The organism is Mycobacterium sp. 050134, assembly GCF_036409085.1.
Taxonomy (GTDB): domain Bacteria; phylum Actinomycetota; class Actinomycetes; order Mycobacteriales; family Mycobacteriaceae; genus Mycobacterium.
This window is the reverse complement of sequence record NZ_JAZGLV010000002.1, coordinates 56,162-111,052: the sequence shown is the minus strand read 5'-3', so window position 1 is coordinate 111,052 and position 54,891 is coordinate 56,162. Positions and strand designations below refer to the sequence as shown.

General features: G+C 68.5%; 64 protein-coding genes and 1 pseudogene (1 of these 65 running past the window's edge). 52 read left to right on the top strand and 13 right to left on the bottom strand.

What is annotated here, in order from left to right; genetic code table 11:
- The first annotated feature begins 5 nt into the window (after window positions 1-5).
- The 10 genes and pseudogenes from SKC42_RS02580 to SKC42_RS02535 all read left to right on the top strand — a co-directional run bounded on the left by SKC42_RS02580 (window position 6) and on the right by SKC42_RS02535 (window position 10,184).
- On the top strand, window positions 6-653 hold the full coding sequence (locus SKC42_RS02580; protein ID WP_330962745.1) for a TetR/AcrR family transcriptional regulator: 648 nt from the start codon (window positions 6-8) through the stop codon (window positions 651-653).
- Between the two features lie 228 nt (window positions 654-881).
- The gene (rpsL, locus tag SKC42_RS02575) at window positions 882-1,256 is read left to right on the top strand and encodes a 30S ribosomal protein S12 (RefSeq protein ID WP_007767794.1); all 375 of its coding nucleotides are present in this window, start codon (window positions 882-884) and stop codon (window positions 1,254-1,256) included.
- The gene (gene rpsG / locus SKC42_RS02570) at window positions 1,256-1,726 is read left to right on the top strand and encodes a 30S ribosomal protein S7 (protein WP_085258096.1); all 471 of its coding nucleotides are present in this window, start codon (window positions 1,256-1,258) and stop codon (window positions 1,724-1,726) included. The genes rpsL and rpsG overlap by 1 nt, the downstream gene beginning before the upstream one ends.
- Window positions 1,727-1,796: 70 nt before the next feature.
- Complete coding sequence (gene fusA / locus SKC42_RS02565; RefSeq protein WP_330962744.1) at window positions 1,797-3,902, top strand: elongation factor G; 2,106 nt, start codon at window positions 1,797-1,799, stop codon at window positions 3,900-3,902.
- A gap of 216 nt (window positions 3,903-4,118) precedes the next feature.
- On the top strand, window positions 4,119-5,309 hold the full coding sequence (gene tuf, locus SKC42_RS02560; RefSeq protein WP_330962743.1) for an elongation factor Tu: 1,191 nt from the start codon (window positions 4,119-4,121) through the stop codon (window positions 5,307-5,309).
- Between the two features lie 167 nt (window positions 5,310-5,476).
- Entirely contained in the window at window positions 5,477-6,163 is a 687-nt protein-coding gene (locus SKC42_RS02555) for a PE family protein (protein WP_330962742.1), read from the top strand.
- A 72-nt stretch (window positions 6,164-6,235) separates the two neighbouring features.
- Window positions 6,236-7,051, top strand: a complete 816-nt coding sequence (locus SKC42_RS02550; protein WP_330962741.1) for an SHOCT domain-containing protein — start codon at window positions 6,236-6,238, stop codon at window positions 7,049-7,051.
- A gap of 85 nt (window positions 7,052-7,136) precedes the next feature.
- Window positions 7,137-7,964: a mycofactocin-coupled SDR family oxidoreductase gene (locus tag SKC42_RS02545; RefSeq protein ID WP_330962740.1), complete on the top strand. Its 828-nt coding sequence runs from the start codon at window positions 7,137-7,139 to the stop codon at window positions 7,962-7,964.
- Window positions 7,965-7,988: 24 nt separating this feature from the next.
- On the top strand, window positions 7,989-9,179 hold the full coding sequence (locus tag SKC42_RS02540; RefSeq protein WP_330962739.1) for an NAD(P)/FAD-dependent oxidoreductase: 1,191 nt from the start codon (window positions 7,989-7,991) through the stop codon (window positions 9,177-9,179).
- A pseudogene (locus SKC42_RS02535) lies at window positions 9,176-10,184 on the top strand (D-2-hydroxyacid dehydrogenase family protein). Before SKC42_RS02540 ends, SKC42_RS02535 begins: the two are co-directional and overlap by 4 nt.
- On the opposite strand, the gene SKC42_RS02530 reads toward SKC42_RS02535, so the two are convergent.
- A complete protein-coding gene (locus tag SKC42_RS02530) occupies window positions 10,181-11,227 on the bottom strand; it encodes a DUF2332 domain-containing protein (protein WP_330962738.1) in 1,047 nt (348 codons plus the stop codon). The pseudogene SKC42_RS02535 and the gene SKC42_RS02530 overlap by 4 nt on opposite strands.
- Window positions 11,224-11,820 carry a mycofactocin system transcriptional regulator gene (gene mftR / locus SKC42_RS02525; protein WP_330962737.1) on the bottom strand — a complete coding sequence of 199 codons (597 nt, stop codon included), beginning with the start codon at window positions 11,818-11,820 and terminating at the stop codon, window positions 11,224-11,226. The genes SKC42_RS02530 and mftR overlap by 4 nt, the downstream gene beginning before the upstream one ends.
- Before the next feature lie 95 nt (window positions 11,821-11,915).
- Here mftR and mftA point away from each other — a divergent pair, with 95 nt between their 5' ends.
- The 7 genes from mftA to mftG all read left to right on the top strand — a co-directional run bounded on the left by mftA (window position 11,916) and on the right by mftG (window position 18,354).
- Entirely contained in the window at window positions 11,916-12,005 is a 90-nt protein-coding gene (gene mftA / locus SKC42_RS02520; protein ID WP_085258088.1) for a mycofactocin precursor MftA, read from the top strand.
- Window positions 12,006-12,010: 5 nt separating this feature from the next.
- Entirely contained in the window at window positions 12,011-12,289 is a 279-nt protein-coding gene (gene mftB, locus SKC42_RS02515; RefSeq protein ID WP_330962736.1) for a mycofactocin biosynthesis chaperone MftB, read from the top strand.
- Complete coding sequence (gene mftC / locus SKC42_RS02510) at window positions 12,283-13,449, top strand: mycofactocin radical SAM maturase (protein ID WP_330962735.1); 1,167 nt, start codon at window positions 12,283-12,285, stop codon at window positions 13,447-13,449. Before mftB ends, mftC begins: the two co-directional genes overlap by 7 nt.
- A complete protein-coding gene (gene mftD, locus SKC42_RS02505) occupies window positions 13,450-14,640 on the top strand; it encodes a pre-mycofactocin synthase MftD (protein ID WP_330962972.1) in 1,191 nt (396 codons plus the stop codon).
- A 125-nt stretch (window positions 14,641-14,765) separates the two neighbouring features.
- Window positions 14,766-15,497: a mycofactocin biosynthesis peptidyl-dipeptidase MftE gene (gene mftE / locus SKC42_RS02500; protein WP_330962734.1), complete on the top strand. Its 732-nt coding sequence runs from the start codon at window positions 14,766-14,768 to the stop codon at window positions 15,495-15,497.
- Window positions 15,494-16,906 carry a mycofactocin biosynthesis glycosyltransferase MftF gene (gene mftF, locus SKC42_RS02495; RefSeq protein WP_330962733.1) on the top strand — a complete coding sequence of 471 codons (1,413 nt, stop codon included), beginning with the start codon at window positions 15,494-15,496 and terminating at the stop codon, window positions 16,904-16,906. The genes mftE and mftF overlap by 4 nt, the downstream gene beginning before the upstream one ends.
- An 8-nt stretch (window positions 16,907-16,914) precedes the next feature.
- Window positions 16,915-18,354, top strand: coding sequence for a mycofactocin dehydrogenase MftG (gene mftG / locus SKC42_RS02490; protein WP_330962732.1), 1,440 nt, complete (start codon window positions 16,915-16,917; stop codon window positions 18,352-18,354).
- Between the two features lie 18 nt (window positions 18,355-18,372).
- Here the strand turns inward: mftG and SKC42_RS02485 are convergent, their stop codons facing one another.
- Together SKC42_RS02485 and SKC42_RS02480 are read right to left on the bottom strand one after the other, a co-directional pair.
- Entirely contained in the window at window positions 18,373-19,182 is an 810-nt protein-coding gene (locus SKC42_RS02485) for a PE family protein (RefSeq protein ID WP_330962731.1), read from the bottom strand.
- Between the two features lie 361 nt (window positions 19,183-19,543).
- Window positions 19,544-21,130, bottom strand: coding sequence for an MFS transporter (locus SKC42_RS02480; protein ID WP_442931943.1), 1,587 nt, complete (start codon window positions 21,128-21,130; stop codon window positions 19,544-19,546).
- A 62-nt stretch (window positions 21,131-21,192) separates the two neighbouring features.
- Here SKC42_RS02480 and SKC42_RS02475 point away from each other — a divergent pair, with 62 nt between their 5' ends.
- From SKC42_RS02475 to SKC42_RS02410, 14 genes are all read left to right on the top strand, one after another.
- A complete protein-coding gene (locus SKC42_RS02475) occupies window positions 21,193-21,882 on the top strand; it encodes a TetR/AcrR family transcriptional regulator (protein WP_330962729.1) in 690 nt (229 codons plus the stop codon).
- Window positions 21,883-22,384: 502 nt separating this feature from the next.
- Window positions 22,385-22,690, top strand: coding sequence for a 30S ribosomal protein S10 (rpsJ, locus tag SKC42_RS02470; protein WP_003873519.1), 306 nt, complete (start codon window positions 22,385-22,387; stop codon window positions 22,688-22,690).
- A gap of 15 nt (window positions 22,691-22,705) precedes the next feature.
- Complete coding sequence (gene rplC, locus SKC42_RS02465; RefSeq protein WP_330962728.1) at window positions 22,706-23,359, top strand: 50S ribosomal protein L3; 654 nt, start codon at window positions 22,706-22,708, stop codon at window positions 23,357-23,359.
- Entirely contained in the window at window positions 23,359-24,012 is a 654-nt protein-coding gene (gene rplD / locus SKC42_RS02460) for a 50S ribosomal protein L4 (protein ID WP_330962727.1), read from the top strand. Before rplC ends, rplD begins: the two co-directional genes overlap by 1 nt.
- On the top strand, window positions 24,012-24,314 hold the full coding sequence (rplW, locus tag SKC42_RS02455; RefSeq protein ID WP_085258076.1) for a 50S ribosomal protein L23: 303 nt from the start codon (window positions 24,012-24,014) through the stop codon (window positions 24,312-24,314). The genes rplD and rplW overlap by 1 nt, the downstream gene beginning before the upstream one ends.
- A gap of 26 nt (window positions 24,315-24,340) precedes the next feature.
- Window positions 24,341-25,183, top strand: a complete 843-nt coding sequence (gene rplB, locus SKC42_RS02450; protein ID WP_330962726.1) for a 50S ribosomal protein L2 — start codon at window positions 24,341-24,343, stop codon at window positions 25,181-25,183.
- A gap of 18 nt (window positions 25,184-25,201) precedes the next feature.
- A complete protein-coding gene (gene rpsS / locus SKC42_RS02445; protein WP_085258074.1) occupies window positions 25,202-25,483 on the top strand; it encodes a 30S ribosomal protein S19 in 282 nt (93 codons plus the stop codon).
- Window positions 25,480-26,007: a 50S ribosomal protein L22 gene (gene rplV / locus SKC42_RS02440; protein WP_330962725.1), complete on the top strand. Its 528-nt coding sequence runs from the start codon at window positions 25,480-25,482 to the stop codon at window positions 26,005-26,007. Before rpsS ends, rplV begins: the two co-directional genes overlap by 4 nt.
- On the top strand, window positions 26,007-26,831 hold the full coding sequence (rpsC, locus tag SKC42_RS02435; RefSeq protein ID WP_330962724.1) for a 30S ribosomal protein S3: 825 nt from the start codon (window positions 26,007-26,009) through the stop codon (window positions 26,829-26,831). The genes rplV and rpsC overlap by 1 nt, the downstream gene beginning before the upstream one ends.
- 3 nt (window positions 26,832-26,834) lie before the next feature.
- Complete coding sequence (gene rplP / locus SKC42_RS02430; RefSeq protein ID WP_085271943.1) at window positions 26,835-27,251, top strand: 50S ribosomal protein L16; 417 nt, start codon at window positions 26,835-26,837, stop codon at window positions 27,249-27,251.
- Window positions 27,251-27,484, top strand: coding sequence for a 50S ribosomal protein L29 (rpmC, locus tag SKC42_RS02425; RefSeq protein WP_330962723.1), 234 nt, complete (start codon window positions 27,251-27,253; stop codon window positions 27,482-27,484). The genes rplP and rpmC overlap by 1 nt, the downstream gene beginning before the upstream one ends.
- Complete coding sequence (gene rpsQ, locus SKC42_RS02420) at window positions 27,484-27,798, top strand: 30S ribosomal protein S17 (RefSeq protein ID WP_085258069.1); 315 nt, start codon at window positions 27,484-27,486, stop codon at window positions 27,796-27,798. The genes rpmC and rpsQ overlap by 1 nt, the downstream gene beginning before the upstream one ends.
- Window positions 27,799-27,921: 123 nt before the next feature.
- A complete protein-coding gene (locus SKC42_RS02415) occupies window positions 27,922-30,273 on the top strand; it encodes an arylsulfatase (RefSeq protein ID WP_330962722.1) in 2,352 nt (783 codons plus the stop codon).
- Window positions 30,274-30,380: 107 nt separating this feature from the next.
- A complete protein-coding gene (locus tag SKC42_RS02410) occupies window positions 30,381-31,316 on the top strand; it encodes a DUF4436 domain-containing protein (protein WP_330962721.1) in 936 nt (311 codons plus the stop codon).
- 11 nt (window positions 31,317-31,327) lie between these two features.
- Here the strand turns inward: SKC42_RS02410 and pstS are convergent, their stop codons facing one another.
- Window positions 31,328-32,449: a phosphate ABC transporter substrate-binding protein PstS gene (pstS, locus tag SKC42_RS02405; protein WP_330962720.1), complete on the bottom strand. Its 1,122-nt coding sequence runs from the start codon at window positions 32,447-32,449 to the stop codon at window positions 31,328-31,330.
- 295 nt (window positions 32,450-32,744) lie between these two features.
- On the opposite strand from pstS, the gene SKC42_RS02400 reads away from it, so the two are divergent.
- The 12 genes from SKC42_RS02400 to rplO all read left to right on the top strand — a co-directional run bounded on the left by SKC42_RS02400 (window position 32,745) and on the right by rplO (window position 39,507).
- Window positions 32,745-33,728, top strand: coding sequence for a DUF4436 domain-containing protein (locus tag SKC42_RS02400; protein ID WP_330962719.1), 984 nt, complete (start codon window positions 32,745-32,747; stop codon window positions 33,726-33,728).
- 249 nt (window positions 33,729-33,977) lie between these two features.
- A complete protein-coding gene (locus SKC42_RS02395; protein WP_330962971.1) occupies window positions 33,978-34,817 on the top strand; it encodes a DUF4436 domain-containing protein in 840 nt (279 codons plus the stop codon).
- Window positions 34,818-35,307: 490 nt separating this feature from the next.
- Window positions 35,308-35,676 (top strand): 50S ribosomal protein L14, encoded by a 369-nt coding sequence (rplN, locus tag SKC42_RS02390; protein WP_003403649.1) that lies wholly within the window; start codon window positions 35,308-35,310, stop codon window positions 35,674-35,676.
- The gene (gene rplX / locus SKC42_RS02385; protein ID WP_085253977.1) at window positions 35,677-35,994 is read left to right on the top strand and encodes a 50S ribosomal protein L24; all 318 of its coding nucleotides are present in this window, start codon (window positions 35,677-35,679) and stop codon (window positions 35,992-35,994) included.
- Window positions 35,994-36,557 carry a 50S ribosomal protein L5 gene (gene rplE, locus SKC42_RS02380; protein ID WP_330962718.1) on the top strand — a complete coding sequence of 188 codons (564 nt, stop codon included), beginning with the start codon at window positions 35,994-35,996 and terminating at the stop codon, window positions 36,555-36,557. Before rplX ends, rplE begins: the two co-directional genes overlap by 1 nt.
- A 3-nt stretch (window positions 36,558-36,560) precedes the next feature.
- Window positions 36,561-36,746: a type Z 30S ribosomal protein S14 gene (locus SKC42_RS02375; RefSeq protein ID WP_003873499.1), complete on the top strand. Its 186-nt coding sequence runs from the start codon at window positions 36,561-36,563 to the stop codon at window positions 36,744-36,746.
- A 67-nt stretch (window positions 36,747-36,813) separates the two neighbouring features.
- Window positions 36,814-37,212, top strand: a complete 399-nt coding sequence (gene rpsH / locus SKC42_RS02370) for a 30S ribosomal protein S8 (RefSeq protein ID WP_007167852.1) — start codon at window positions 36,814-36,816, stop codon at window positions 37,210-37,212.
- Window positions 37,213-37,235: 23 nt separating this feature from the next.
- Window positions 37,236-37,775, top strand: a complete 540-nt coding sequence (gene rplF, locus SKC42_RS02365) for a 50S ribosomal protein L6 (RefSeq protein ID WP_330962717.1) — start codon at window positions 37,236-37,238, stop codon at window positions 37,773-37,775.
- Window positions 37,776-37,777: 2 nt separating this feature from the next.
- Window positions 37,778-38,185 carry a 50S ribosomal protein L18 gene (gene rplR, locus SKC42_RS02360; protein ID WP_330962716.1) on the top strand — a complete coding sequence of 136 codons (408 nt, stop codon included), beginning with the start codon at window positions 37,778-37,780 and terminating at the stop codon, window positions 38,183-38,185.
- Between the two features lie 19 nt (window positions 38,186-38,204).
- Complete coding sequence (gene rpsE, locus SKC42_RS02355) at window positions 38,205-38,867, top strand: 30S ribosomal protein S5 (protein WP_330962715.1); 663 nt, start codon at window positions 38,205-38,207, stop codon at window positions 38,865-38,867.
- The gene (gene rpmD / locus SKC42_RS02350; protein WP_330962714.1) at window positions 38,864-39,070 is read left to right on the top strand and encodes a 50S ribosomal protein L30; all 207 of its coding nucleotides are present in this window, start codon (window positions 38,864-38,866) and stop codon (window positions 39,068-39,070) included. Before rpsE ends, rpmD begins: the two co-directional genes overlap by 4 nt.
- On the top strand, window positions 39,067-39,507 hold the full coding sequence (gene rplO / locus SKC42_RS02345) for a 50S ribosomal protein L15 (RefSeq protein WP_330962713.1): 441 nt from the start codon (window positions 39,067-39,069) through the stop codon (window positions 39,505-39,507). Before rpmD ends, rplO begins: the two co-directional genes overlap by 4 nt.
- Here the strand turns inward: rplO and SKC42_RS02340 are convergent, their stop codons facing one another.
- Window positions 39,508-40,437, bottom strand: a complete 930-nt coding sequence (locus SKC42_RS02340) for an LLM class flavin-dependent oxidoreductase (protein ID WP_330962712.1) — start codon at window positions 40,435-40,437, stop codon at window positions 39,508-39,510.
- Window positions 40,438-40,471: 34 nt separating this feature from the next.
- On the opposite strand from SKC42_RS02340, the gene sppA reads away from it, so the two are divergent.
- Window positions 40,472-42,244 carry a signal peptide peptidase SppA gene (gene sppA / locus SKC42_RS02335; protein WP_330962711.1) on the top strand — a complete coding sequence of 591 codons (1,773 nt, stop codon included), beginning with the start codon at window positions 40,472-40,474 and terminating at the stop codon, window positions 42,242-42,244.
- Here the strand turns inward: sppA and SKC42_RS02330 are convergent.
- The 5 genes from SKC42_RS02330 to SKC42_RS02310 all read right to left on the bottom strand — a co-directional run bounded on the left by SKC42_RS02330 (window position 42,241) and on the right by SKC42_RS02310 (window position 46,759).
- Window positions 42,241-43,167: a class I SAM-dependent methyltransferase gene (locus SKC42_RS02330; protein WP_330962710.1), complete on the bottom strand. Its 927-nt coding sequence runs from the start codon at window positions 43,165-43,167 to the stop codon at window positions 42,241-42,243. The genes sppA and SKC42_RS02330 overlap by 4 nt on opposite strands.
- Window positions 43,160-44,110 carry a class I SAM-dependent methyltransferase gene (locus tag SKC42_RS02325; protein ID WP_330962709.1) on the bottom strand — a complete coding sequence of 317 codons (951 nt, stop codon included), beginning with the start codon at window positions 44,108-44,110 and terminating at the stop codon, window positions 43,160-43,162. Before SKC42_RS02325 ends, SKC42_RS02330 begins: the two co-directional genes overlap by 8 nt.
- Before the next feature lie 77 nt (window positions 44,111-44,187).
- On the bottom strand, window positions 44,188-45,123 hold the full coding sequence (locus tag SKC42_RS02320) for an MBL fold metallo-hydrolase (protein ID WP_330962708.1): 936 nt from the start codon (window positions 45,121-45,123) through the stop codon (window positions 44,188-44,190).
- A complete protein-coding gene (locus tag SKC42_RS02315) occupies window positions 45,123-45,785 on the bottom strand; it encodes an L-fuculose-phosphate aldolase (RefSeq protein WP_330962707.1) in 663 nt (220 codons plus the stop codon). Before SKC42_RS02315 ends, SKC42_RS02320 begins: the two co-directional genes overlap by 1 nt.
- Window positions 45,782-46,759 carry an NAD(P)-dependent oxidoreductase gene (locus SKC42_RS02310; RefSeq protein ID WP_442931942.1) on the bottom strand — a complete coding sequence of 326 codons (978 nt, stop codon included), beginning with the start codon at window positions 46,757-46,759 and terminating at the stop codon, window positions 45,782-45,784. The genes SKC42_RS02315 and SKC42_RS02310 overlap by 4 nt, the downstream gene beginning before the upstream one ends.
- 45 nt (window positions 46,760-46,804) lie before the next feature.
- Here SKC42_RS02310 and SKC42_RS02305 point away from each other — a divergent pair, with 45 nt between their 5' ends.
- A complete protein-coding gene (locus tag SKC42_RS02305; protein ID WP_330962970.1) occupies window positions 46,805-48,163 on the top strand; it encodes a xylulokinase in 1,359 nt (452 codons plus the stop codon).
- Window positions 48,164-48,172: 9 nt separating this feature from the next.
- Window positions 48,173-48,838 carry a GNAT family N-acetyltransferase gene (locus tag SKC42_RS02300; RefSeq protein ID WP_330962705.1) on the top strand — a complete coding sequence of 222 codons (666 nt, stop codon included), beginning with the start codon at window positions 48,173-48,175 and terminating at the stop codon, window positions 48,836-48,838.
- A 60-nt stretch (window positions 48,839-48,898) separates the two neighbouring features.
- Here the strand turns inward: SKC42_RS02300 and SKC42_RS02295 are convergent, their stop codons facing one another.
- Window positions 48,899-49,804 carry a class I SAM-dependent methyltransferase gene (locus SKC42_RS02295; protein WP_330962704.1) on the bottom strand — a complete coding sequence of 302 codons (906 nt, stop codon included), beginning with the start codon at window positions 49,802-49,804 and terminating at the stop codon, window positions 48,899-48,901.
- A gap of 220 nt (window positions 49,805-50,024) precedes the next feature.
- Between SKC42_RS02295 and secY the strand changes: the two genes are divergently transcribed.
- From secY to SKC42_RS02265, 6 genes are all read left to right on the top strand, one after another.
- Complete coding sequence (secY, locus tag SKC42_RS02290; protein WP_330962703.1) at window positions 50,025-51,350, top strand: preprotein translocase subunit SecY; 1,326 nt, start codon at window positions 50,025-50,027, stop codon at window positions 51,348-51,350.
- On the top strand, window positions 51,347-51,892 hold the full coding sequence (locus tag SKC42_RS02285; RefSeq protein WP_330962702.1) for an adenylate kinase: 546 nt from the start codon (window positions 51,347-51,349) through the stop codon (window positions 51,890-51,892). The genes secY and SKC42_RS02285 overlap by 4 nt, the downstream gene beginning before the upstream one ends.
- 2 nt (window positions 51,893-51,894) lie before the next feature.
- Window positions 51,895-52,695 (top strand): type I methionyl aminopeptidase, encoded by an 801-nt coding sequence (map, locus tag SKC42_RS02280; protein WP_330962701.1) that lies wholly within the window; start codon window positions 51,895-51,897, stop codon window positions 52,693-52,695.
- 61 nt (window positions 52,696-52,756) lie between these two features.
- A complete protein-coding gene (locus SKC42_RS02275; RefSeq protein ID WP_442931961.1) occupies window positions 52,757-53,293 on the top strand; it encodes a sigma-70 family RNA polymerase sigma factor in 537 nt (178 codons plus the stop codon).
- A 32-nt stretch (window positions 53,294-53,325) separates the two neighbouring features.
- A complete protein-coding gene (locus tag SKC42_RS02270; RefSeq protein ID WP_330962699.1) occupies window positions 53,326-54,060 on the top strand; it encodes an anti-sigma factor family protein in 735 nt (244 codons plus the stop codon).
- A gap of 17 nt (window positions 54,061-54,077) precedes the next feature.
- Window positions 54,078-54,584 carry a MarR family winged helix-turn-helix transcriptional regulator gene (locus tag SKC42_RS02265; protein WP_330962698.1) on the top strand — a complete coding sequence of 169 codons (507 nt, stop codon included), beginning with the start codon at window positions 54,078-54,080 and terminating at the stop codon, window positions 54,582-54,584.
- 3 nt (window positions 54,585-54,587) lie between these two features.
- Here SKC42_RS02265 and SKC42_RS02260 read toward each other — a convergent pair whose 3' ends face one another.
- Window positions 54,588-54,891: the end of an alpha/beta fold hydrolase gene (locus SKC42_RS02260; RefSeq protein ID WP_330962697.1), read on the bottom strand. 452 nt of this gene lie beyond the right edge of the window; 304 of the gene's 756 nt are visible here — the last part of the coding sequence; the start codon falls outside the window, past its right edge — the gene reads right to left on this strand; its stop codon occupies window positions 54,588-54,590.

The following is a 54,891-nucleotide window of genomic DNA, read 5'->3' as shown; positions in this document are numbered from 1 at the left end:
TCGCCATGGCAGCTCAGCCGGAATCGCCGACGGCGGCCGGCCGCCAGCGCGTGGGCCGCTCCGGCGCCCGCCCGGCCAAGCTGAGCCGCGACGGCATCGTCGACGGTGCGCTGACCTTCCTGGACCGGGAGGGCTGGGATTCGCTGACCATCAACGCGCTGGCGACACAACTGGGGACCAAGGGCCCGTCGCTGTACAACCACGTGGACAGCCTCGAAGACCTGCGCCGCGCGGTGCGGATTCGGGTCATCGACGACATCATCACGATGCTGAACAGGGTCGGCGAGGGGCGCGCCCGGGACGACGCGGTGCTGGTCATGGCCGGCGCCTACCGCAGCTACGCCCACCACCATCCCGGCCGCTACTCGGCGTTCACCCGGATGCCACTGGGCGGTGACGACCCCGAATACGCCGCCGCGACGCGGGGGGCGGCCGCGCCGGTGATCTCGGTGCTGTCTTCCTATGGCCTCGACGGTGAGGCGGCTTTCTTCGCGGCACTGGAGTTCTGGTCCGCGCTGCACGGCTTCGTCCTGCTGGAGATGACGGGTGTCATGGACGACATCGACACCGATGCGCTGTTTTCCGACATGGTGCTTCGCCTCGCCGCGGGCCTGGACAGGCGCACCGCCGACCAGGGTCTCAAGCCGCTTTGACCTGCGCGACCGGCGCCGGGTATTGTGGAGGCTCGTGCCTGGCGGCTTGCGGCGCCTGACCGTAAGGAAGTGGATGCCGGGCGAATTCGCATGTCTATGACGCATTGGGTGAAACCGGTGCCGAGCGCGTGCGACACACCCGGCCGCGGGGTACGTGTGGGTTACTCCCGGCAGGCGATAACCGCAGTACAGAGACTTGAGAAGACGTCGAACACAGAAAGCCGGTAGATGCCAACCATTCAGCAGCTGGTCCGTAAGGGTCGCCGCGACAAGGTCGCCAAGGTCAAGACGGCGGCCCTGAAGGGCAGCCCGCAGCGCCGTGGCGTATGCACTCGCGTGTACACCACCACTCCGAAGAAGCCGAACTCGGCGCTTCGGAAGGTCGCGCGCGTGAAGCTGACGAGCCAGGTCGAGGTCACCGCCTACATCCCCGGTGAGGGGCACAACCTGCAGGAGCACTCGATGGTGCTGGTGCGTGGCGGCCGAGTGAAGGACCTGCCCGGCGTGCGTTACAAGATCATCCGCGGTTCGCTCGACACCCAGGGTGTCAAGAACCGCAAGCAGGCTCGCAGCCGCTACGGCGCCAAGAAGGAGAAGAGCTAATGCCACGCAAGGGGCCCGCGCCCAAGCGTCCGTTGGTCAACGACCCCGTCTACGGATCGCAGCTCGTCACCCAGCTGGTGAACAAAGTCCTGCTCCAGGGGAAGAAATCGCTCGCCGAGCGCATTGTTTATGGTGCGCTTGAAAACGCGCGGGAGAAGACTGGAACGGATCCCGTCATCACGCTCAAGCGCGCTCTCGACAACGTCAAGCCCGCCCTCGAGGTGCGCAGCCGCCGCGTCGGCGGTGCGACCTACCAGGTGCCGGTCGAGGTGCGTCCGGACCGGTCCACCACGCTCGCGCTGCGCTGGCTTGTCAGCTTCTCGCGGCAGCGCCGGGAGAAGACCATGATCGAGCGGCTGGCGAACGAGATTCTGGATGCCAGCAACGGCCTCGGGGCCTCCGTCAAGCGGCGTGAAGACACGCACAAGATGGCCGAGGCCAACCGCGCGTTCGCGCACTATCGCTGGTAGCTAGCACCGGCGACGGCGCCGGGCGCAATACGACAGCGAACCAAGCAATCGAAAGAGTGGGAAGACTTCTGTGGCACAGAAGGACGTGCTGACCGACCTGACCAAGGTCCGCAACATCGGCATCATGGCGCACATCGACGCCGGTAAGACGACGACGACGGAGCGCATCCTCTACTACACCGGCATCAGCTACAAGATTGGTGAGGTGCACGACGGCGCCGCCACCATGGACTGGATGGAGCAGGAGCAGGAGCGCGGCATCACCATCACGTCCGCCGCCACCACCTGTTTCTGGAACGACAACCAGATCAACATCATTGACACCCCCGGGCACGTCGACTTCACCGTCGAGGTGGAGCGTTCCCTGCGTGTGCTCGACGGTGCCGTGGCCGTGTTCGACGGCAAGGAGGGTGTCGAGCCGCAGTCCGAGCAGGTGTGGCGGCAGGCCGACAAGTACGACGTCCCGCGCATCTGCTTCGTCAACAAGATGGACAAGATCGGCGCGGACTTCTACTTCTCCGTGCGGACCATGGAGGAGCGCCTCGGCGCCAATGTCATCCCGATCCAGCTGCCCGTCGGCTCCGAGGGTGACTTCGCCGGCGTCGTCGACCTGGTCGAGATGAAGGCCAAGGTGTGGAGCTCCGAGGCCAAGCTCGGCGAGAAGTACGACGTCGTCGACATCCCCGCCGATCTGCAGGAGAAGGCCGAGGAGTACCGCACCAAGCTGCTCGAGGCCGTCGCCGAGACCGATGAGGCGCTGCTGGAAAAGTACCTGGGCGGCGAGGAACTCACCGTCGCCGAGATCAAGGGTGCGATCCGCAAGCTGACCATCACCTCGGAGGCGTACCCGGTGCTGTGCGGGAGCGCGTTCAAGAACAAGGGCGTGCAGCCCATGCTCGACGCGGTCATCGACTACCTGCCGTCGCCGCTGGACGTGCCGCCCGCCGAGGGCCACGTTCCCGGCAAGGAAGACGAGCTGATCACTCGCAAGCCGTCGACGGACGAGCCGTTCTCGGCGCTGGCGTTCAAGGTCGCCACGCACCCGTTCTTCGGCAAGCTGACCTACGTCCGCGTCTACTCGGGCAAGGTCGACTCGGGCAGCCAGGTCATCAACTCGACGAAGGGCAAGAAGGAGCGGCTGGGCAAGCTGTTCCAGATGCACTCCAACAAGGAGAACCCGGTGGAGACCGCGTCGGCGGGGCACATCTACGCGGTGATCGGGCTCAAGGACACCACCACCGGTGACACCCTGAGCGACCCGAACCAGCAGATCGTGCTCGAGTCGATGACCTTCCCGGACCCGGTCATCGAGGTGGCCATCGAGCCCAAGACCAAGAGCGACCAGGAGAAGCTGTCGCTCTCGATCCAGAAGCTCGCCGAGGAGGATCCGACCTTCAAGGTGCACCTGGACCAGGAGACCGGGCAGACCGTCATCGGCGGCATGGGCGAGTTGCACCTGGACATCCTGGTGGACCGCATGCGTCGCGAGTTCAAGGTCGAGGCCAACGTGGGCAAGCCGCAGGTGGCCTACAAGGAGACCATCCGGCGCATGGCCCAGAACGTCGAATTCACCCACAAGAAGCAGACGGGTGGCTCGGGCCAGTTCGCGAAGGTGATCATCAACCTCGAGCCGTTCACCGGCGAGGATGGCGCGACCTACGAGTTCGAGAACAAGGTCACCGGTGGCCGCATCCCCCGGGAGTACATCCCGTCGGTGGACGCGGGCGCGCAGGACGCCATGCAGTACGGCGTGCTGGCGGGCTACCCGCTGGTGAACGTGAAGGTCACCCTGCTCGACGGCGCCTACCACGAGGTCGACTCGTCCGAGATGGCGTTCAAGATTGCCGGTTCGCAGGTCCTGAAGAAGGCTGCCGCACAAGCGCAGCCGGTGATCCTGGAACCGATCATGGCCGTCGAGGTCACCACGCCCGAGGATTACATGGGCGATGTGATCGGCGACCTGAACTCCCGCCGTGGCCAGATCCAGGCCATGGAGGAGCGGAGCGGTGCGCGTGTCGTGAGGGCGCATGTGCCGCTGTCGGAGATGTTCGGCTACGTCGGCGACCTTCGGTCCAAGACCCAAGGCCGGGCGAATTACTCCATGGTGTTCGACTCGTACGCCGAAGTGCCGGCGAACGTGTCGAAGGAGATCATCGCGAAGGCGACGGGCCAGTGAGTGTGAACTCAGTGGCCCGGAGCCGAGCCATCGGCTCAGCCGAGGCGACTGGTCAGTAAGCACCGAAGACGACGGTGGGTAAGCGAAGCTTACGAGTAAGGAGTCGAGCAACAACACCGTCGGAGTAACCTTGCCGGGTCATCAATGCCTTGGGCGCGGCACAACTGAAAACACCAACACTGCTTAACAAGCACCAACAAAGTCGGAGGACACACAGTGGCGAAGGCGAAGTTTGAAAGGACCAAGCCCCACGTCAACATCGGGACCATTGGTCACGTTGACCACGGCAAGACGACCCTGACCGCGGCGATCACCAAGGTCTTGCATGACAAGTACCCCAACCTGAACGAGTCGCGCGCGTTCGACCAGATCGACAACGCGCCCGAGGAGCGTCAGCGCGGTATCACCATCAACATCTCCCACGTGGAGTACCAGACGGAGAAGCGCCACTACGCGCACGTCGACGCCCCGGGTCACGCCGACTACATCAAGAACATGATCACCGGCGCGGCGCAGATGGACGGCGCCATCCTGGTGGTCGCCGCGACCGACGGTCCCATGCCGCAGACCCGCGAGCACGTGCTGCTCGCCCGTCAGGTCGGTGTGCCCTACATCCTGGTTGCGCTGAACAAGGCCGACGCGGTCGACGACGAGGAGCTGCTGGAGCTCGTCGAGCTGGAGGTCCGCGAGCTGCTGGCCGCCCAGGAGTTCGACGAGGACGCCCCGGTGGTGCGGGTATCCGCGCTCAAGGCGCTCGAGGGCGACGCCAAGTGGGTCGAGTCGGTCGAGGAGCTGATGAACGCGGTCGACGAGTCGATCCCGGACCCCGTCCGCGACACCGACAAGCCGTTCCTGATGCCCGTGGAGGACGTCTTCACGATCACCGGTCGTGGCACCGTTGTCACCGGCCGTGTGGAGCGTGGCGTGATCAACGTGAACGAGGAAGTCGAGATCGTCGGGATCAAGCCGACCAGCACCAAGACCACGGTCACCGGCGTGGAGATGTTCCGCAAGCTGCTCGACCAAGGGCAGGCCGGCGACAACGTCGGGCTGCTGCTGCGTGGCATCAAGCGCGAGGACGTCGAGCGCGGCCAGGTCGTCACGAAGCCCGGCACCACCACGCCGCACACCGAGTTCGAGGGTCAGGTCTACATCCTGTCCAAGGACGAGGGTGGCCGGCACACGCCGTTCTTCAACAACTACCGTCCGCAGTTCTACTTCCGCACCACCGACGTGACCGGTGTGGTGACACTGCCGGAGGGCACGGAGATGGTGATGCCCGGTGACAACACCAACATCTCGGTGAAGCTGATCCAGCCCGTCGCCATGGACGACGGTCTGCGCTTCGCGATCCGCGAGGGTGGCCGCACCGTCGGCGCCGGCCGGGTCACCAAGATCATCAAGTAATTCGTTACGCAGCAAAGCCCGGATCGCCCGTCGGTGGTCCGGGCTTTGTGCTGTGCGGGGCCGGAAAACTTGTGACTAAAGTCCCCGCCCCGCGGGGGTAAGATTTTCCCATCGAGTCTTCGGACGCGACCGGGGGGACGTACTTTGGCCGTGGCTTGGAGGTTCGGATGTCGTATCTGGTGGCGGCGCCGGAGTACGTGGCGGCGGCCGCGAACGACTTGGCCAACATCGGCTCGGCCATCAGTTCCGCGAACGCGGCGGCGGTGGCCCCCACTTCCGGCGTGATGGCCGCGGGCGCCGACGAGGTGTCGACGACGATCGCCGCGCTGTTCGGCGCGCACGCGGAGGCCTATCAGGCGCTCAGTGCCCAGGCTGCGTCGTTTCACCAGCAATTCGTCCAGCTGATGAGCGGTGGGGCTGCACAGTATGCGGCGGCCGAAGCGGCGAACGCCTCGCCGCTGCAAACCCCGTCGACCCCCGCGGCCGGCGTCTCGTCGGTCTCCTCGGCGCCCACGGTGGCGCCACCGGGACCGGCACCGGTGAGTTCGGCGGTGGCGGCGGCGCAGGGCGCGGGCCCGGCGGCGACTCCGGCCACCGCTCCGGCCGCCGCGCCACTGGCGGCGATGCGGGCGGGAACGCCGCTGCAGGCGCCGGCGGCGGAGCCGGCCGCCCCGGCCGTCCCGGTCGAGGCGGCCGAGGCGGTCGAAACGGAGCCGGCGGCCATCGGGCCGGCGAGCGCGCTGCCGCTGTCGGCGGGAACCCCGCTCGCGGCGCCGCCGGCGGCGCGGTCCTACACGCCCGCGACGCCGGCCTACTCCCCGGCGGCCGCCGCCGAGGAGCGGCCCGCTGGCTGATTCGTTTGCTCGCAGCGCGCCCGCGGCGGCGCTAGTCTGACAGCGACTTCCCAGCAAGGTGAGGAGACACCCGTGTTGGCGCGCTATCTGAAAGCCCAGTTGATTGTCCTGCTCTGCGGCGGCTTGGTGGGACCGATCTTTTTGATCGTCTATTTCACCCTCGGCTTCGGCGACCTGCTGCAGTGGATGTTCTACGTCGGCCTGCTCATTACCGTGGCCGACGTCCTCATCGCGCTGGCGCTGGCCGCTTACGGTGCGAAATCGTCGGCGACGAACGCGGAGCTGGAGCAGAACGGTGTGCTCGCCCTCGCCCAGATCACCGGCCTCACCGAGACGGGGACGTGGATCAACAACCAACAGGTGGTGAAGGTGCACCTGCACGTTTCCGGGCCCGGGTTCCTGCCGTTCGACAGCGAGGACCGGGTGATAGCGAGCGTGACCCGGCTGGGCAACCTCAACGCCCGCAAGGTGGTTGTCCTGGTCAACCCCACCACCCAGGAATACCGAATCGACTGGGAGCGAAGCGCATTGGTCAACGGCCTGGTGCCCGCCCAGTTCACGGTCGCCGAGGACAACAGGACCTACGACCTGAGCGGGCAGGCCGGCCCGCTGATGGAGATCCTGCAGATCCTGAAGGCCAACCACGTGCCGCTCAACAACATGGTCGATATCCGCTCCAACCCGCCGCTGCGCGAGCAGATTCAGGCGGTGGTGCGCCGGGCGGCCCAGCAGCAGCCGCAACCTGCGGGCGCCGGCGCACCGGCGGGACCGCCACCCGGCCCGACCATCGCGCAGCGGCTGCAGGAGCTGGAGACGCTGCGCACCAGCGGGGCGCTCACCGACCAGGAGTACGCGAGCCGCCGCGCGGAGATCATCTCCGAGATCTGACTCCCGGGCTTAGAACACGTTCCAGTTTCGCTGCTAGCCTGTCTCTGTCTATGAGCGTCAAGCGGGCGTTGCGAAGGGACGGGTCGTGGCTGGACAGGGTGGATCACTGCAGGGGCGGGTCGCGTTCATCACCGGCGCCGCCCGGGGCCAGGGCCGGGCGCACGCGGTGCGGCTCGCCCGCGAGGGCGCCGACATCATCGCGCTCGACCTCTGCGCGCCGGCATCGCCCAGCGTGACCTACACGGCGGCGACGCGGGAGGATCTGGCCGAGACCGTCCGCCTGGTGGAGGGCGAGGGCCGCAAGGTGTTGGCCCGCGAAGCCGACGTCCGGGACGATGCCGCGCTGCGCCAGTTGGTGGCCGATGGCGTCGAACAATTCGGTCGGCTCGACATCCTGGTGGCCAACGCCGGCGTGCTGGGCTGGGGCCGGGTGTGGGAGCTCACCGACGAGCAGTGGGACACCGTCGTCGGTATCAACCTGACCGGCACGTGGCGCACGCTGCGCGCCGCCGTGCCGGCGATGATCGAGGCCGGCAACGGGGGATCGATCGTGGTCGTCAGCTCGGCGGCCGGAGTCAAGGCGACCCCCGGCAACGGCCATTACGCCGCCAGCAAGTTCGGGCTCACGGCGCTGACCAATACGTTGGCGATTGAACTGGGCGAATACAACATTCGGGTCAACTCGATCCACCCCTACTCGGTCGACACCCCGATGATCGAGCCCGAGGCGATGATGGGGATCTTCGCCAAGCACCCCGCCTTCGTGCACAGCTTCCCGCCAATGCCCTTGCAGCCCAAGGGTTTTATGTCGCCCGACGAGGTGTCGGATGTGGTGGTCTGGCTCGCCGGCGACGGCTCGGGCACTTTGTCGGGCACCCAGATCAACGTTGACAAGGGCGCCTTGAAGTACTGATCGGCGATCGTGTATGAACACCACGTGAGCGAAGACGCAAACCCGAGCGAGAGCGGCATCGTCATCGTCGGCGGCGGCCTGGCCGCCGCCCGGACCGCCGAGCAACTGCGCCGGTCCGGCTACGCCGGTCGCGTCACCATCGTCAGCGACGAGGTGCACCTGCCATACGACCGCCCGCCGCTGTCCAAGGAGGTGCTCCGCAAGGAGGTCGACGACGTCGCCCTCAAGCCGCGGGAGTGGTACGACGAAAACGAGATCACCCTGCGGCTCGGGTCGGCGGCCACCGGGCTCGACACCGCGGCCCGGACGCTGACCCTCGCCGACGGCCGCGTCCTCGGCTACGACGAACTCGTCATCGCAACGGGTTTGGTGCCGCGCCGGATTCCGTCGTTTCCCGACCTGGAGGGCATCCGCGTGCTGCGCTCCTACGATGAGAGCGTGGCGCTGCGCGAACGCGCGTCGGCGTGCCGGCGGGCAGTCGTTGTCGGCGCCGGTTTCATCGGGTGCGAGGTGGCGGCCAGCCTGCGCAAGCTAGGGGTGGACGTGGCGCTGGTCGAGCCACAGCCGACGCCACTGGCCTCGGTACTCGGGGAGCGGATGGGCGAGCTGGTGGCGCGGCTGCATCGCGCCGAGGGCGTCGACGTCCGCCTGGGTGTGGGCGTGGCGGAGGTGCGCGGCCAGGGCCGGGTCGACACCGTGGTGCTGACCGACGGCACCGAGCTGGCGGCCGATCTCGTGGTCGTCGGCATCGGCTCCCACCCGGCCACCGATTGGCTCGAGGGCAGCGGAGTCGAGATCGATAACGGGGTCGTCTGCGACGAGGCCGGCCGCACCAGCGCGCCCAACGTCTGGGCCCTCGGTGACGTCGCCTCCTGGCGAGACCCGACGGGACACCAAGCGCGCGTCGAACATTGGAGCAACGTCGCCGACCAGGCGCGCGTCGTGGTGCCCGCGATGCTGGGGCAGGACGTCCCTTCGGCCGTCGTCGTCCCCTATTTCTGGAGCGACCAGTACGACGTCAAGATCCAGTGCCTCGGCGAACCGGAGGCCACCGACGTCGTCCACCTCGTCGAGGACGACGGACGCAAGTTTTTGGCGTACTACGAACGCGACGGGGTGTTGGTCGGCGTGGTCGGCGGTGGAATGCCCGGCAAGGTCATGAAGGTTCGTGCCAAGATCGCCGCCGCCGCACCCATCGCCGAGGTGCTGGGCTGACGGGCCCGCCGCCCCGGGTGGCGGTGCTCGACGACTACGCCGGCGCGGCCCTCGCGCTCGCCGATTGGTCGCCTGTGCAAAGTCGTTCCGAAGTAACGGTTTTCGATCGACATCTCGGCGAGGCCGACGCCGTCGACGCGCTGCGGGGGTTCGACGTGGTCTGCACAATGCGTGAACGGATGGCGTTCCCGCGCACCCTGATCGAGCGGCTGCCGAACCTGAAGCTGATCACGATCGTCGGCAGGGCGCTCCCGAACCTGGACATGTCCGCGGCCAGCGAGCACGGCGTCCTGGTGGCCCACTCGGATTTCGCCAGCGACCGTTTCCGCTCGCTGCGCGACGCCACACCGGAATTCGCCTGGGGGTTGATGATCGCGACGGTGCGCAACCTGGCCGAGGAGCACCTGCGCATGCGCGACGGCGGCTGGCAGACCACCACCGGGATGACCCTGTCGGGCAAGACGCTGGGCTTGCTCGGCCTGGGCAGGATCGGCAGGCGCATGGCCGAGTACGCCGCGGCGTTCGGCATGCAGGCGATCGCGTGGAGCCAAAACCTGACCGAGGAGGCCGCGGCGGAGGGCGGCGCCCGCCGCGTCGAGAAGTCGGCGCTGTTCGCCGAGTCCGACGTGGTGTCGGTTCACGTGGTGCTCTCGGAGCGCACGCGCGGCCTGGTCCGGTGCGCGCGAGCTGGCCCTGATGAGGCCTACCGCCTACCTGATCAACACTTCCCGCGGTCCGATCGTCGACGAGGCCGCCCTGGTTGCCGCGCTGAGGACCGGGCGTATTGCCGGCGCCGGGCTGGATGTGTTCGGCATCGAGCCGCTGCCGCCCGACCATCCGCTGCGAGGCCTCCCCAACGTGACGCTCTCGCCCCACCTGGGGTACGTCACCCGCGAGATGCTCGGCGCCTTCTACGCGGACACCGTCGAAGCGGTGGTGGCGTGGTTGGACGGCGCGCCGACCCGGATCGCCAATCCCGAGGCGCTGCAACGCCGCACCGGCTAATGCCACTGCACGGGCGGCCCGTGCGGGTGGCATTCGCCGAGGACTTCGAGCTCGCCGCCCGGCCAGCTGCGGGCGCGGACCAGAAACCTGATCGGCGTGCCGGGCCCGTCGCGGGCCGGCTCCATCGTGAGGTGGACGAACGGCGACCGCGCCCCCGCCCGGGCGCCCAGGCCGTCGGCGGCGGCGCGCACCTCGTCGCGCTCGGCGGCGGAGAGGTACTGCCAGGTGATCGAGTGCCACAGCACGGTCAGCTCGCCGTCGGCCAGCGTCAGGCCGGCGACGGCCTCGCCCGCCGTGCGCCGCTCCAACCCCGCCGGGACCTCCCGGGCGACGGTGATGGCGCCGCGCAGCCGTTTCAGGCGCGCGCCCTGGTCCGGCCACACGTAGCTGAGCGCGGTCAATTCCCCGTCCGCGCCGGTCACGTCGATGGGGGCGATGTCGTACCCGTGCCGCTCGATGATCCGCACCGCGCCATCCGGTGGCAGCGAGCCGTGCCACGCGTCGTCGATGGTCACCGGCGAGTCGGCGGGGCCCCAGTGCTTGTCGGCGAAGCCATACCGGTAGTGGTCGGCCCGCAAGTTCAACCCGGCACTGGTCCCGATTTCGAAAAGCCTTATCGGAAAACCGAATTCGCTGTTTACGCGCAACAGACCACCGATCAGCGCGGCCGACCGGCCCACCTCGTTGGTCTGCGGCGGTTGGTCGAGGGCCGCGCGCAGCGATTCGGCGTGGGCGGCCGCGGCGGCCAGGATCTCCTGCCAAGCCCGACCGGCGTCCCAGGACCCGCCGGTGCTGGGGTACCAACGGCGCAGCGGCGCGGCCCGGCCGTCGAGGACGAGCCGATGCAGGCCACCGAGCAGGCGCAGGGGAACGGCATCGCGCGACGGCGCGTCCTCGTAGCCGGACAGGATGGTCGCGAAGACGCCACCGGCCTCCACGTCCTCGGCCACGCGCTCGAACAGTTCCCCGTACATGAGCGAGCCGGCGCGGGCGCAGAACCGCCCCTGCGACCGCAGTGTGTGCAGCAGGCGCTCGCGGTTCACCGGTCGAGCCCGTCCAGTCCGCCGCCCACCACGTCGAACGCGTTGCCGAGCGCGACCGGCAGCGGGATGGACTCGTCGGCCAGCCAGTACTCGTAGGCGCTCAACGCCACGGCCAGCATCGTCCAGGCGACCGTCTGCGGACGTAGGTCGCTCGTCTTGGCGTCCGAGCGGCGGGCCACGAAGCCCGCGATCACGTCCCGCCAACCCGCATACATGGTCATCGAGTATGCCTGAAGCTCCGCCGTCTGCAGGATGACGCGCATGCGCTGGCGGTGCTGAATGGTCTCCGACTCATCAAAGGTGTTGAACGCCAGCAACGCCGAGCGGAGCGCCGCACCCAGTGCCACCTCGGGTCCGATGTCGTCGAGGAGATCCCGCAGGTGCACAAGGTGGGTATCGAAATCGCCCCAGGGGATGGCGTTCTTGGACGCGTAGTAACGGAAGAGGGTGCGGCGCGAGATCCCGGCGGCCTGGGCGACGTCGTCGACGCTCACGTCGGCGAAACCGCGGGCCGTGAACAGCTCGATCGCCACGTCGGCGATCTCCTGAGGCGTCGTCGAGCGGCGCCGGCCCACCCGCGGTTGGGGCATCATCGGACCCGCCCTTCCATTTCGGCACTCGATGCCATATTCTGGCGACGATTGTGACACAGCTCATCGTTGTCAATAGCTGACGAAAGGCAAGGCCCGTGGACCACGAGACCCAGACTGACACCGAACTCGTCACCGAGACCCTCGTCGAAGAGGTGTCCATCGACGGGATGTGCGGCGTCTACTGACCCCCATGTTCGACCTCGACCGCGCCTGGCGGTTGCATCCGCAGGTGGCCGTCCGCCCGGAGCCGTTCGGCGCGCTGCTCTACCACTTTGGTACGCGCAAGCTGTCCTTCCTGAAGGACCGCACGATCCTGGCGGTGGTGCGGTCGCTGGCCGACCACCCGGACGCCCGGTCGGCCTGTCGGGCCGCGGGTGTCGAGAGCTCCGGGCAGGCCCCGTACATCCAGGCGCTCGGGGTGCTGGCCGAATCCAACATGCTGGTGCCCCGGGAGGACCGCCAATGGTAAGGCTCATCGAGCAGTTCGAACGGGGGCTGGATGCCCCGATCTGCCTGACGTGGGAGCTGACGTACGCCTGCAATCTCGCTTGCGTGCACTGCCTTTCGTCGTCGGGCAAGCGCGACGCGCGAGAGCTGTCCACCCGGCAATGCATGGACATCATCGACGAGCTCGAACGCATGCAGGTGTTCTACGTCAACATCGGCGGCGGCGAGCCCACGGTCCGCCCGGACTTCTGGGAACTCGTCGACTACGCCACCGCACACCGCGTCGGCGTGAAGTTCTCGACGAACGGCGTCCGGATAACCCCCGACGTCGCCGCGCGCTTGGCCGCCAGCGACTACGTGGACATCCAGATCTCGCTCGACGGCGCGACCGCCGAGGTCAACGACGCCGTCCGCGGCCCCGGGTCGTACGCCATGGCGGTACGCGCGCTGGAGAATCTGGCCGATGCGGGCTTCGCCCAAAACGGCGGCGCCAAGATCTCGGTGGTGGTCACCCGGCACAATGTCGACCAGCTCGACGAGTTCGCCGCGCTCGCGAGCCGCTACGGCGCCACCCTGCGGATCACCCGGCTGCGCCCCTCGGGCCGCGGCGCCGACGTCTGGGACGATCTGCATCCCACCGCCGAGCAGCAGGTCAGGCTGTACGACTGGCTGGTCGCCAAAGGCGAGCGAGTGCTCACCGGTGACTCCTTCTTCCACCTGGCCCCGCTGGGGCAGTCGGGCGCCTTGGCCGGGCTGAACATGTGCGGGGCCGGGCGCGTGGTCTGCCTGATCGACCCCGTCGGTGACGTGTACGCCTGCCCGTTCGCCATCCATGACCGTTTCCTGGCGGGAAACATCCTGTCGGACGGGGGCTTTGACAACGTGTGGAAGAACGCGCCGTTGTTCCAGGAGCTGCGGGAGCCGCAGTCCGCGGGCGCCTGCGGCAGCTGCGGGCACTACGACGCCTGCCGCGGCGGCTGCATGGCGGCCAAGTTCTTCACCGGCCTCCCGATGGACGGGCCGGACCCCGAATGCGTCCAGGGTCACAGCGCGCCGGCGCTGGCGGGCGCGCGCGAGACGCCGCGCCCGCGGGCCGACCATTCGCGGAAGGCGCGCGGACCCGTGGCCCTGACGCTGTCGGCGCGGCCCCCGGCGCGCCTGTGTAACGAAAGTCCCGTGTAAATCATGGCCGCGTGGTTCGAAACGGTCGCCATCGCGCAGCAACGCGCCAAACGGCGGTTACCCAAGTCCGTTTATTCCTCCCTGATTTCGGCAAGCGAAAAAGGAATAACAGTTTCAGACAATGTCGAGGCCTTCAGCGAACTCGGTTTCGCGCCGCACGTGGTCGGCGCGCTGGAAAAGCGTGACCTCTCGACCACCGTGATGGGGCAGGACATCTCGCTGCCGGTGATCATCTCGCCGACGGGCGTCCAAGCGGTCGACCCCGACGGCGAGGTGGCCGTCGCGCGGGCCGCCGCGGCGCGGGGGACCGCGATGGGGCTCTCCTCGTTCGCCAGCAAGCCGATCGAAGAGGTCATCGCCGCGAACCCCAAGCTGTTCTTCCAGGTCTACTGGCTGGGGGGCCGCGACGCGATCGCGGAGCGGGTGGAGCGGGCGCGCCGCGCCGGCGCCGTCGGCCTGATCGTGACGACCGACTGGTCGTTCTCCCACGGCCGCGACTGGGGCAGCCCGAGCATCCCCGAGACGATGAACCTGCGGACCATCCTTCGCCTGTCGCCGGAGGCGATCGTCCGGCCCCGGTGGCTGTGGAAGTTCGGCAAGACACTGCACCCGCCGGAGCTGCGGGTGCCGAACCAGGGGCGCCGGGGCGAGCCTGGGCCGCCCTTCTTCGCGGCCTACGGCGAGTGGATGGGCACCCCACCGCCCACCTGGGACGACATCGCCTGGCTGCGGGAGCTTTGGGGCGGGCCGTTCATGCTCAAGGGCGTGATGCGCGTCGACGACGCGAAAAGGGCTGTCGACGCTGGTGTTTCGGCGATCTCGGTGTCGAACCACGGTGGCAACAACCTGGACGGCACTCCGGCCTCTATCCGCGCATTGCCGGCAATCGCCGCGGCGGTCGGCGACCAGGTCGAGGTGCTGCTGGATGGCGGCGTGCGGCGCGGTAGCGACGTGGTCAAGGCGGTGGCCCTGGGCGCGCGGGCGGTGATGATCGGCCGCGCGTACCTGTGGGGCCTGGCCGCGGCCGGACAGGCGGGCGTCGAGAACGTTCTCGACATCCTGCGCGGCGGCGTCGACTCGGCGCTGATGGGCCTCGGTCACGCCAGCGTGCACGACCTCGGCCCCGGCGACGTCCTGGTCCCCGCCGGCTTTACGCGCGCCCTGGGGGTCCCCGCCGACGGCCCGGCCTAGCCGGTTTGGCGCCGCTCGCGCGTGGTACATGCGTGGCACGCGTGACGAACGAGTCGAATTCCTAATAGCGGATGAACCAGCGAGAAAAAATTTGCATTCAAGGGTCAACAATTGGTGCACGCCAGGTGAATTCGTCCTACCATCACCGAGTGCCCGTACTCGGCGAATTAGCGACTGCCACGTCGAGCCAGCTATCGAGCATCTCGCCGTCGATAATGGTCCCGATCGGGTCGACCGAACAGCATGGTCCCCACCTGCCCTTGGACACCGATACCCGGATCGCCACCGCGGTCGCTCGGGCCGCGGCCGCCGGCCTGGAGTATGAGTGGCTGCTGGCGCCGGCGATCGCCTATGGCGCCAGCGGCGAGCACCAGAGCTTCGCCGGAACGATCTCGATCGGCACCGACGCGCTGACCACATTGCTGGTGGAATACGGCAGGTCGGCGGCCTGCTGGGCCCGGCGCTTGGTCTTCGTCAACGGCCACGGCGGCAACATCGCCGCCCTGACGGCGGCCGTGCAGCGGCTGCGCGCCGAGGGCCGCGACGCCGGCTGGGTGCCCTGCATCGCGGTCGGCGGCGACGCCCACGCCGGCCATACCGAAACGTCGGTGTTGCTGCACCTGTCCCCGGCCGAGGTGCTGACCGACCGCTGGCTCGCCGGCAACCGGTCGCCGCTGCCCGACTTGCTGCCGTCGATGCGCCGCGGCGGAGTCGCGGCGGTCAGCCCCGTGGGCGTGCTCGGCGACCCGACCACCGCGACCGCCGCCGAGGGCCGGCGCATCTTCGGGGAAATGGTCGACAACTGTGTCCGTCGGATCGCCCGCTGGCTTCCCGAACCGGACGGGACGCTGACATGAGTCAAGCCCGGTTGCCGGACGGATTCGCCGTCCAGGTCGACCGCCGTGTGCGGGTGCTGGGCGACGGCTCGGCGCTGCTCGGCGGGTCGCCGACCCGGCTGCTGAAGCTGGCGCCCGCCGCCCAGGACATGCTGTCCAACGGCAGGCTGAAGGTTCGCGACGACGTCAGCGCCCAGCTGGCCCGCACCCTGCTGGACGCCACGGTCGCCCATCCCCGCCCCGCGGGCGGTCCGTCGCACCGAGACGTCACGGTGGTTATCCCCGTGCACGACAACCTTTCCGGGGTACGCCGCCTGGTGAGCTCGTTGCGCGGCCTGCGCGTCATCGTTGTCGACGACGGGTCGTCCACCCCCGTCACCGCGGCGGACTTGGTCGGCGCGCACTGCGACGTCGAGGTGCTGCGTCATCCCCGCAACCGGGGGCCGGCCGCCGCGCGCAACACCGGGCTGGCCGCCTGCACGACCGACTTCGTCGCGTTCCTCGATTCCGACGTGGCGCCGCGCCGGGGCTGGCTGGAGGCCCTGCTCGGCCACTTCTGCGACCCGTCCGTTGACCTCGTCGCGCCACGGATCGTGGGGCTCGCGCACAGCGAGAACGTGGTGGCGCGCTACGAGGCGGTGCACTCGTCGCTCGACTTGGGGGAGCGCGAGGCGCCGGTGCTCCCGCACAGCACCGTGTCGTACGTCCCCAGCGCGGCCATCATCTGTCGCTGCTCGGCGATCCGCGGGATCGGGGGCTTCGACGAGACCATGCAGTCCGGCGAGGACGTCGACCTGTGCTGGCGGCTGATCGAGGCGGGCGCCCGGCTGCGCTATGAGCCGATCGCGCTGGTGGCTCACGATCACCGCACCGAGTTGCGGGATTGGCTGGCTCGCAAGGCGTTCTACGGCGGCTCGGCGGCCCCCCTTTCGGTGCGGCACCCCGACAAGACCGCGCCGGTGGTCATCTCCGGGTGGGCGTTGGCGGCCTGGATCCTGATGGCGCTCGGAACGACCCTTTCCCAGCTGGCGTCGGTCGTGGTCGCCGTGCTGACCGGTCACCGGGTGGCGAAGGCCATGAGTGGTGCCGACACCTCGCTGTGGGACGTCCTCGTGGTCGCCACGCGAGGCCTGTGGTCGGCGGCGCTGCAGCTGGCGTCCGCCCTCTGCCGGCACTACTGGCCGCTGGCCCTGGTGGCCGCTACGCTGTCGCGTCACTTCAGACGGGTCGTGCTGGTGGCCGCCGTCATGGACGGCGTGGTGGATTGGCTCCGCCGCCGCGATGCCGTCGGTGACGAGTGCGAGCCGATCGGGCTGCTGACCTACCTTGTGCTCAAGCGCGTCGACGACCTGGCCTACGGCCTGGGGCTGTGGTGGGGCGTGGTGCGCGAACGTAACCTCCGCGCGCTCAAGCCGCAGATACGGACTTAGCCGCCGCCTTGACCATCGCCGTGCCGCACAGTGATGTGCTGATCGTCGGCGCCGGTAGCGCTGGATCGGTTGTTGCCGAACGCCTTTCCGCCGATCCGGCCCGCACCGTGACCGTCCTCGAGGCCGGTCCAGCGCTCGCCGACCCGGGATTGCTCGCGCAGGCCACTAACGGCCTGCAATTGCCCATCGGTGTCGGCAGCCCGCTGGTTCGGCGCTACCCGGCCCGGCTCACCGATGACCCGGTGCGCGAGCTGCCGCTCGTGCGCGGCGCGACGGTGGGCGGCTCGGGCGCTGTCAACGGTGGCTACTTCTGTCGGGCGTTCCCGCGCGACCTCGACGGTTTTGATCCGCGCGGCTGGTCCTGGCCGGAGGCGCTCGAACACTTCCGCGCCATCGAGACCGACCTCGACTTCGAAGGCCCCGCCCACGGCACAAGCGGGCCCATCCTGGTCCGCCGAACCCGCGAAATGACCGGCACCACTGAGCGATTCATCGCCGCGGCTGAACGCATCGGATTCGACTGGATCGAGGACCTTAATGATGCCGGACCGCAACCTGTTTCCGGTGTGGGTGCCGTTCCGCTCAACATCGTCGACGGCGCACGCATCGGGGCCGGGGCGGCATACCTCATTCCTGCCCTGCGGCGCGCGAATCTGACGCTGCTGGCCCGAACTCGGGCGGTGTGCCTGCGGTTTGACGGAACGACCACGGTGGGAGTCGACGCCGTCGGCCCTGGCGGCCCGTTGACGTGCACCGCGGACCGGATCGTGTTGTGCTCCGGAGCGATCGAGTCGGCCAAGTTGCTGATGCTATCCGGTGTGGGGGACGAGGGCGTGCTCCGGAATGCCGGCGTGCCGGTGGTCGCGCCGCTGCCCGTCGGCGCCTCCTTCACCGACCACCCCGAATGGGTGCTGCCGACCGATTGGGTTGTCGCGCCGGGTCGGCCGGTGCTCGAAGCCGTGCTCAGCACCGATGATGGTCTCGAAATCAGGCCGTACACGGGCGGATTCGTCGCGATGATCGGCGACGGCACCGCGGGGCGTCCCGACTGGCCGCACATCGGTGTGGCGCTGATGAGCCCCCGGGCGCGCGGGCGGCTCAGCCTCGTCTCGCGGGATCCCGACGTGCCACCGCTCATCGAGCACCGCTACGACAGCGAGCCCGACGATGTCGCCGCGCTACGCCGCGGCACCGAGATCGCGCTCGAAATAGCGCTAGTCACAAGCGAAATCGGAGCTCCGGCCTGGTCCACCTCCCAACACCTCTGCGGCACAGCGCCAATGGGTCCCGACGGTGACTCCCGGGCCGTCGTCGACCATCGGTGCCGTGTCCACGGATTCGAGAACCTGTGGGTCATCGACGGTTCCGTCCTGCCGGTGATCCCCGGCCGTGGACCGCACGCCACCATCGTGATGCTCGGGCACCGGGCCGCGGAATTCGTTGCGTGAGTCCCGCCGGGGACGAGATCAGGTCGAGTACGGAGTCTGTTGCTCCTCGGCCGCGCCGGGGGAGTACGGGCCGGTCGCGGGCCGATAGGACTGGGCGGACTGGGGTGCGGCAGTGACCGGCGTCGCCGGCAGCGGCGTGGCCGCGGTGGCCGCCTGGACGATCTCCGGGGTTTCGGTCGGCACAGCGGCGACCGGTGCGGCGGTGGCTTCGGGCAGCGGTGGCGCCGGCGCACCGGTCCCGGCTGCCGCATACGTCGAAGTCGCCGGTTGCAGCGGTGTCGCCGGCGCGCCGGTCGGGCTCAGGGCCGCCGCTGCCGCGGGTGTCATTCCGACCGGCGGAACGGAGGCGAGAGCCGGGGGCGGGACCGAGGTAGCCGGGGCAACCGCGGACACCGGGGCGACGTGCGCCGAACCGCCTATTGCGCTTGCCGCGGAAGCCGGCAAGCTGGCGGCCGCGGAGGCGACCATCGGTTGCGCGCTGGACAGCGCCTGACCGGCCGCGTTGGGGCTCAGGGCGCCGGGCTGGGTGGTCTGCAGGGGCGAGGCGTTGGCCGCCTCGGTGGCCGCGTACTGCGCCGCGCCGCCGTTCATGAGCTGCACAAACTGCGCGTGGAAGGCCGCCGCCTGGGCGCTGATCGCCTGGTAGACCTGGGAATGGGCGTCGAACAGGGCGGCGATGCTGGCGGAGACCTCGTCAGCGCCGGGTGCGGGCACGCTCGTGGTCGGGCCGGACGCCGCCGAGTTGGCCGAGTCGATCGTCGACCCGATATTCGCCAAGTCGGTAGCGGCGGCGGCCACGTAGTCCGGTGCCGCAATCACCCATGACATCTATATGCGTCCCCCCAGCTAGGCCGGATGTCACCCACCGACCCTTGGCAGGTGCTATGCATCGAATCGTAACCCGGTCGCTGTAAGGCCGAGGTGGTTTTGGCTGGCATCTCCGGAAACTTCCAGCAAAGGGGCGTTCGTGCGGTCCACGTAGATGGCCACGACAGTGGCGGTGCGCGCGCAGATGTACGTCAGGCGCGAACGGTGCGTCGCAATGTTCGTGGACGGCACGACCGCCCCCGGTTCCCATCACCTCCCTTCGACATGCATTCCCGTCGACGTGGCGTATTTGCCACAGCCTTGGTCGTTCGGCCTCCGCGACCGCCTTGATCCTGGCGGGCAACAACATTGAGGGAACTATTCAGGCCCGATGCCTGCTCGGACGCGCCCGGCGAACCCAGCGCAGCTGGCGGCCGTCGCGGCCGGGCGCCCACAGCCCGACCGCGACCGCGGCGACGGCGACGAGGACGGCCAGCGCGGTCGTCGAGGCGTGCAGCGACGCCATGAACGCGGCTTTGCTCAGCTCGGCCAGTTGGCGGCCCTGCGGCCCGAGCCGGTCGGCCATCTCGACGGCTTTGGCGAGCGAATCGGTGGCCGCGCCGCGGACCGGTGCGGGGAATGCCACCAGTTCGGGGGCCAGTTCCTGTGAATAGCGTCCGGCCAGGATCGAGCCCGCCACGGCGATGCCGAGGGCGCCGCCCATCTCGCGGGAGGCGTCGTTCACCGCGGAGGCCACCCCCTGCTTCTCGTCGGAAACCGCGCCCATGATCGCCGAGGTCGTGGGCGCCGTGCACAATCCGATGCCCGTGCTGAGGATGAGTGTGGGCCAGGCTAATTCGAGATACGAGGTATGCAGGTTGAGCACGTGCATGCTGGCGAATCCCACCGCCATCAGCAGCGTGCCGACGAAGATCACCAACCGCAGCCCGAACTTCGGCACGTACCAGAACGACAGCGCGGAGAATATGCCCAGCGGCACCATGAACGGCGTGAACGCGACGGCCGTCATCAGCGGCGAATAGCCCATGATCTGCTGCACGTACTGCATGCCCAGGTAGAAGAACCCGAACGTCGCGCCGAACAGGACGACGATCGACGCCACGCCGGTGGCGAACGCGGGATCGGCGAACAGTCGCACGTCGAGCAAGGGCTGGCGCTTGCGCAGTTCGACGACACCGAAGACCGCCGCCAGCACCGCGCCCGCGACGATTCCGCCCAAGACCAGGGGGTCGCCCCACCCGCGGGTGGGTGCCTCCAGGATGGCGGCGACGGCGACGGCGAGCGCGGCCCCGATCAACAGGGCGCCCGCCGAGTCGATCCGCGGCGCGCCGCTGTCGCGGGAGGAGGCGATCGCGCAGGCGAGTGCGAAGATCACCAGGCCGGCGACGCCCAGCGACCAGAAGATGGCGTGCCAATCCCCGAAGTGGAGGAGCGCGCCGGATCCCAGCATCCCGAGGACGGCGCCCGATCCGGCCGTGCCGGCCCAAATGCCGACGGCCTTGACCCGATCCTCCTTGGGGTAGGCGACCGTCAGAAGCGAGAGGGTGGCCGGCATCACGAACGCGGCGCCGGCACCGGCCACGGCGCGCGCCGCGATGATCTGCGTGGGCTGATGCAGGATCGCCGGTGCAATCGAGCCGAGCGCGAAGACGACGAGGCCGAGGAGCAGCGCGCCGCGCCGCCCGTAGCGGTCACCGATCGCCCCCGCGGGCAGCAGCAAGCATGCCAGGGCAACGGTGTAACCGTCGACGATCCAGTTCAGCTGCGACTGGGTCGCCGAGGTGTCCACGGCGAGGTCGCCGAGCGCGGTGTTCAGGGCCGTCATGGATGCGACGACAAGCCCGACGCCCATGCAGGCAACCGCCAGGGTCCACTTGCGGGCCCGGGGTCTTCCGCCGATGCTCACGGCATCACTACGCTGATCAGGCCTGCTGAGGATCTCGACCATGGCTGCGCCTCCTCGGGGATGGCGTGGAAGTTTGAGACCGTCAGTCTCGGAAGTAGCCGTTAATGCCGGCCCCAAACAGGGAGGTGATCACCATCACCCGGGGGACTACCGATCCACGGCCGGCGCGGTCCCGGGCTCGCCTGCTCGAAGCCGCCGCCGCCTTACTGCGTTCCGGGGGGCCCAGCGCCGTGACCGTCGACGCGGTCACCCGAACCGCCAACGTCGCCCGGGCCACCCTGTACCGCCATTTCGCCAGCGGCAACGAACTGCTGGCGGCCGCGTTCGGCAGCCTGCTGCCGCCGGCCCCGATGCCGCCGCCCGGGGGCTCGCTGCGGGAGCGGCTCTTCGCCCTAGTCCTGGCGCAGGCGGAGTCCGTGGCCGAGGCGCCGACAATGCTGACCGCGATGTCCTGGTTGGCGCTGGGGCCCGACCTGAGCGGTTTGCCCCATTCGAGCGGCGCCCACGCCGTGGACAGCGCCGCGATCACGACACTGCGCGAGCGCATCGCCCAGCAGCACGCGGCCCCGTTCGACGCCATTTTCGACAGCCCCGAGGCCGTGGCCGAACTGGGCGAGGTGGACCGATCGCGCGCGATCGCGCTGCTGATCGGCCCGCTAGTACTGGGCCGACTGTCCACCCTGCCCGACTTCGACTACCGCGAGTGCGCGCAGGCGGCCGTTGACGGTTTCCTGCACGTTCAGCGCGCGCACCGCGGGGCCGCCGCGGTGACTACCGAATCGGCGGGTGCCTGAGGAACATACAGTCCTGAGCATCTGGCGCCCGTCTACCTGCTGCTCGCCGCCACGGGCGTCGCGCTGACCCTGTCCCGGGACTACCTGACCGCCCGCCCGTGCGCAAAGGGGCCGCTGACCTGGGCATTAGCCGCGTCGCACACTCGCGCCCGCCGAGTTCGGCCGGGATTTGGCCAAACCCATGATCTGAGGCATACTGTTCAGGTTGCCTTGAGCCGGGTTTGCGCCTGGCCGGGCATACGACCAGCGCCCAAACGGGCGCGTCCGGTCCCATCCTTGGAGCGACTAATTTCGCCAAGAAATTGGCGCGCCGAGGCTGCGTGAGGGTGACACACCCGACCGCGGGGGCCGGTGGACCACGACAGGTAAACAGCGGCGCAGTAACCGGCGCGACGCTCGATCGGCCCGCTTAAGGGCGGGACCGATCCGCGCGCCGGGGGCACGTGAGGACGAAGATCTTGAGGTCCGATACGGACTTCAGTGGAGTGAGGGTAGGAGAAGCGTGGCGGGACAGAAGATCCGCATCAGGCTCAAGGCCTACGACCATGAGGCCATCGACGCCTCGGCGCGCAAGATCGTCGAGACCGTCGTCCGCACGGGTGCCAGCGTCGTAGGGCCGGTGCCGCTGCCGACCGAAAAGAATGTGTATTGCGTCATCCGCTCCCCGCACAAGTACAAGGACTCGCGGGAGCACTTCGAGATGCGCACTCACAAGCGGTTGATCGACATCCTCGACCCGACGCCGAAGACGGTCGACGCGCTCATGCGCATCGACCTGCCGGCCAGTGTCGACGTCAACATCCAGTAGGAGCTCGGTGGACTGATGGCAAGAAAAGGCATTCTGGGCACCAAGCTGGGCATGACGCAGGTGTTCGACGAGAACAACCGTGTCGTACCGGTGACGGTCGTGAAGGCCGGCCCCAATGTGGTGACGCGCATCCGGACCCCGGAGCGCGACGGTTACAGCGCTGTGCAGCTGGCCTACGGCGAGATCAGCCCGCGCAAGGTGAACAAGCCTGTGACGGGCCAATATTCGGCGGCGGGCGTGAACCCGCGCCGGTACCTCGCCGAGCTGCGCCTGGACACCGCGGACGCGGTGGCCGACTACGAGGTCGGCCAGGAGCTCACCGCCGAGATCTTCGCCGACGGCAGCTACGTCGACGTGACGGGGACCTCGAAGGGCAAGGGCTTCGCCGGCACCATGAAGCGGCACGGTTTCCGCGGCCAGGGCGCCAGCCACGGCGCTCAGGCGGTGCACCGCCGCCCGGGTTCCATCGGCGGCTGCGCCACCCCGGCGCGTGTCTTCAAGGGCACCCGGATGTCAGGCCGGATGGGCAGCGACCGCGTCACCGTCCAGAACCTGGTGGTGCACAAGGTCGATCCCGAGAACGGCGTGCTGTTGATCAAAGGTGCGGTCCCCGGCCGCACCGGTGGACTCGTGATGGTGCGCACCGCGGTCAAACGAGGTGAGAAGTAATGGCACTCAAGATTGACGTCCAGACACCGGACGGGAAGGTCGAGGGCTCGATCGAGCTGCCGGCCGAATTGTTCGATGCCCCGGCCAATATCGCGCTGATGCACCAGGTGGTGACCGCGCAGCGCGCGGCGGCGCGCCAGGGCACGCACTCGACTAAGACGCGCGGTGACGTCAGCGGCGGTGGCCGCAAGCCGTACCGGCAGAAGGGGACCGGCCGCGCCCGCCAGGGTTCGACGCGCGCTCCCCAGTTCACCGGCGGTGGCGTCGTGCACGGCCCGAAGCCGCGTGACTACAGCCAGCGCACGCCCAAGAAGATGATCGCCGCGGCGTTGCGCGGCGCGCTGTCGGACCGGGCGCGCAACGGGCGTATCCACGCGGTGACCGAGCTCGTCGCGGGCCAGACGCCCTCGACGAAGAGCGCCAGGGTGTTCCTCGGCAGCCTGAGCGACCGCAAGCAACTGCTGGTGGTCATCGGCCGCAGCGACGAGACCGGCGCGAAGAGCGTGCGCAATCTGCCCGGTGTGCATGTGCTGACGCCCGACCAGCTCAACACCTATGACGTGCTGCGCGCCGACGACGTGGTGTTCAGCGTCGAGGCGCTGGGCGCCTACATCGCCGCCAACACGACGACAGCCGAGGAGGTTTCGGCCTGATGGCGACCATCGCCGACCCACGCGACATCATCCTCGCGCCGGTCATCTCGGAGAAGTCCTACGGACTGCTGGACGACAACGTGTACACGTTCGTGGTGCACCCCGATTCGAACAAGACGCAGATCAAGATCGCCATCGAGAAGATCTTCTCCGTCAAGGTCGCGTCGGTGAACACCGCGAATCGCCAGGGCAAGCGCAAGCGCACCAGGACCGGCTTCGGCAAGCGTAAGAGCACCAAGCGTGCCATCGTCACCCTGGCGCCCGGCAGCAAGCCGATCGATCTGTTCGGAGCACCGGCCTAGCCGGCGACAGAAAGACCTGATTAGACATGGCAATTCGCAAGTACAAGCCGACGACCCCCGGCCGTCGCGGCGCGAGCGTCTCCGACTTCGGCGAGATCACCCGGTCGACTCCGGAGAAGTCGTTGGTGCGTCCGCTGCACGGCCACGGCGGCCGCAACGCCCACGGGCGGATCACCACGCGGCACAAGGGTGGTGGCCACAAGCGCGCCTACCGGCTGATCGATTTCCGCCGCAACGACAAAGACGGTGTGAACGCCAAGGTCGCGCACATCGAGTACGACCCGAACCGCACCGCCAACATCGCGCTGCTGCACTTCCTCGACGGGGACAAGCGCTACATCATTGCCCCGCAGGGACTCTCGCAGGGTGACGTGGTGGAGTCCGGCGCCAACGCCGACATCAAGCCCGGCAACAACCTGCCGCTGCGTAACATCCCCGCCGGTACCGTGGTCCACGCGGTGGAGCTGCGGCCGGGCGGCGGCGCCAAGCTGGCCCGTTCGGCCGGGTCGAGCATCCAGTTGCTCGGCAAGGAGGGCACCTACGCCTCCCTGCGTATGCCCAGCGGCGAGATCCGGCGGGTAGACGTGCGCTGCCGCGCAACGGTCGGCGAGGTCGGCAACGCCGAGCAGGCGAACATCAACTGGGGTAAGGCCGGCCGGATGCGGTGGAAGGGCAAGCGCCCTTCGGTCCGTGGTGTGGTCATGAACCCGGTCGACCACCCGCACGGCGGTGGTGAGGGTAAGACCTCCGGTGGCCGCCACCCCGTCAGCCCGTGGGGCAAGCCCGAGGGCCGCACCCGCAAGCCCAACAAAGCCAGCAGCAAACTGATCGTGCGGCGCCGGCGTACCGGCAAGAAGCACGGCCGGTAGGAAGTTCCAGGAGCAGCCATGCCACGCAGCCTCAAGAAGGGCCCCTTCGTCGACGACCACCTGCTCAAGAAGGTGGACGTCCAGAACGAGAAGAACAGCAAGCAGGTCATCAAGACCTGGTCGCGGCGTTCGACGATCATTCCCGACTTCATCGGCCACACCTTCGCGGTGCACGACGGCCGCAAGCACGTCCCGGTGTTCGTCACCGAGTCGATGGTCGGTCACAAGCTTGGTGAATTCGCGCCGACGCGGACCTTCAAGGGACACATCAAGGACGACCGGAAGTCGAAGAGGCGATGACAAGTACTGAGTTTCCGACGGCGGTCGCCAAGGCACGGTTCGTGCGGGTGTCGCCGACGAAGGCGCGCCGGGTGATCGACCTGGTGCGCGGCAAGTCCGTGGCCGACGCGCTGGACATCCTGCGCTGGGCGCCCCAGGCCGCCAGCGAGCCGGTGGCCAAGGTCATCGCGAGCGCGGCGGCCAACGCGCAGAACAACAACGGGCTGGACCCGGCAACCCTGGTGGTCGCGACCGTGTACGCCGACGAGGGCCCCACCGCGAAGCGCATCCGTCCGCGCGCCCAGGGGCGGGCGTTCCGGATCCGCCGGCGCACCAGCCACATCACGGTCGTGGTGGAGAGCCGGCCGGTGAAGGACCAGCGCGCGGCGAAGTCGACGCGCAGCCGCCGCGCCGAGGCCAGCAAGGCCGCCGCCAAGGCTGGACTTGGTTCCGGGGCGACCAAGGCACCCGCCAAGAAAGCGCCCGCGAAGAAAGCGCCCGCTAAAGCCGCTGAGACTTCTGAAGCGAAGGGAGGCTCAGAGTAGTGGGCCAGAAAATCAATCCGCACGGCTTCCGGCTGGGCATCACCACGGACTGGAAGTCTCGCTGGTACGCCGACAAGCAGTACTCCGAGTACGTCAAGGAAGACGTCGCGATCCGCCGGCTGCTGTCCACCGGGCTGGAGCGCGCCGGGATCGCCGACGTGGAGATCGAGCGCACCCGTGACCGGGTGCGGGTCGACATCCACACCGCGCGCCCCGGCATCGTCATCGGGCGCCGCGGCACCGAGGCCGACCGGATCCGCGCGGACCTGGAGAAGCTGACCGGCAAGCAGGTGCAGCTCAACATCCTCGAGGTCAAAAACCCCGAATCGCAGGCCCAGCTCGTGGCTCAGGGTGTCGCCGAGCAGCTGAGCAACCGCGTGGCCTTCCGTCGCGCGATGCGCAAGGCGATCCAGTCGGCGATGCGCCAGCCGAACGTCAAGGGCATCCGGGTGCAGTGCTCGGGCCGCCTCGGCGGCGCGGAAATGAGCCGCTCGGAGTTCTACCGCGAGGGTCGGGTGCCGCTGCACACGCTGCGCGCCGACATCGACTACGGCCTCTACGAGGCGAAGACCACCTTCGGCCGGATCGGCGTGAAGGTGTGGATCTACAAGGGCGACATCGTCGGCGGGAAGCGCGAGTTGGCAGCGGCCGCTCCCGCCGGGGCCGACCGTCCGCGCCGCGAGCGCCCGTCGGGCACCCGCCCGCGGCGCAGTGGCTCGTCGGGCACCACGGCCACCAGCACCGAGGCCGGGCGCGCGGCGGGTGAGGAGTCGGCGCCCGCCGAGACCGCGCCCGCACCGGAACCACAGAGCACGGAGAGCTAGATCATGTTGATTCCCCGCAGGGTCAAACACCGTAAGCAGCACCATCCGCGCCAGCGCGGCATCGCCAGCGGTGGCACGTCGGTGAACTTCGGCGACTACGGCATCCAGGCGCTCGAGCACGCCTACGTGACCAACCGGCAGATCGAGTCGGCTCGTATCGCGATCAACCGGCACATCAAGCGTGGCGGCAAGGTGTGGATCAACGTCTTCCCCGACCGTCCGCTGACCAAGAAGCCCGCCGAGACCCGGATGGGTTCCGGTAAGGGCTCGCCGGAATGGTGGGTCGTCAACGTCAAGCCGGGCCGGGTGCTGTTCGAGCTCAGCTACCCCAACGAGCAGATCGCCCGGGCGGCGCTCACCCGCGCCATCCACAAGTTGCCGATCAAGGCACGCATCGTGACCCGAGAGGAACAGTTCTGATGGCAGTAGGAGTTTCGCCGGGCGAACTGCGCGAACTCAACGAGGAAGAGTTGACCGAGCGCCTGCGCGAGTCGAAGGAAGAGCTGTTCAACCTGCGCTTCCAGATGGCGACTGGGCAGCTCAGCAACAACCGCCGCCTCCGTACGGTGCGCCATGAGATCGCGCGCATCTACACGGTGCTGCGGGAACGAGAGCTGGGTCTGGCTTCCGGACCCGACGGTAAGGAATCGTGATGGCAGAAGAGAAGGCCACCCCCGGCGGCAAGGGCCCGAAGCACACCCCGGCCAACCCGAAGGTGCGCGGCCGGCGCAAGGTGCGCATCGGCTACGTCGTGAGCGACAAGATGCAGAAGACCATCGTGGTCGAGCTGGAGGACCGCGTGCGGCACCCGCTGTACGGCAAGATCATCCGGACCACCAAGAAGGTCAAGGCGCACGACGAGAACAGCACCGCCGGCATCGGCGACCGCGTCTCGCTGATGGAGACGCGCCCGACGTCGGCCACCAAGCGGTGGCGGCTGGTCGAAATCCTGGAAAAGGCAAAGTAGGCGCACGCACCAAGAATCGCCCGGGACCATACGGTCTCGGGCGATTTCGCTATTCAGCCCATCCGCGGGTGTAGTCTGCTCGCGACATTCGGCTGGCGAGACCGGGACGAGAGTGAGGCCGGCGTGGCGACGGAGTTTTCGGGCAAGATCGAGCTGGACATTCGCGACTCGGAGGCCGACTGGGGCCCCTACGCGGCCCCGACGGCGCCGGATGACTCGCCGAACATCCTCTACCTGGTGTGGGACGACACCGGCATCGCGACGTGGGACTGTTTCGGCGGCCTGGTCGACATGCCGGCCATGACGCGGATCGCCGAGCGCGGGGTGCGGTTGTCGCAGTTCCACACCACCGCCCTGTGCTCGCCGACCAGGGCTTCGTTGCTGACCGGTCGCAACGCCACCACCGTCGGCATGGCGACCATCGAGGAGTTCACCGACGGGTTTCCCAATTGCAACGGGCGCATTCCGTTCGAGACGGCGCTGCTGTCGGAGGTGCTCGCCGAGCGCGGCTACAACACATACTGCGTCGGCAAGTGGCACCTGACACCCTTGGAGGAGTCCAATCTGGCCGCGACGAAGCGGCACTGGCCGACTTCGCGCGGCTTCGAGCGGTTCTACGGCTTCATGGGTGGCGAGACCGACCAGTGGTATCCGGACCTGGTCTACGACAACCATCCGATCAGCCCGCCGGGGACCCCGGAGGACGGCTACCACCTGTCGAAGGACATCGCCGACAGGACGATCGAATTCATCCGTGACGCCAAGGTGATCGCGCCCGACAAGCCCTGGTTCAGCTACGTGTGCCCGGGGGCCGGGCACGCGCCGCATCACGTCTTCTCCGAGTGGGCGGACAAGTACTCGGGGCGCTTCGACATGGGTTACGAGCGCTACCGCGAGATCGTGCTGGAACGGCAGAAGTCGCTCGGGATCGTGCCACCGGACACCGAGCTCTCGCCGGTGAACCCGTACCTCGACGTGAAGGGACCTAACGGCGAGGCGTGGCCACTGCAGGACACCGTGCGGCCATGGGACTCCCTGGCCGACGACGAGAAGAAGCTGTTCAGCCGGATGGCCGAGGTGTTCGCCGGTTTCCTGAGCTACACCGACGCCCAGATCGGGCGGATCCTGGACTACCTCGAGGAATCCGGTCAGCTCGACAACACCATCATCGTGGTGATCTCCGACAACGGGGCCAGCGGCGAGGGCGGTCCCAACGGATCGGTGAACGAGGGCAAGTTCTTCAACGGCTACATCGACACCGTCGAGGAAAGCCTGAAGCTGCTCGAGCATCTCGGTGGTCCCGAGACATACAACCACTACCCGATCGGGTGGGCGATGGCGTTCAACACGCCCTACAAGCTGTACAAGCGCTACGCGTCTCACGAGGGCGGCATCGCCGACACGGCAATCATCTCCTGGCCCAACGGTATTGCGGCCCACGGCGAGGTCCGCGACACCTACGTCAACGTCAGTGACATCACCCCCACCGTCTACGACCTGCTGGACATGACGCCCCCCGAGACCGTCCGCGGAATCCCCCAGAAGCCGCTGGACGGCATCAGTTTCAAGGCGGCTCTTGACGATCCGGGCGCCGACACCGGCAAGCGAACGCAGTTCTACACCATGCTCGGCACCCGCGGGGTATGGCACCAGGGCTGGTTCGCCAATACCGTGCACGCGGCCACGCCTGCGGGCTGGTCGCACTTCGACGCCGACCGCTGGGAGCTCTACCACATCGAGGCGGACCGCAGCCAATGCCATGACCTGGCCGCCGAGCACCCCGACAAGCTCGAGGAACTCAAGGCGCTGTGGTTCTCCGAGGCCGCCAAGTACAACGGCCTGCCGCTGTCGGACCTCAACATCGTGGAGACGATGATGCGGTCGCGGCCCTATCTGGTCGGGGAACGTCCCAGCTACGTCTACTATCCCCACTGCGCCGACGTCGGGATCGGCGCAGCCGCCGAGATCCGCGGCAGGTCGTTCGCGGTGCTGGCCGAGGTCGTCGTGGACACCACGGGCGCCGAAGGCGTGCTGTTCAAACAGGGCGGCGCCCACGGCGGGCACGTGCTGTTCATCCAGGATGGGCGCCTGCACTACGTCTACAACTTCCTGGGTGAGCGGCAGCAGGCGGTGTCGTCGTCGGCGGCGGTGCCGCTGGGCCGGCACGTGTTGGGTGCCAGTTACTCCCGAACCGGCACCGTGCCGGGCAGCCACACCCCGCTCGGCGACGTGACGTTGTTCGTCGACGACGCCGCGGTGGGCACCCTCGCGGATGTGCAGGCTCATCCGGGAACGTTCGGGTTGGCGGGCGCCGGAATCACCGTCGGTCACAATGGCGGTTCGGCCGTATCGAGCCGCTACAAGGCGCCGTTCCGTTTTACTGGCGGCACCATCGCCCAGGTCACCGTCGACCTCTCCGGTAGGCCCTACCAAGACGTGGAAAAGGAACTGGCCCTGGCTTTCTCGCGGGATTGAGCGGCCGACGCCGGGGGCCGGCGCCGCGCGGCCGGGTGCCGGAATTTGCCGGTTTGTCTTCTAAAAATGCCGTTTAACCTGCTAATGTCTGGCCCCGTGATGCCTCAATGACCGCCGGGACCCCGGCGCCCCCGGCCCCTCCGGCGCCGTCCGGTGCGCGGGGACGGCAAACCGCGATCGCGATCGGGATCATCAGCGCCGTCATCGTCATTTACGTCCTCTCGCTGATCGCCGTCCACCTGTTGGCCAGGTCGGCGCCGGCGCTGCCCGCAGTGGACTTCAGCAAGCTCGAGGCCGACGACAGCGTCGTCCAGGTGCATCTGGAGAAACTGGATACGGTCGCGAACCGCTTGACGGTGAATGTGCTTGTCTACCCGAAGGATTCGCTCTACGACAAGAACTTCGGCGTACTCACCACTGACGCGGCCGTGCGGCTGTACCCGGAAAACGACCTGGGGGACTTGCAATACCCGGTGGGCAAGGCGCCGGCGCAGGTCAGCACCAGCATCGTGGCGCATGGCGATCCCGGTAACTGGCCGTTCGACACCTACAAGACGGAGGTCCTGGCTGCCGACGTGTTCACCGGCACCGGGACGAACCGCGAAAAGGTACCCGCGCGTGTCGAAGTCACCGGAAAGCTGGACGGCTGGGACGCGACGGTCACCCGGGTCCACGATTCCGAGGATCCCAACCCGGACGCCCTCGACGACGTGACCGTCACGCTGCAGCGGTCCAAGGGCCCCCTGATCTTCGACGTCGGGATCTGCCTGGTCCTCATCGCCCTGCCCGTTTTGGCGCTGTGGGTCGCCATACCCATGGTGTTGGGCCGGACGTCCTTCCTGCCGCCCTTCATAACATGGTACGGCGCAATGCTTTTCGCCATCGTTCCGCTGCGCAACATTTTGCCGGGCAGCCCACCGTTCGGTTCTTGGATCGACCAAGCCCTCGTGCTATGGGTGTTGATAGGCCTGGTTACCGCGATGGCCCTGTTCATCCTCGCCTGGTGGCGGCACCGGGACCGAAAGAAACCCCAGAACACCTAGCGTCTCGAGTCTCAGCTCGGTGAGTCCGACGGCCCGATCGCGTCGATGGCGCCCGAGACTCTCGCCCGGAAGTCCGGGGACAGGGGAATGTAGCCGTTCCTCGCGAGATCGATCTGGCCCGGGCCGATGGCGGCCTGCAGGAATGCCCTGACCGCCTTGGCGACGTCGGCGCTGGGATAGACGGAGCAGACGATCTCGTAGGTCGCCATGACGATCGGGTAGACGTCCGGGTGGGCCGGGTTGTAGAACGACGAAAGGTCGAGCACGAGGTCGTTGCCGTTGCCCACGACTTTCGCCTCGGTGATGGTCTTGCCGACCGCGTCGGTTCCGATGCGAACCGGCCGCAGCGACCTGCGGCTGGCCGGGGTCTTGAGCTCGGCGGCGAAGAGCCCCTGCTGCAGCGCGAACGACAGTTCGTTGTAGCTGATCGCCCCCTCGGTGGTGCGTACCAGCGCCGCGGTGCCCGCGTTACCCGCCGCCGCGATGCCGACGCCGCCGTTGAACGTCTTGCCCGCCGGCCGGCCCCACGCCCCACCGGACGCGGCCTGGAGGTAGGCCTGGAAGTTGTCGGTGGTGCCCGATGCGTCGCTGCGGTAGATGACGTGGATGTCCTCGGCCGGCATGGACGCGTTGAGCGCGGTGAGTGCCGGATCGTCCCACCGGGTGATGGTGCCGTTGAAGATCTTCGCCAGCGTTGGGCCGTCGAGCACCAATGAGTCGGCGGCGCTGAGGTTGTAGGTGATGGCCAGCGGCCCGAAGACCACCGGTAGGTTCCAGGCGTCAGCGCCGCCGCAGCGCTTCTTGGCCGCGGCGTATTGGTCGGCGTTCAGCGGTATGTCGGATCCGGCGAAATCCGTTTTGCCGCTGATGAAATCGTTGATCCCGGCGCCCGAACCATTGGCGGTGTAATTGAGCGTCTGGCCGGTGCAGGCCTGCGTATAGGCACTGATGAACCGGTTCATCGCGTTGCCCTGGGCGGTCGAGCCGCTGGCGGTCAGCGTCTGCTGGCCGCCGCAGTTGACCTTGGCCCCCGCGGTGTAGGGCAGCGTCGCGGGCGCGTTGCTGCACGCCGCAAGCGCCACGGCACCCGCAGTCAGCAGGCTGGCCGTTGCGACCGATCGATTGCGCTTCACCGTGGTTGTTTCCTTGCGGCGGGAGATTCGCGTGCCCGGCTCGGCACCTGATGAGACTTACAGCCGTTGCCGCGCAGCAAACAAAGTCGAGATGAATCGGCCCAATCTCACAGATGAACGGCTGGTGTCGCCGCCGCCGATTGCGTGCGCCACCGTCGCCGCAGGTGAACGCCGGGTTTCCAGCGGGCGACGGAAGCGTCGTGCGCGCACAGATGTGACATTTCCGCAGGAAATCCGCGTGGTCGTTCGCTAGCATCTTTCCACGTGGCGCCCCGACCAGCCGGACCTCAGCAACATGACGACTGAGGCTCAACCGGCACCGGCTCAGCCGTCGCCGGTCGTCGAACCGCCGGCGGTGGCAAAAAAGAAGAAAAAGTCGCCCGGCAGGACTAAGCCGCCGAAACTGAACCGAACTCAGATCGAGATCGGGGCGGGCCTCCTGGTGACCTTCGTGGTCGCCTACGCCCTGTCGCTTTTGGGCGTCCACGTGTTGCAGAGGTCAGGGGGCCCGCTGCCCGCGCTGGATCTAAGCCAGGGTGGGAGCGACGCCACGGTCGTGCAGCTCCGCCTCGAGGAGCTGAAACCCGTAGCCAATCGCCTGACGGTGAACGTGCTGGTCTATCCCGGGGTCTCGCAATACGATCCGCGGCTGGACGTATTGGGCAACGACGTTGCGGTGCGGCTGTATCCCACCGGGGACCTCGGGGACCTCAACTACCCGAAGGGCAAAGCGCCAGCGCAGCTCACCACCACCATCGAGGCGCACGGTGATCCCCGTAACTGGCCATTCGACGAGTACAAGACCGAGCCGATCGCGGCCGACGCGTTCGTCTGGGCGGGCGACAACCGCAAGAAGGTGCCCGCCCGGGTCGAGGTGACCGGATCGTTGGACGGCTGGAACGTCAGCGTCGAACGCATCCGCGACCCGAGCGGCCTGCGAACCTCACGGTCCATGGACACGGGCAACGTGGTCATCACGCTGGAGCGGGCCGAGGGGCCGCTCGTCTTCGACCTGGTCATCTGCCTTGTCCTCGTCGCGCTGCCGACGCTGGCGCTGTTGGTGGCCATTCCCATGGCAATGGGCCGAAGGAAGTTCGTGCCGCCGTTCGGAACGTGGTACGCCGCGATGCTGTTCGCGGTGGTCCCGCTGCGGAACATCCTTCCCGGCGCCCCACCGCCCGGCTCGTGGATCGACCAGGCCGTCGTGCAATGGGTGCTGCTGGCGCTCGTGACGGCGATGAGCCTCTATATCTCCGCGTGGGTCCGGCAGGGGGACTGACCCCCGCGCTGTGTTAAAAGCGCGTAGCGATGCTGTTTTATCTAGTGCCAGCAAACATGGCCGTTGTTAGTCTTCGGCGCAGTGACCATTCACGAGGAATTGGCCGCGCCAGCGGGATACCCCGCTGGCGCGCCGCCCGCTGCCCTCGAGCCGCCGGTGGTCGCGGCGGCGCCCGCAAAGACCAACGGTGGCGCGCCGGCCGCTCCAGCCGATCCGAAGCCGGGCCGCAAGCCGCGTCGGCGGCACCTCGTGCTCGACGTCTCCATCATCGTCGGCGTGATCGTCGTGTACACCCTCTCGCTGTTCGGCTACCACTGGCTGGCCACCGTGCCCGGGCCGCTGCCCGAGCCGGACGTGAACACCTCCGATGGCACCGTGGTTTTGGTGCGATTCGAGCAACTGCACTCGGTGGCGAACCGCCTCGACGTCAAAGTGCTTGTCATGCCCGATAACTCGATGATCGACAAGCGTCTCAACGTCCTCACCACCGATACGTCGGTGCGGTTCTTCCCCCAAAACGACCTGGGTGACCTGCAGTACCCGGTGGGGAAATTGCCGGCGCAGGTGGCCACCACCATCGAGGCCCACGGTGACCCGGGGGACTGGCCCTTCGACTCCTACCACACCGACACCATCCAGGCGGACGTGCTCGTCGGAACGGGCGAGAACCGGCAATACAAGCCCGCCCGCGTGGAGGTCACCGGATCGCTGGAAGGCTGGGACATTTCGGTCAGGCGGGTCGGGCGGGACAGCTTCGACTCGGATCGTCCCGACAACGTGATCGTGACGCTGCAACGGGCCAAGGGTCCGCTGGTCTTCGATCTCGGAATCTGTCTGGTCCTCATCACCCTGCCGACGCTCGCGCTGTTCGTGGCGATTCAAATGCTGACCGGCCGAAGGCAATTCCTGCCGCCCTTTTCCACCTGGTACGCGGCGATGCTGTTCGCCGTCGTGCCGTTGCGCAACATCCTGCCCGGGTCACCGCCCGCGGGTGCCTGGATCGACCAGGCAGTGGTGATCTGGGTGTTGATCGCGCTGGCGACCGCGTTGGTGCTCTACGTCGCCGCGTGGTATCGGCACTCCGGCTGAGGTCTCGAGGTGCGTCTCGACGTTTGGTGGGTGCCGGCGGCGCTGCATAGTTAGCCGCAGCCTGGTCCCGGTGCCGCGCCGCACACCCTTCTTGCGCGAGCAGACGCAAAAGAGGCCGCTCACCGGCGTGTCGCGGGGCTTTTGCGTCTGCTCGCGGGCGAAGGCAACCGCCCGCGAGCCCGCATCCGTCCCCGCGAGCGTCCGCCCCCGCGAGCGTCCGCCCCCGGTTGCCCGGTAAGCGGCGCGCCGCGCGTTGGCTCGCGCGCCGGGCGATGCACGAAGGCGTCCATCACCTCGGCGACGTCGAAAGATTTGGCTGTGAGCTGCTCGTCCCCTAGACTCTAGGGGTTGCCTTGGGCAGACCTCGGCCGGCGCGTGCAAACGTTATCGGCCCCGCGTGCCTTTCGGTGACTACTGCTTTACAAGACCGCGCACGTCAGGTTCGGTGGTTCCGTCCTGCCGTGCACACGCAACCAGTTCAGGAGATCGAGTGATTCAGCAGGAATCGCGGTTGAAGGTCGCCGACAACACCGGCGCCAAGGAGATCTTGTGCATCCGGGTGCTCGGCGGTTCGTCGCGACGCTATGCCGGGATCGGTGACGTGATCGTCGCCACCGTCAAGGACGCCATCCCGGGCGGCAACGTCAAGCGGGGGGACGTCGTCAAGGCCGTCGTGGTGCGCACCGTCAAGGAGCGCAGGCGTCCCGATGGCAGCTACATCAAGTTCGACGAGAACGCCGCGGTGATCATCAAGCCCGACAACGATCCGCGCGGCACGCGCATCTTCGGCCCCGTCGGCCGCGAGCTGCGCGAGAAGCGGTTCATGAAGATCATCTCGCTGGCCCCGGAGGTGCTGTAGATGAAGGTGCATAAGGGCGACACCGTCCTCGTGATCGCCGGCAAGGACAAGGGCGCCAAGGGCAAGGTCCTGCAGGCCTACCCGGAACGCAATCGGGTGCTGGTCGAGGGCGTCAACCGGATCAAGAAGCACACCGCCATTTCCGCCAACCAGCGTGGAGCCCAGTCGGGCGGAATCGTCACCCAGGAAGCCCCGATCCACGTCTCGAACGTGATGGTGGTCGACTCGGACGGCAAGCCCACCCGTGTGGGCTACCGCGTCGACGAGGAAACCGGCAAGCGGGTCCGCGTCTCCAAGCGCAACGGCAAGGACATCTGATGACTACTGCAGAGAAAGTTCAGCCCCGGCTGAAGGAGCGGTACCGCAGCGAGATTCGCGATTCGTTGCACAAGCAGTTCAACTACCCCAACGTCATGCAGATCCCGACCGTTACCAAGGTCGTCGTCAACATGGGCGTCGGTGAGGCGGCCCGGGACGCGAAGCTGATCAACGGCGCGGTCAACGACCTGGCGCTGATCACCGGTCAGCGGCCCGAGATCCGCAGGGCGCGCAAGTCGATCGCGCAGTTCAAGCTGCGCGAGGGCATGCCGATCGGCGCGCGCGTGACCCTGCGCGGAGATCGGATGTGGGAGTTTCTCGACCGCCTGACCTCCATTGCGCTGCCGCGTATCCGCGACTTCCGCGGGCTGTCGCCCAAGCAGTTCGACGGCGTCGGCAACTACACGTTCGGGCTGGCCGAGCAGTCGATGTTCCACGAGATCGACGTTGACAAGATCGACCGGGTTCGCGGCATGGACATCAACGTCGTCACCTCGGCGACGACCGACGACGAGGGGCGAGCGCTGTTGCGGGCCCTCGGCTTTCCGTTCAAGGAGAACTGAGCGATGGCGAAGAAGGCACTGGTCAACAAGGCCGCACGCAAGCCGAAGTTCGCGGTGCGCGGCTACACGCGCTGCAACAAGTGCGGGCGCCCGCGCGCGGTGTTCCGCAAATTCGGGTTGTGCAGGATCTGCCTGCGCGAAATGGCGCACGCCGGCGAGCTGCCGGGCGTGCAAAAGAGCAGTTGGTAACAAGCCCAGAACAGTTGCGCGGTAGGCCCGGGACGGGAACCCCCGCGAGGAAGGTGACACGGCTGTCATGACCATGACGGACCCGATCGCAGACTTTTTGACGCGTCTGCGCAACGCCAATTCGGCGTACCACGATGAGGTGACGTTGCCGCACTCCAAGATCAAGGCCAACATCGCCCAGATCCTCAAGAGCGAGGGTTACATCAGCGATTACCGGACCGAAGACGCTCGGGTAGGCAAGTCGCTGATCGTCCAGCTCAAGTACGGCCCGAGCCGGGAGCGCAGCATCGCGGGTTTGCGCCGCGTCTCCAAGCCCGGCCTGCGCGTGTACGCAAAGTCCACCAACCTGCCGCGCGTGCTCGGCGGCCTGGGCGTGGCGATCATCTCGACCTCCTCCGGTCTGCTGACCGACCGCCAGGCGGCCAGGCAGGGCGTGGGCGGCGAAGTCCTCGCGTACGTGTGGTAGAGGCGGAGAGGTAGCGAAAGACTATGTCGCGTATTGGTAAGCAACCGGTTCCGGTGCCCGCCGGTGTCGACGTCACGATCGACGGCCAGAAGGTCTCGGTGAAGGGTCCCAAGGGCTCCCTGGACCTGACCGTCGCCGAGCCGATCGTCGTGTCGCGCAACGACGACGGCGCCATCGTGGTCACCCGCCCGAACGACGAGCGGGAGAACCGCTCGCTGCACGGGCTGTCGCGCACCCTGGTGTCCAACCTGGTCACCGGTGTGACGCAGGGCTACGAGACCAAGATGGAGATCTTCGGGGTCGGCTACCGGGTGCAGCTCAAGGGTTCCAACCTTGAGTTCGCGCTGGGATACAGCCACCCCGTCGTGATCGAGGCGCCCGAGGGCATCACGTTCGCGGTCCAGTCACCGACCAAGTTCACGGTGTCGGGGATCGACAAGCAGAAGGTCGGCCAGATTTCGGCGAACATCCGCCGCCTGCGCCGCCCGGACCCGTACAAGGGCAAGGGCGTGCGCTACGAGGGCGAACAGATCCGCCGCAAGGTCGGAAAGACAGGTAAGTAGTCATGGCGCAATCACAAGCTGACACCGCCGCGCGAAAGCCGGTCGGGCAGAACGTATCCGCGACTCGGCGCGTTTCCCGGCTGCGCAGGCACGCGCGGCTGCGCAAGAAGGTCGCGGGCACACCGCAGCGTCCGCGGCTGGTAGTTAACCGGTCGTCGCGACACATCCACGTGCAGCTCGTCAACGACCAGGACGGCACCACGGTGGCCGCCGCGTCGTCGATCGAGGCCGATGTGCGCGGCTTGGACGGAGACAAGAAAGCCCGCAGCGTGCGGGTCGGACAGCTGATCGCCGAGCGCGCCAAGGCCGCCGGCATCGACAGCGTCGTGTTCGACCGCGGCGGATACACCTACGGCGGACGGATCGCCGCGCTGGCCGACGCCGCGCGCGAGAACGGATTGCAATTCTGATGAACGGAAGGACCGCATAATGGCGGAACAGCCGGGAGGCGCCCCAGACAACCGCGACTCGCGCGGCGACCGCGACGGCCGGGGTCGGCGCGACGGTGGCGGCCGTGGCGGACGCGACCGGGACGGCGACAAGAGCAACTACCTCGAGCGCGTCGTCGCCATCAACCGTGTCTCCAAGGTGGTCAAGGGTGGTCGGCGCTTCAGCTTCACCGCGCTGGTCATCGTCGGCGACGGCAACGGCATGGTCGGGGTCGGCTACGGCAAGGCCAAGGAGGTGCCCGCCGCGATCGCCAAGGGTGTCGAGGAGGCGCGTAAGGGCTTCTTCCGCGTGCCGTTGATCCGCGGCACCATCACGCACCCCGTGCAGGGTGAGGCGGCCGCCGGTGTGGTGATGCTGCGCCCGGCCAGCCCTGGTACGGGTGTGATCGCCGGGGGCGCCGCGCGCGCGGTGCTGGAATGCGCGGGCGTGCACGACATCCTGGCCAAGTCGCTGGGTAGTGACAACGCGATCAACGTGGTCCACGCGACGGTGGCCGCGCTCAAGATGCTGCAGCGTCCCGAGGAAGTGGCCGCGCGTCGCGGCCTGCCCATCGAGGACGTCGCGCCGGCCGGGATGCTGAAGGCGCGCCGCGAGAGCGACGCGCTGGCCAGTGCGGCGGCAAGGGAGGCGACTGCACAATGAGTCAGCTCAAGATCACCCAGGTGCGCAGCACGATCGGGGCGCGCTGGAAGCAGCGCGAGAGCCTGCGCACCCTGGGCCTGCGGCGGATCCGCCACTCGGTGATCCGCGAAGACAACGCACAAACTCGCGGCCTGATCGCGGTGGTGAACCACCTCGTCGAGGTGGAGCCCGCCGAGACGGGCGCCGGAGGTGAGACCAAGTGACCATCAAGCTGCACGACCTGAAGCCCGCGCCGGGCTCGAAGACCGCGCGCACCCGCGTCGGTCGCGGTGAGGGCTCGAAGGGTAAGTCGGCCGGCCGCGGTACCAAGGGAACCAAGGCCCGCAAGAACGTGCCGGCCACCTTCGAGGGTGGGCAGATGCCGATCCACATGCGGCTGCCCAAGCTCAAGGGCTTCCGCAACCGGTTCCGCACCGAATACGCGGTCGTCAACGTCGGTGACATCAACCGGCTGTTCCCCGAGGGCGGCTCGGTCGGCCTCGACGAGCTGGTGGCCAAGGGCGCGGTCCGAAAGAACTCGCTGGTCAAGGTTCTCGGTGACGGCAAGCTGAGCGTGAAGGTCGACCTGTCGGCGCACAAGTTCAGCGGTAGCGCGCGCGAGAAGATCACCGCGGCGGGCGGCTCGGTCACCGAGCTGTAGTCAGCTCAGCTGCGGAATGACCTCCGCGGCAAGGCGTTCCATCTGCTCGCGGTTCTCTGGAACGTCGGCCCCGACGGGATTGAGCAGTAGGTATTCGGCGCCCGCGTCGATCACCTCGCGCAGCCCGTGGGCGACGTCGTCGGGAGTGCCGGAGACCGGCACCGTCTCGATGCCGGGGATCGCGTTGGCGTAGATGCGGTGCAACCCGTCCGCCACGCGCTCCCGGGCGCGGGCCGCATCGTCGTCGACCATCAGGTAGACCCGTTTGCCAATCGTGAAGTGCGCCGGGTCTTTCTGTTGTTCGTCGAGCTCGCGGCGGACGATGGTGACCGCCCCCGCGAAGTGTTCGGTCGTCGACGAGCCCGCTCCCAGGAACGAGTCGCCGAGGCGGACGGCCCGGGCCAGCGCCTTCGGGGCGAGGCCGCCGAACCAGATCGGCGGGTGCGGCCGCTGGACCGGCTTCGGGTTGGACGGCAGGCCGTCGACGTCGCGGAACCGGCCGTGGAATTCGACCGTGGGCTGGTCCGACCATGCCGCCTTCATCAGCTCGAGGCCCTCGGTGAAATACGAGATGAAGTGGTCCTTGTCCACTCCGAACGCGGCGAACTGACGGCCGCCACCCCCGGGTGCGACGCCGACGTCGAGCCGGCCGTGGCTCAGTCGGTCGACGGCGACCACCGACTGGGCCAGCTGCAGCGGCTCGTGCAGGGACGTCACCAGGACGGCAACGCCCAGCCGGAGCCGCTCGGTGTTGGCCGCGCACCAGGCCAGCAGCTCCAACGGCGCCAGCAGGGGCGCCTCTCCGATGGTCTGCTCGAGCACCCAGCCGCCCTCGAAGCCGAGCTCCTCTGCCCGGCAGAGGAAGGATCGAAGGCCGGCGGCGTCGAAGCGGTCGTAATCGAATTGGGGAATGGCGATCGAATACCTCACCTGACCACCCTACGGGGATGGGTAGGCTGCCGATATGTTCGGCTTCTTCCCTTCGATCCCCGGCGTCTCTGAGCTGCGCGCGGTAGCGAGCCGGGTCGACACCGCCCGCCACCGCGGCGTGCCCAGCGGCTGCGTGCTCGAGTTCGACCTGCGCTCGGTGCCCCCGGAGACGGCGGGTTTCGACCCGCTGGCGATCATCACCGGCGGTCGCCCGATGACGCTGCGGGACGTCGTCGCCGCAATCCACCGCGCCGCCGAAGATCCGCGGGTCGCCGGGATCATCGCTCGCGTGCAGCTGGTGGCGTCGCCGCCCGCGGGGGTCCAAGAGCTGCGGGAGGCCATTGCGGCGTTCAGCGCCGTCAAGCCGTCGCTGGCCTGGGCGGAGACCTATCCCGGGACGATGTCCTACTACCTGGCCTCGGCCTTTCGCGAGGTGTGGATGCAGCCCGCCGGAACGGTCGGGCTGATCGGTTTGGCCAGCAACGCGACCTTCCTGCGCGACGCGCTGGACAAGGCGGGCATCGAGGCGGACTTCGTCGCACGCGGTGAATACAAGTCTGCGATAAACCTTTTCACCGAGCATGGGTTCACCGAGGCGCACCGCGAAGCGGTCACCCGGATGCTCCAAAGCGTTCAGGAGCAGGTGTGGGCGGCGGTCTCGGCGTCGCGCAAGATCGACCCCGGCACGCTCGACGAGCTCGCCGACCGCGCCCCCCTGCTGCGCAACGACGCCGTCGCCGCGAACCTGATCGACCGCGTCGGATTCCGCGACGAGGCCTACGCGCGTATTGCGGAACTCGTTGGGGCGGAGGATTATTCCGAGGAGTCCGGCCCGCCGCGGCTATACCTGACGCGCTACGCCGCCGCCGCGCGGCCGCATCTCGCCCCGCCCGTGCCACCGGTTCCCGGCCGCCGGCCCCGCCTGGCGTTCGCAGTGATTACCGTCCACGGCGCGATCGTGAACGGCCGTGGGGGACCACAATTGCTGCCCGTCGGCCAATCGGCGGCAGGCGCCGACACCATCGCCGCGGCCATCCGGGAGGCTGCCGCCGACGATTCGGTCGCCGCGATCGTGTTGCGGGTGGACAGTCCCGGCGGTTCGGTCACCGCGTCGGAGACCATCTGGCGCGAGGTGACTCGGGTTCGCAAGCGCGGCAAGCCGGTGGTGGCGTCGATGGGTGCCGCCGCCGCCTCCGGCGGCTACTACATCGCGATGGGCGCCGACGCGATCGTCGCCAACCCGGGAACCGTCACCGGTTCCATCGGTGTGATCACCGGCAAGCTGGTGGTGCGCGACCTGCTGCAACGGTTGGGCGTGTTCTCCGATACCGTGCGCACCAACGCCAACGCGGACGCCTGGTCCATCGACGCGCCGTTCACCCCCGAGCAGCGGGCCCGGCGCGAGGCCGAAGCGGACCTGGTCTACACCGACTTCGTGGAACGGGTCGCCGAAGGCCGCAACATGACCGTCGACGCGGTGGAGCGCGTTGCGCGGGGTCGGGTTTGGACCGGGGCCGACGCGCTGGAGCGCGGGCTCGTCGACGAGCTCGGGGGGCTGAAGACCGCCGTGCGGCGGGCGAAGGTGCTGGCGGGTCTGGACGAGGACACCGAGGTCCGGCTGCTCAGCTACCCGGGTTCCTCGCTGCTCGACATGGTGCGCCCGCGCTCCTCGTCGCAACCGGCCGCCGCTTCGTTGCCGGATGCCCTGGGCGCGCTGCTGGGCCGCACCGCCGCCGGTATCCTGGCCAACGTCGAGCAGACATTGAGCGGCGTCAACGCGCTGTGGCTGGGGACACCGCGGCTTTAGTCCGGATGGTGGAGCGTGCCGCTGATGAAGATGATTTCCCCGAGCGGGTCGTCGTTTTCCGGCGGGGGAACGGGAATCCCGCGCAGCTGGAACAATTCCGTGCGGGTGACGCCCTCGACCTCCCAACCCTTCTCGGTCAGGTAGTCGACGACGTGGTTGCGCTCGCCGGCGTAGACCAGCGACGCCATGTCGACGTCGACCCCGTGCTCGCGGAAAGTCCCCGCCATGTCGCGCACGCGGTCGGCGTCGAAATCAATGATGCCGGGCACGAATTCGGTGGCGATCGTGCTGCCGGGGACGCTGAGCTCGGTGATGTTGTCGAACAGCCGGTCCTGCGCGTCGGGCGGTAGATAGATCAGCAGGCCCTCGGCCAACCACGCTATCGGCGCGCTCACGTCGATCCCCGCCGCCGTCAGGGCGGCCGGCCAGTCCCCGCGCAGATCCATGGGTATGGCGTGCCGCGTGGCCGTCGGCTGGGCCCCGATGCTGGCCAGGGTGGTCGTCTTGAACTCGATGACGCGCGGTTGGTCGATCTCGTACACCACGGTGCCGGACGGCCACGGCAGCCGGTAGGCGCGCGAGTCCAACCCAGAGGCGAGTATGACGGCCTGGCGCACGCCGGTGTCGGCGGCGTGGAGGAAGTAGTCGTCGAAGTATCGGGTGCGCACGGCCATCCCGTCGACGATCGCCCGCATGCGCACCGGTGACGAGCCCTCGATCGCCGCGAAATCGAGCTCCCCGTCCATCATCTTGGTGAAGAAGTCCACTCCGACCGCCCGCACGAGGGGCTCGGCGAACGGGTCATCGATCAGTCCGCGCGGATCCTTCGTCGCCATGGCGCGCCCGGCCGCGACCATCGTCGCGGTCACACCAACGCTGGACGCCAGGTCCCAGCTGTCGCCTTCCGCCCGTCCCTCACTCATGGGTGCCGCTCACGTAGAGCACGTCGCCCATGCGCATGTCGTCGTCCTCCAGCGGCGCAAGCCCGTTGGCGGTGAACAGTTCCCGGATGCTGCTGCCGCTCAGCACCCAGCCGCGGTCCCTCAGGTAGGTGGCCGCCTCGTTGCGGTCACCGAAGTAGACGAGGTCCGCCATGTCGAGGTCGAAACCGTGCTCCCGCCAGCGTTCGGCGATGGCCTGCATGCGCTCCTTCAGCCTCTCCTCGTCGCCGGGCCCGGGGGCGGGCGCGCTTTCGGTGGCGAGCCGGCTGCCGGCCGCGCTGAGGTCGGTGATCGTGTCCAGCAGGCGATCCTGCGCCTCCGGCGGCAGGTACCCGAGCAGGCCCTCGGCGCTCCACGCGGTCGGCTGGGCCGGGTCGAATCCGGCGGCGCGCAGCGCCGTGGGCCAGTCGTCGCGCAGGTCGACGGCGGCCACCCGACGGTAGGCGGTGGGCGTGGCGCCCAGCTTGGCTAGGGTGCGGGACTTGAATGCGATGACCTCGGGCTGGTCGACCTCGTAGACGACCGTGCCCGCGGGCCAGGGCAGCCGGTACGCGCGCGAGTCCAGGCCCGAGGCCAGGATCACCACCTGCCTGACGCCCGCCTCCGTCGCGGCGAGGAAGAAGTCGTCGAAGAACTTGGTGCGCACCGCCATGTTGTCGGCCATGCGGGACATGGCGCCCGGCGCTCCGCTGGCGCCGTCGTGGGCGTCGTTCAGTGCGCCGGCGTCGAGCTCACCGCTCGCCAGTCGGGTAAGCAGGTCGATGCCGGCGGCCCGCACCAGCGGCTCGGCGAACGGGTCGTCGATCAGCGGGCGCTCGGCCCGCGTCGCCATCGCGCGGGCGGCGGCCACCATGGTCGCGGTCGCGCCGACGCTCGACGCCAGGTCCCAGGTGTCGCCCTCGTACCGGGAGCTGGTCGAAGTCATGTGTTTCCCCTGTCAGAAGAGCCAGATACTTAGCCGATATAACAAGCCCACTCCACTGTACGCCGGCCGATGCGGCGTCAACGGCCGTCGCGAGACGGGGCGACCGGAAAGTCGAGCCAGGTGTCGACGTCGAACTCGTCTCCCGTCGCGCGGATCGTCGCGCCGCCGTGGCGCGGGTAGTGCGCGGGTATCACCGCGGCCCGGGCCCGCGTGGCCTCGGTGAAGATCCGTCGCCGGGTTGCCGCGGCGGCCGACGCGTCGAGGTCGAAGGTGCAGGCGTCGGCGGGCCGGCGCAGCTGCAGGGGGCTGTGGGTGAGGTCGCCGACGAACACCGCCGGCTCTCCCGCATCGAGCCACAGCACCGCCGAGCCCGGCGTGTGTCCGGGAGCGGGCCGCAGCCGCAGCGACGGGCTGAGCTGGTAGTCGTCCGACCACCGCACGAGTTGTCCCGCCTCCGCCACCGGTAACACGCTGTCCGCGAAGACTATTCGATTGCCACGTTGCTGGATCTCGTCCTCTTCGGAGCGCGGCGACCGCCGCTGCGCGGGTCCGCCCGGCTCGAAGTGGTGATAGTCGGCCGACGGCACCACGTATCGGGCGTTGGGGAACGTGGGCACCCACCGCCCGTCGTCGAGCATGGTGTTCCAGCCGACGTGGTCGGAATGAATGTGGGTGTTGACCACAACATTCACGGCGGCGGGATCGACGCCGGCCGACTTCAGCGCCGCCAGGAACCCGGTGTTCAGGTGATCCAGCGGTGGCATGTGCGGGCGGTCCCGGTCGTTGCCGACGCCGGTGTCGACGACGACCGTCAGTCCGTCGACCTCGATGACCCAGGTCTGGATCGCGATGTGCCACTGGTCGGCGGCCGGGTCGAAGAAGTCCGGCACCAGCAGGTCGGCGTTTTCCCGCCAGCCCGACGGCGGCGTGTGCGGGAAAACCTTCGCGCCCAAGGAGAATCGAAGCTCGGGCACCCGCGTCACGCTCGCGCGGCCGAATTGGACGCGGGGCATCACGTGTTGGCGCGCAGGTAGTCGTACACGCTGGCAAAGTTGCGGTTGACGTGCTCCGGGATCGCCACCGGACCGCCGAGAGATCTTGCACCCCAGATGATTTGGGCGGTGCGCTCGACCAGGGCGGTGATGTGCAGGGCCTTGTCGGGGCGGGGCCCGACGGCCACCATGCCGTGGTTGGCGATCAGCGCGGCCCCGCGGCCCTCGAGCGCGGAGACCGCGTTCGCTCCGACCTCGGGAGTGCCGGACGCCGCGTACTCGGTGCACCTGACGTCGCCGCCACAGTAGACGGCGAACTCGTCGATGCAGGCGGGGATCGGCTGGTGCGCGATGGCGAACATGGTCGCCCACACGGGATGGCTGTGGATGACGCTGCCGATGTCCCCGAACGCCCGATAGCAGGCCAGGTGCAGCTGCATCTCCGACGACGGCGAACGCCCCTCCGCGGCGCGCAGCACGGCGCCGTCTTCGTCGACGAGCACCAGGTCGTCGAGCTGCATGTCGCGGTAGTCCACCGAGGACGGCGTGATGACGATGTTTCCGTCGGGACGTCGCGCGGAGATGTTGCCTGCGGTTCCCTCGACCAGGCCGCGGCGCAGCATGTCCTTGGCCGCGTCGAGCACCGCGTTCTCGGCGTCGGCAACGGATTTGACGGCGTTCATGGTGCCAGCACCTCCGGGTTGACGATGTGGGTGGGCGGCCGGCCGGATAGCAGGGCCTCCAGGTCGTCGGCCACCATCTGGGCCTGCCGCGCCTCGGTGTCCCAGGTGGCGCCGCCGATGTGCGGCGTCAGCACGACGTTGGGTATGCCGGCCAGCGGGTGATCGGCCGGCAGCCATTCACCGACGAAGTGGTCCAGCCCGGCGGCGCCCACTTTGCCGGACCGAAGCGCGTCGACCAGGGCGTCGGTGTCGTGCAGTTGCGCGCGGGCGGCGTTGAGGAAGACCACGCCGTCGCGCATGGCCGCGAACTGCTTTGCGCCGATCATCCCCGCGGTCTCGCCGGTGACCGGCGCGTGCAGCGACACGATGTCGGCCTCGCTCAGCAGTTCGGCGAGCGTGTGTTCGGCCTCGTCGTTGTAGGGGTCGTAAGCGATGACCCGCAGGCCGAGCCCCGTCAGCCGCCACCGCGTGGCGCGGCCGACGGCACCCAGTCCCACCAGGCCGACGGTGCGCCCGGCGATCTCCCAGCCGCGGAACCGCTGATAGGGGATCGTCCCGTCGCGAAAGATGTTGCCGCCGCGGATGTCCGCGTCGGCGGTCAGCAGGTGGCGGGTGGCCGCCAGTAGCAGGGCCACCGTCAGCTCTGCGACGGCGTCGGCGTTGCGGCCCGGGGTGTTCAGTACCGGCACGCCGGCCGCGGTGGCCCCGGCGACGTCGACGTTGTTGGGGTCACCACGGGTGGCGGCGATCGCCCGCAAGGGTAGGTCAAACACCGGGCCGCGCACCGAGTCCCCTTCCACCACAACCACATCCGCGGCTTCCGCGCTGATCCGCTCGGCCAGCTGCTCGGCGCCGTAGATGCGTAGCGGGGCCTGCTCGATCCAGGGGTCGTAGACCACGTCGGCCAGATGCCGGAGCTTGGCGAAGCCCGGTCCGCGCAGCGGAGCGGTCACCAGGGCGCGTGGTCTACTCACGACTGCCAATGCTGGCGTACGGTGACGCGCGTGTCACGCAGGAATGTGGCAAGCGATGACGTCACGATCGGCATCGATGTGGGCAGCACCGCGGTCAAAGCCGTCGCCGCCGACGCCGACGGCCGCGTGGCGGCGCGCGTGCGAATCCCGCACCGGCTGCGGGTGCCGGCCCCCGATCGGCTCGAGCATGACGCCGACGAGGCGTGGCGGCGTGGTCCGCTGGCCGCCCTGCGTGGGCTCGACCGCCCCGACGCGCGGGCCGTGGCCGTTGCGGCGATGGTGCCCTCGCTGACCGCTGTCGACGCCGAGGGCAAACCCGTCACGCCGGGCCTGCTCTACGGCGATGAACGGGGCCGGGTGCCCGGTGCGGCGGACCAGCCGCTGCCGGCGCTGGGCGAGACCGACGGGTTCCTGCGGTGGACCGCCGCGCGTGCCCCCGACGCGGCCGGCTACTGGCCGGCGGTCGCGGTGGCCAATTACGCCCTGGCCGGGGAGGCGGTGATCGATGTCGCCACCGCCGCGACCGCGTTCCCGCTCTTCGACGGGACCGCCTGGAGCGCGGCGGCGTGCGGCGACTGCGGCGCGTCCGTCGACCGGATGCCCCGGGCCGAGCCCATCGGGGCGGCGGTGGGGTGGGTGCCCGGCACGGGCGCCGTGATCGCCACCGGCTCCATCGACGCGCTGTGCGAGCAGATCGTGGCGGGCACCGACCGTGACGGCGACGTGCTGGTGTTGTGCGGCACCACCCTCGTCGTGTGGACCACCATCGGCGAGGCCCGCCAGGTGCCCGGCCTGTGGACCATTCCGCACACCGCGCCGGGCAAGAGCCAGATCGGCGGCGCGAGCAACGCCGGTGGGCTGTTCCTGGGCTGGGTCGACCGGGTCGTGGCGGCGGCCGACCCGGCGGCCGCCGAACCCGGCCGGGTCCCCGTATGGTCGCCATACCTCCGCGGCGAACGCACCCCCTTCCACGATCCGGATCGCCGCGGCGTGCTGGACACCCTTGATCTCACCCACGACGCCGCCGCGCTGCGCCGGGCCGCCTACGAGGCGTCGGGTTTCGTGGTCCGCCAGATCATCGAGCTGAGCGGGGCACCGGTGTCGCGGATCGTCGCCGCCGGCGGCGGCACCAGGGTGGCGCCGTGGATGCAGGCGATCGCAGACGCCACCGGCCGCCCGGTGGAGGTGTCCAGGGTCGCGGAGGGGGCGGCGCTCGGCGCGGCATTCCTCGCCCGCATCGCCGCGGGCCTGGAGACGACGATCGCCGACGCCGGCCGCTGGGTGCGTACCGAACGCATCGTGGACCCCGACCCCGCCTGGGCGGCCGCCGTTCAGGACCGCTATTGCAGGTTCCTGGATTTGGGGGGCCGAAGATCTAGCGCGATCCCGCCGGTCGCGCTCTAGTCTGGTGCAATGACCGACCAAGATCGCAAAGCCGCCCGTCGCGAGATTGCCGACGCCCTGCTCAAAGCCCTTGAACGCCGACACGAAATCGCCGACATCGTCGTCGAGTCGGAGAACAAGGCGGCCGCGGTGGAAGCGATCGTCGCCTTGCTCGATACGTCGCACGTGGCCGCCGAGGCGATCGTCGGCATGTCCTTCGACATGCTGACCAAAGATTCGCGCCGGAAGATCCTGGCCGAACTCGAAGACCTGAACAAGCAGCTGAGCTTCACGCTGGGGGAGCGCCCGGCCAGCTCGGGCGAAACCCTGGAGCTGCGGCCATTCTCCGCCCAGGACGACCGCGACATCTTCGCCGCCCGCACCGAGGAGATCAAGACGGCCGGCGACGGATCCGGTGGTCCCGCCGGCAACCTCGACGACGAGATCGGCGCGGCACTGGCGCGTGTCGGCGACGAGGAGGCCGCCTGGTTCGTGGCCGTCGACTCGGGCCAGAAGGTCGGGATGGTCTTCGGCGAGCTGCTGAACGGCGAGGTCGAAGTGCGGATCTGGATCCACCCCGAGCACCGCAAGCGCGGCTATGGCACCGCCGCCCTGCGCAAGTCGCGCTCCGAGATGGCCTGGTGCTTCCCCGCCGTGCCGATGGTGGTGCGGGCGCCGGCCGCCAATCCCGCCTAGCGGCGATCGCAAGCGCGGCTTGGTCGGGCGCGGCGGGTCGCCGCCGTCGGGCTAGCGCTCCTAGCGCAGCGTCGCGGTGACGGCGATGATGTTCCGCAGCTGGGATTCCTCGTCGTCCGGAAAGACCAGCCCATACTCGGCGAACAGTTCCCGCCGTGGGCGGGTGGTCACCTGCCAGCCCCGGTCGTTCAGGTAATCCACCACGTTGTTGCGGTCGCCGTCGAAGAACAGCCCGGACAGGTCGATGTCGCAACCCAGGTTGGCCCACCGCTCGTTGAACTGCTTGGCGCGTTCGCTCATCGTCCGGTCGGCGTCGCCGTGGTACTCGGTCGCCAGCTTGCTGCCGGGCGCGCTCAGCTCGGTGATCTTGTCGAAGAGCCGATCCTGGGCCTCGGGGGGCAGGTACATGAGCAGACCCTCGGCGCTCCAAGAGGTGGGCTGCGTGGTGTCAAACCCGCTGCGCCGCAAAGCTTCCGGCCAGTCATCGCGCAGATCGACGCTGACGGTGCGACGGTCGACGGCCGGGCTGGCGCCCAGGTTCTCCATGGTGGTGGTCTTGAACTCGACGACCTTGGGCTGGTCCACCTCGTAGACCACGCTCGCCGGCGGCCAGGCCAGCCGGTAGGCGCGGGCGTCGAGCCCGGCGGCAAGGATGACCGATTGCCGGATGCCGTCGCGGGCGGCATTGAGGAAGAAATCGTCGAAGAATCGGGTGCGCACGGCGATCGAGTCGGTCTCGAGCTGCAGGTCCCGCTCGCCGCCGTCCACGCCCACGGGTGCCACCTCGCCGTCGACGAGGCGGCGGAAGAAGTCCAGACCCACCGCCCGCACGAGAGGGGCCGCGAACGGGTCGTCGATGATCGGGTTGGTGCCCATGCTGGCTACCGCCCGGGCGGCGGCCACCATGGTGGCCGTGGCGCCGACGCTGGAGGCCAAGTCCCAGGTGTCCTGATCAGTGCGCGTCATGCTGCTCCTATTTACTTAGCAAATGCAACGAGCCAACAAAACTCTACGCCGCCCGGCGGCCCGTTGCGGCGCGCGGATTTAAAGGCTCTCTAAGGCCCTTGGCCCGACCTGCGTCGACCAGCTGTTAGTCTCGTACACGATTTGACGCGCGACGCCGTACGTCCTGGCCTGCGGGTGGGCGCGTGATGCAGGACTGACCCCCGCTGCGCAGGAGGATAGAGTGCTTTCGGCTTTCATCTCGTCGCTGCGGACAGTCGACCTGAGACGGAAGATCTTTTTCACGCTTGGCATCATCCTTCTCTACCGGGTCGGCGCCGCACTTCCGTCTCCAGGTGTGAACTACCCGAACGTCCAGCAGTGCATCAAGGAGGCCAGCAGCGGCGCTGCCGGTCAGATTTACTCGCTGATCAACCTGTTCTCCGGGGGCGCACTGCTCAAGCTGACCGTGTTCGCGGTCGGGGTGATGCCCTACATCACCGCCAGCATCATCACCCAGCTGCTCACGGTGGTGATCCCGCGTTTCGAGGAGCTGCGCAAGGAAGGCCAGTCCGGCCAGGCCAAGATGACGCAGTACACGCGTTATCTGGCCGTCGCGCTGGCGATCCTGCAGGCCACCAGCATCGTGGCCCTGGCGGCGAACGGTGGGCTGTTGCAGGGCTGCTCGCTGGACATCATCGCCGACCAGAGCATCTTCACGCTGGTGGTCATCGTGCTGGTGATGACAGCCGGCGCGGCGCTGGTGATGTGGATGGGCGAGCTGATCACCGAGCGCGGCATCGGCAACGGCATGTCGCTCCTGATCTTCGTCGGCATCGCCGCGCGCATCCCCGGGGAGGGCAAGACCATCCTGGACAGCCGGGGCGGGGCCATCTTCGCGGCGGTCTGCGTCGCGGCGCTGGCGATCATCGTCGGCGTGGTGTTCGTCGAGCAGGGCCAGCGCCGCATCCCCGTCCAGTACGCCAAGCGCATGGTCGGCCGCCGCATGTATGGCGGCACCTCGACGTACCTGCCGCTCAAGGTCAACCAGGCCGGCGTCATCCCGGTGATCTTCGCGTCGTCGCTCATCTACATCCCGCACCTGATCACCCAGCTGGTGCGCAGCGGCAGCGGCGGCGTGGGCAACAGCTGGTGGGACAAGTTCGTCGGCACCTATCTGTCCGACCCGAGCCACCCCGTCTACATCAGCATTTACTTCGGCCTGATCATCTTCTTCACGTACTTCTACGTCTCGGTCACGTTCAACCCGGACGAGCGCGCCGACGAGATGAAGAAGTTCGGTGGGTTTATCCCCGGCATCCGGCCGGGCAAGCCTACCGCCGACTACCTGCGCTATGTGCTCAGCCGGATCACGCTGCCCGGCTCGATCTACCTCGGCGCAATAGCGGTTTTGCCGAACATGTTCCTGCAGATCGGCAACGGCGGGGCGGTGCAGAACTTGCCGTTCGGCGGCACCGCGGTTTTGATCATGATTGGCGTCGGTTTGGATACGGTCAAGCAGATCGAGAGTCAGCTCATGCAGCGCAACTATGAAGGGTTCCTGAAGTGAGAGTCGTTTTGCTGGGACCGCCCGGGGCGGGCAAGGGAACGCAGGCCCAGAAGCTCTCCGAGAAGCTCGGCATCCCGCAGATCTCCACGGGGGAACTGTTCCGCAGCAACATCGAGAACGGAACCAAGCTCGGTGTGGAGGCCAAGCGCTACCTGGACGCCGGCGACCTGGTCCCCTCCGACCTGACCAACCAGCTCGTCGACGACCGGCTGAACGACCCCGACGCCGCGAACGGCTTCATCCTGGACGGGTATCCGCGCTCGCTCGAGCAGGCCAAGGCCCTGCACGAGATGCTCGAACGTCGCGGCACCGACATCGACGCGGTGCTGGAATTCCGCGTCTCGGAGGACGAGTTGCTGCAGCGGCTCAAGGGCCGCGGCCGTGCCGACGACACCGACGACATCATCCTCAACCGGATGCGGGTCTACCGCGACGAGACCGCCCCGCTGCTGGAGTATTACAGCGACGAGTTGAAGACCGTCGACGCCGTCGGCTCCCTGGACGAGGTTTTCGCCCGCGCGCTCCGGGCGCTGGGCAAGTAAGCATGAAGACGCTGGGCCGCCTGCGCAGCCGCAGGGTCGTACCGCAGCGCACCCCCGCCGAGCTCGACGCGATGGCGGCGGCGGGCGCCGTGGTGGCCGCCGCGCTGCGCGCCGTCCAGGCCGCCGCGGTCGCTGGCGCGTCGACCCTGAGCCTCGACGAGATCGCCGAATCCGTGATCCGCGAGGCCGGCGCCATCCCGTCGTTCCTGGGCTACCACGGTTACCCGGCGTCGATCTGCGCGTCCGTCAACGACCGGGTTGTCCATGGCATCCCGTCCGCGGCGGAGATCCTGGTGCCCGGGGACCTGGTGTCCATCGACTGCGGCGCGGTGCTCGACGGCTGGCACGGCGACGCCGCGGTCACCTTCGGCATCGGGACTCTCGACCCGGCCGACGAAGCGCTCAGCGACGCGACCAGGGCGTCGCTGGAGGCCGGGATCGCGGCGATGGTCGCCGGCAACCGGTTGACCGACGTGGCGCACGCCATCGAACTGGGCACACGCGCGGCCGAGGCCCGCCACGGCCGGGCCTTCGGCATCGTGGAGGGCTACGGCGGGCACGGCATCGGCCGGCATATGCACATGGATCCGTTCCTGCCCAACGAAGGTTCGCCCGGCCGGGGCCCGACTCTGGCGCCGGGCTCCGTGTTGGCCATCGAGCCGATGCTGACGCTCGGGACGGGCAAGACGGTGGTGCAGGACGACGAGTGGACGGTGACCACCGCCGACGGGTCCCGTGCCGCGCACTGGGAGCACACCGTGGCCGTCACCGACGCGGGGCCGCGCATACTGACACTAAGTTAGGCCCCTGAACTAAACACCAGGTCCGCTCGTATTTGTAGGCGGAGGTGATCGAGTGGCTCGTGTGACCGGCACTTGGGGAGCGTCCGGGGCCGCCGAGGCCGCTCTGATGAAGGCGCTCTACGACGAGCACGCGGCGGTCCTGTGGCGCTATGCGCTGCGGCTGACCGGCGACGCGAGCCTGTCGGAGGACGTCGTCCAAGAGACTCTGTTGCGGGCGTGGCAACATCCGGAGGTCATCGGCGACACGGAGCGGTCGGCGCGGGCCTGGTTGTTCACCGTCGCCCGGAACATGATCATCGACGACCGGCGTAGCGCGCGATATCGCAACGTCGTCGGGTCGACGGACGAATCGGGTACCCCGGAGCAGTCGACTCCGGACGAGGTCAATGCGGCCCTGGACCGGTTGCTGATCGCCGATGCGATGGCCCAGCTTTCGGGCGAGCATCGGGCCGTGATCGAACGGTCGTACTACCGGGGCTGGACCACCGCGCAGATCGCCGCCGACCTCGGAATCGCCGAGGGGACAGTGAAGTCGCGACTACACTATGCCGTACGGGCGTTGCGGCTCACTCTCCAGGAACTTGGAGTCACGCGATGACGTGCTCTCAGATGCTTGAAGGGTGACAGGAGATGGACAACATGAGGACGCCGGTAGAAGGCCAGGTCGGGGGCAGCGGTCCGCCCCGTGACCGGTACGCGATGTGGGATGCCGCATACGTGCTGGGGTCGTTGTCGCCGGCCGACCGCCGCGAATTCGAGGATCACATGGCCGGTTGCCCGGCCTGCCGCGAGGCCGTCGCCGACCTCAGCGGCGTGCCGGCCCTGCTCTCGCAGCTGAGCCACCGGGACGTGGCGGCCATGGACGAGCCGGGTGCGGTCCCGTCGACTCCGGAACTGGCGCCGGGGCTCCTGCCGTCGCTGCTGGCCACGGTTCGCTGGCGTCGGCGCCGCACCCGCGTCGTGACCTTGATGGCCGCGGCGGCCGTGCTGCTGGGCGTCGGCGTGTTTGTCGGTGTCGAGCAGTTCTCGTCGCTGCCCACGCCGCAGGTGGCCGCGTCCTCGCAGCCGATGGCGCAGATCGGCACCAATCTGCTGACGTCGACCGTGCAGCTGAACAGTCAGCACTGGGGCACGGCGATCAATTTGAACTGTGTCTGCCTGGCCCCGCTAACCGCGCACCACGACACCCTGGCGATGGTGGTGGTGGGCCGAGACGGTAGCCAGACGCGCCTGGCGACGTGGGTGGCCGAGCCCGGCCACACCGCGACGCCCGCGGGCAGCATCTCGACGCCGGTCGATCAGATCGCCGCCGTGCAGGTGGTCTCCGCCGACAACGGACAGGTGTTGCTGCAGCGTTCGCTGTAAGTGCGGTATGAAGGGGCGTGGCCGCCGCACAACCTCGACACCGCGACCCGATCGCGCTCGCCCGCGCCAACTGGGAGCACGCTGGCTGGGGCGACGTCGCGCAGGGCATGGTCGCGGTGACGTCCGTGATGCGGGCGCACCAGATTCTGCTCGCGCGAGTCGAATCCGCCTTGCGCCCTTACGATCTCAGTTTTTCCCGGTTCGAGTTGCTGCGGCTGCTGGCGTTCAGTCGAACCGGTGCCCTGCCGATCACCAAGGCATCTGACCGGCTGCAGGTACACGTCACGAGCGTGACGCACGCGATCCGCCGGCTCGAGGCCGACGGGCTGGTGAAGCGGGTGCCGCACCCCACCGACGGCCGGACGACGCTGGTGGAGATCACCGATCTGGGCCGCTCCACCGTCGAGGACGCCACCGTCACGCTCAACGAGCAGGTGTTCGCCGATATCGGGATGTCCGACACCGAATCGCGCGCCCTGGTCTCCTCGGTGGAGACGTTGCGGCGCAACGCTGGCGACTTCTGAGTTTCACCGCCGCCGTATCGCCGCGGCGACGGCCGTTGCGGCTTCGGACTGGGGGTAGTGGCCGACCCCTGGAAGTTCGGTCACGGAGGCGCGCGGCAGGACCTCGGTGGCCCGGTCGAGGACGTGGCGGCCCGATACGGGATCGTCGAGCCCCCACACCAGCTGCAGCGGCCCGTTCCACTCGGCCAACGCCGCTTCCCAGCGGCGGTGATGGGTCGCCCGCTCGGCGTTGTACCTGATCAGCAGGTGCGCCAGCTTGTGGCCGCCGTCTCGTGACATGCCCAGCCACAGGTCGTCGAATTCGGTG

Bases quoted from the DNA above. Each gene is read 5' to 3' on its own strand.
- SKC42_RS02580 (WP_330962745.1), top strand. From the start codon at position 6: ATGGCAGCTCAGCCGGAATCGCCGACGGCGGCCGGCCGCCAGCGCGTG.
- rpsL (WP_007767794.1), top strand. From the start codon at position 882: ATGCCAACCATTCAGCAGCTGGTCCGTAAGGGTCGCCGCGACAAGGTC.
- rpsG (WP_085258096.1), top strand. From the start codon at position 1,256: ATGCCACGCAAGGGGCCCGCGCCCAAGCGTCCGTTGGTCAACGACCCC.
- SKC42_RS02555 (WP_330962742.1), top strand. From the start codon at position 5,477: ATGTCGTATCTGGTGGCGGCGCCGGAGTACGTGGCGGCGGCCGCGAAC.
- mftR (WP_330962737.1), bottom strand. From the start codon at position 11,820: ATGATGCCCCAACCGCGGGTGGGCCGGCGCCGCTCGACGACGCCTCAG.
- mftB (WP_330962736.1), top strand. From the start codon at position 12,011: ATGTTCGACCTCGACCGCGCCTGGCGGTTGCATCCGCAGGTGGCCGTC.
- mftC (WP_330962735.1), top strand. From the start codon at position 12,283: ATGGTAAGGCTCATCGAGCAGTTCGAACGGGGGCTGGATGCCCCGATC.
- mftF (WP_330962733.1), top strand. From the start codon at position 15,494: ATGAGTCAAGCCCGGTTGCCGGACGGATTCGCCGTCCAGGTCGACCGC.
- SKC42_RS02485 (WP_330962731.1), bottom strand. From the start codon at position 19,182: ATGTCATGGGTGATTGCGGCACCGGACTACGTGGCCGCCGCCGCTACC.
- SKC42_RS02480 (WP_442931943.1), bottom strand. From the start codon at position 21,130: ATGGTCGAGATCCTCAGCAGGCCTGATCAGCGTAGTGATGCCGTGAGC.
- SKC42_RS02475 (WP_330962729.1), top strand. From the start codon at position 21,193: ATGCCGGCCCCAAACAGGGAGGTGATCACCATCACCCGGGGGACTACC.
- rplC (WP_330962728.1), top strand. From the start codon at position 22,706: ATGGCAAGAAAAGGCATTCTGGGCACCAAGCTGGGCATGACGCAGGTG.
- rplD (WP_330962727.1), top strand. From the start codon at position 23,359: ATGGCACTCAAGATTGACGTCCAGACACCGGACGGGAAGGTCGAGGGC.
- rplW (WP_085258076.1), top strand. From the start codon at position 24,012: ATGGCGACCATCGCCGACCCACGCGACATCATCCTCGCGCCGGTCATC.
- rplB (WP_330962726.1), top strand. From the start codon at position 24,341: ATGGCAATTCGCAAGTACAAGCCGACGACCCCCGGCCGTCGCGGCGCG.
- rpsS (WP_085258074.1), top strand. From the start codon at position 25,202: ATGCCACGCAGCCTCAAGAAGGGCCCCTTCGTCGACGACCACCTGCTC.
- rplV (WP_330962725.1), top strand. From the start codon at position 25,480: ATGACAAGTACTGAGTTTCCGACGGCGGTCGCCAAGGCACGGTTCGTG.
- rplP (WP_085271943.1), top strand. From the start codon at position 26,835: ATGTTGATTCCCCGCAGGGTCAAACACCGTAAGCAGCACCATCCGCGC.
- rpmC (WP_330962723.1), top strand. From the start codon at position 27,251: ATGGCAGTAGGAGTTTCGCCGGGCGAACTGCGCGAACTCAACGAGGAA.
- rpsQ (WP_085258069.1), top strand. From the start codon at position 27,484: ATGGCAGAAGAGAAGGCCACCCCCGGCGGCAAGGGCCCGAAGCACACC.
- SKC42_RS02410 (WP_330962721.1), top strand. From the start codon at position 30,381: ATGACCGCCGGGACCCCGGCGCCCCCGGCCCCTCCGGCGCCGTCCGGT.
- SKC42_RS02400 (WP_330962719.1), top strand. From the start codon at position 32,745: ATGACGACTGAGGCTCAACCGGCACCGGCTCAGCCGTCGCCGGTCGTC.
- rplX (WP_085253977.1), top strand. From the start codon at position 35,677: ATGAAGGTGCATAAGGGCGACACCGTCCTCGTGATCGCCGGCAAGGAC.
- rplE (WP_330962718.1), top strand. From the start codon at position 35,994: ATGACTACTGCAGAGAAAGTTCAGCCCCGGCTGAAGGAGCGGTACCGC.
- SKC42_RS02375 (WP_003873499.1), top strand. From the start codon at position 36,561: ATGGCGAAGAAGGCACTGGTCAACAAGGCCGCACGCAAGCCGAAGTTC.
- rpsH (WP_007167852.1), top strand. From the start codon at position 36,814: ATGACCATGACGGACCCGATCGCAGACTTTTTGACGCGTCTGCGCAAC.
- rplF (WP_330962717.1), top strand. From the start codon at position 37,236: ATGTCGCGTATTGGTAAGCAACCGGTTCCGGTGCCCGCCGGTGTCGAC.
- rplR (WP_330962716.1), top strand. From the start codon at position 37,778: ATGGCGCAATCACAAGCTGACACCGCCGCGCGAAAGCCGGTCGGGCAG.
- rpsE (WP_330962715.1), top strand. From the start codon at position 38,205: ATGGCGGAACAGCCGGGAGGCGCCCCAGACAACCGCGACTCGCGCGGC.
- rpmD (WP_330962714.1), top strand. From the start codon at position 38,864: ATGAGTCAGCTCAAGATCACCCAGGTGCGCAGCACGATCGGGGCGCGC.
- sppA (WP_330962711.1), top strand. From the start codon at position 40,472: ATGTTCGGCTTCTTCCCTTCGATCCCCGGCGTCTCTGAGCTGCGCGCG.
- SKC42_RS02330 (WP_330962710.1), bottom strand. From the start codon at position 43,167: ATGAGTGAGGGACGGGCGGAAGGCGACAGCTGGGACCTGGCGTCCAGC.
- SKC42_RS02325 (WP_330962709.1), bottom strand. From the start codon at position 44,110: ATGACTTCGACCAGCTCCCGGTACGAGGGCGACACCTGGGACCTGGCG.
- SKC42_RS02320 (WP_330962708.1), bottom strand. From the start codon at position 45,123: ATGCCCCGCGTCCAATTCGGCCGCGCGAGCGTGACGCGGGTGCCCGAG.
- SKC42_RS02315 (WP_330962707.1), bottom strand. From the start codon at position 45,785: ATGAACGCCGTCAAATCCGTTGCCGACGCCGAGAACGCGGTGCTCGAC.
- SKC42_RS02300 (WP_330962705.1), top strand. From the start codon at position 48,173: ATGACCGACCAAGATCGCAAAGCCGCCCGTCGCGAGATTGCCGACGCC.
- SKC42_RS02295 (WP_330962704.1), bottom strand. From the start codon at position 49,804: ATGACGCGCACTGATCAGGACACCTGGGACTTGGCCTCCAGCGTCGGC.
- map (WP_330962701.1), top strand. From the start codon at position 51,895: ATGAAGACGCTGGGCCGCCTGCGCAGCCGCAGGGTCGTACCGCAGCGC.
- SKC42_RS02270 (WP_330962699.1), top strand. From the start codon at position 53,326: ATGGACAACATGAGGACGCCGGTAGAAGGCCAGGTCGGGGGCAGCGGT.